54 protein-coding genes and 1 riboswitch (1 of these 55 running past the window's edge) are annotated in these 57671 nt (G+C 48.1%); of the genes, 7 read left to right on the forward strand and 47 right to left on the reverse strand.

The window, feature by feature from the left end; genetic code table 11:
- Positions 1-173: 173 nt before the first annotated feature.
- Positions 174-614: an Hsp20/alpha crystallin family protein gene (locus LIZ87_RS11630; protein ID WP_227147145.1), complete on the forward strand. Its 441-nt coding sequence runs from the start codon at positions 174-176 to the stop codon at positions 612-614.
- A gap of 233 nt (positions 615-847) precedes the next feature.
- Here LIZ87_RS11630 and LIZ87_RS11635 read toward each other — a convergent pair whose 3' ends face one another.
- Genes LIZ87_RS11635 through LIZ87_RS11650 form a run of 4 tightly spaced genes read right to left on the reverse strand, consistent with a single transcriptional unit; the run spans position 848 to position 5179 of the window.
- Positions 848-2260, reverse strand: coding sequence for an MATE family efflux transporter (locus tag LIZ87_RS11635; protein WP_178315374.1), 1413 nt, complete (start codon positions 2258-2260; stop codon positions 848-850).
- Between the two features lie 35 nt (positions 2261-2295).
- Positions 2296-4080, reverse strand: a complete 1785-nt coding sequence (gene pepF, locus LIZ87_RS11640; protein WP_227147148.1) for an oligoendopeptidase F — start codon at positions 4078-4080, stop codon at positions 2296-2298.
- 26 nt (positions 4081-4106) lie between these two features.
- Complete coding sequence (locus tag LIZ87_RS11645; RefSeq protein WP_227147151.1) at positions 4107-4811, reverse strand: LrgB family protein; 705 nt, start codon at positions 4809-4811, stop codon at positions 4107-4109.
- Positions 4808-5179 (reverse strand): CidA/LrgA family protein, encoded by a 372-nt coding sequence (locus LIZ87_RS11650; protein ID WP_227147154.1) that lies wholly within the window; start codon positions 5177-5179, stop codon positions 4808-4810. The genes LIZ87_RS11645 and LIZ87_RS11650 overlap by 4 nt, the downstream gene beginning before the upstream one ends.
- Before the next feature lie 178 nt (positions 5180-5357).
- Here LIZ87_RS11650 and LIZ87_RS11655 point away from each other — a divergent pair, with 178 nt between their 5' ends.
- Entirely contained in the window at positions 5358-6152 is a 795-nt protein-coding gene (locus LIZ87_RS11655; protein WP_227147157.1) for a GNAT family N-acetyltransferase, read from the forward strand.
- Between the two features lie 28 nt (positions 6153-6180).
- Here the strand turns inward: LIZ87_RS11655 and LIZ87_RS11660 are convergent, their stop codons facing one another.
- The 8 genes from LIZ87_RS11660 to LIZ87_RS11695 all read right to left on the reverse strand — a co-directional run bounded on the left by LIZ87_RS11660 (position 6181) and on the right by LIZ87_RS11695 (position 13928).
- Complete coding sequence (locus LIZ87_RS11660; RefSeq protein ID WP_178317329.1) at positions 6181-6894, reverse strand: GTP pyrophosphokinase; 714 nt, start codon at positions 6892-6894, stop codon at positions 6181-6183.
- A 33-nt stretch (positions 6895-6927) separates the two neighbouring features.
- Positions 6928-7758, reverse strand: coding sequence for an Mrp/NBP35 family ATP-binding protein (locus tag LIZ87_RS11665; protein ID WP_227147160.1), 831 nt, complete (start codon positions 7756-7758; stop codon positions 6928-6930).
- A 192-nt stretch (positions 7759-7950) separates the two neighbouring features.
- Positions 7951-9153 (reverse strand): flagellin lysine-N-methylase, encoded by a 1203-nt coding sequence (gene fliB / locus LIZ87_RS11670; RefSeq protein ID WP_227147163.1) that lies wholly within the window; start codon positions 9151-9153, stop codon positions 7951-7953.
- Positions 9154-9244: 91 nt separating this feature from the next.
- On the reverse strand, positions 9245-9769 hold the full coding sequence (locus tag LIZ87_RS11675; RefSeq protein WP_178314506.1) for a methylated-DNA--[protein]-cysteine S-methyltransferase: 525 nt from the start codon (positions 9767-9769) through the stop codon (positions 9245-9247).
- A gap of 428 nt (positions 9770-10197) precedes the next feature.
- Positions 10198-10953 carry an alpha/beta hydrolase family protein gene (locus LIZ87_RS11680; RefSeq protein ID WP_227147166.1) on the reverse strand — a complete coding sequence of 252 codons (756 nt, stop codon included), beginning with the start codon at positions 10951-10953 and terminating at the stop codon, positions 10198-10200.
- A gap of 16 nt (positions 10954-10969) precedes the next feature.
- Complete coding sequence (locus LIZ87_RS11685) at positions 10970-12271, reverse strand: TRAP transporter large permease (protein ID WP_227147169.1); 1302 nt, start codon at positions 12269-12271, stop codon at positions 10970-10972.
- Positions 12268-12783, reverse strand: coding sequence for a TRAP transporter small permease (locus tag LIZ87_RS11690; RefSeq protein ID WP_227147172.1), 516 nt, complete (start codon positions 12781-12783; stop codon positions 12268-12270). Before LIZ87_RS11690 ends, LIZ87_RS11685 begins: the two co-directional genes overlap by 4 nt.
- Positions 12784-12815: 32 nt before the next feature.
- Positions 12816-13928: a TRAP transporter substrate-binding protein gene (locus LIZ87_RS11695; protein WP_227147175.1), complete on the reverse strand. Its 1113-nt coding sequence runs from the start codon at positions 13926-13928 to the stop codon at positions 12816-12818.
- A 318-nt stretch (positions 13929-14246) separates the two neighbouring features.
- Here LIZ87_RS11695 and dctP point away from each other — a divergent pair, with 318 nt between their 5' ends.
- The 3 genes from dctP to larA are packed head-to-tail and all read left to right on the forward strand — an operon-like array spanning position 14247 to position 18683.
- Positions 14247-16325 (forward strand): TRAP transporter substrate-binding protein DctP, encoded by a 2079-nt coding sequence (gene dctP, locus LIZ87_RS11700; RefSeq protein WP_227147178.1) that lies wholly within the window; start codon positions 14247-14249, stop codon positions 16323-16325.
- Positions 16285-17412 carry a PucR family transcriptional regulator gene (locus LIZ87_RS11705; RefSeq protein WP_178317363.1) on the forward strand — a complete coding sequence of 376 codons (1128 nt, stop codon included), beginning with the start codon at positions 16285-16287 and terminating at the stop codon, positions 17410-17412. Before dctP ends, LIZ87_RS11705 begins: the two co-directional genes overlap by 41 nt.
- On the forward strand, positions 17409-18683 hold the full coding sequence (larA, locus tag LIZ87_RS11710; RefSeq protein ID WP_227147180.1) for a nickel-dependent lactate racemase: 1275 nt from the start codon (positions 17409-17411) through the stop codon (positions 18681-18683). The genes LIZ87_RS11705 and larA overlap by 4 nt, the downstream gene beginning before the upstream one ends.
- A 131-nt stretch (positions 18684-18814) precedes the next feature.
- Here the strand turns inward: larA and LIZ87_RS11715 are convergent, their stop codons facing one another.
- The 22 genes from LIZ87_RS11715 to LIZ87_RS11820 all read right to left on the reverse strand — a co-directional run bounded on the left by LIZ87_RS11715 (position 18815) and on the right by LIZ87_RS11820 (position 42389).
- A complete protein-coding gene (locus LIZ87_RS11715; protein ID WP_178314669.1) occupies positions 18815-19045 on the reverse strand; it encodes an HPr family phosphocarrier protein in 231 nt (76 codons plus the stop codon).
- A 126-nt stretch (positions 19046-19171) separates the two neighbouring features.
- Positions 19172-19831 carry a D-sedoheptulose-7-phosphate isomerase gene (locus tag LIZ87_RS11720; RefSeq protein ID WP_178314667.1) on the reverse strand — a complete coding sequence of 220 codons (660 nt, stop codon included), beginning with the start codon at positions 19829-19831 and terminating at the stop codon, positions 19172-19174.
- A gap of 67 nt (positions 19832-19898) precedes the next feature.
- On the reverse strand, positions 19899-21191 hold the full coding sequence (locus tag LIZ87_RS11725) for an HAD-IIIA family hydrolase (RefSeq protein WP_227147183.1): 1293 nt from the start codon (positions 21189-21191) through the stop codon (positions 19899-19901).
- Between the two features lie 4 nt (positions 21192-21195).
- Positions 21196-22227, reverse strand: a complete 1032-nt coding sequence (locus tag LIZ87_RS11730) for a GHMP family kinase ATP-binding protein (RefSeq protein WP_178315538.1) — start codon at positions 22225-22227, stop codon at positions 21196-21198.
- Positions 22224-23309 carry a glycosyltransferase family 4 protein gene (locus LIZ87_RS11735; RefSeq protein ID WP_227147186.1) on the reverse strand — a complete coding sequence of 362 codons (1086 nt, stop codon included), beginning with the start codon at positions 23307-23309 and terminating at the stop codon, positions 22224-22226. The genes LIZ87_RS11730 and LIZ87_RS11735 overlap by 4 nt, the downstream gene beginning before the upstream one ends.
- Positions 23306-24415: a glycosyl hydrolase gene (locus LIZ87_RS11740; protein ID WP_227147189.1), complete on the reverse strand. Its 1110-nt coding sequence runs from the start codon at positions 24413-24415 to the stop codon at positions 23306-23308. The genes LIZ87_RS11735 and LIZ87_RS11740 overlap by 4 nt, the downstream gene beginning before the upstream one ends.
- Before the next feature lie 32 nt (positions 24416-24447).
- Positions 24448-25212: a WecB/TagA/CpsF family glycosyltransferase gene (locus LIZ87_RS11745; protein WP_227147191.1), complete on the reverse strand. Its 765-nt coding sequence runs from the start codon at positions 25210-25212 to the stop codon at positions 24448-24450.
- Positions 25202-26398, reverse strand: a complete 1197-nt coding sequence (locus LIZ87_RS11750) for an acyltransferase family protein (protein WP_227147195.1) — start codon at positions 26396-26398, stop codon at positions 25202-25204. The genes LIZ87_RS11745 and LIZ87_RS11750 overlap by 11 nt, the downstream gene beginning before the upstream one ends.
- Positions 26337-27791 (reverse strand): AMP-binding protein, encoded by a 1455-nt coding sequence (locus LIZ87_RS11755; protein WP_227147198.1) that lies wholly within the window; start codon positions 27789-27791, stop codon positions 26337-26339. The genes LIZ87_RS11750 and LIZ87_RS11755 overlap by 62 nt, the downstream gene beginning before the upstream one ends.
- Before the next feature lie 14 nt (positions 27792-27805).
- Positions 27806-28045 carry an acyl carrier protein gene (locus tag LIZ87_RS11760; protein WP_178316722.1) on the reverse strand — a complete coding sequence of 80 codons (240 nt, stop codon included), beginning with the start codon at positions 28043-28045 and terminating at the stop codon, positions 27806-27808.
- Complete coding sequence (locus LIZ87_RS11765) at positions 28038-29105, reverse strand: acyltransferase family protein (protein WP_178316721.1); 1068 nt, start codon at positions 29103-29105, stop codon at positions 28038-28040. The genes LIZ87_RS11760 and LIZ87_RS11765 overlap by 8 nt, the downstream gene beginning before the upstream one ends.
- Complete coding sequence (locus LIZ87_RS11770) at positions 29087-30118, reverse strand: glycosyltransferase family 2 protein (protein ID WP_227147201.1); 1032 nt, start codon at positions 30116-30118, stop codon at positions 29087-29089. The genes LIZ87_RS11765 and LIZ87_RS11770 overlap by 19 nt, the downstream gene beginning before the upstream one ends.
- A complete protein-coding gene (locus LIZ87_RS11775) occupies positions 30115-31662 on the reverse strand; it encodes a lipopolysaccharide biosynthesis protein (protein WP_227147203.1) in 1548 nt (515 codons plus the stop codon). The genes LIZ87_RS11770 and LIZ87_RS11775 overlap by 4 nt, the downstream gene beginning before the upstream one ends.
- A gap of 16 nt (positions 31663-31678) precedes the next feature.
- On the reverse strand, positions 31679-32437 hold the full coding sequence (locus LIZ87_RS11780; protein ID WP_178316718.1) for an acyltransferase: 759 nt from the start codon (positions 32435-32437) through the stop codon (positions 31679-31681).
- A 1-nt stretch (position 32438) separates the two neighbouring features.
- Positions 32439-33452, reverse strand: a complete 1014-nt coding sequence (locus tag LIZ87_RS11785; protein WP_227147206.1) for a glycosyltransferase family 2 protein — start codon at positions 33450-33452, stop codon at positions 32439-32441.
- Between the two features lie 10 nt (positions 33453-33462).
- The gene (locus tag LIZ87_RS11790; protein WP_227147209.1) at positions 33463-34521 is read right to left on the reverse strand and encodes a glycosyltransferase; all 1059 of its coding nucleotides are present in this window, start codon (positions 34519-34521) and stop codon (positions 33463-33465) included.
- Positions 34518-35780, reverse strand: coding sequence for an O-antigen ligase family protein (locus tag LIZ87_RS11795; RefSeq protein ID WP_178315485.1), 1263 nt, complete (start codon positions 35778-35780; stop codon positions 34518-34520). The genes LIZ87_RS11790 and LIZ87_RS11795 overlap by 4 nt, the downstream gene beginning before the upstream one ends.
- 40 nt (positions 35781-35820) lie before the next feature.
- Positions 35821-37803, reverse strand: a complete 1983-nt coding sequence (locus LIZ87_RS11800) for a GGDEF domain-containing protein (protein WP_227147212.1) — start codon at positions 37801-37803, stop codon at positions 35821-35823.
- On the reverse strand, positions 37800-39203 hold the full coding sequence (locus LIZ87_RS11805) for a hypothetical protein (RefSeq protein ID WP_227147215.1): 1404 nt from the start codon (positions 39201-39203) through the stop codon (positions 37800-37802). Before LIZ87_RS11805 ends, LIZ87_RS11800 begins: the two co-directional genes overlap by 4 nt.
- A gap of 21 nt (positions 39204-39224) precedes the next feature.
- Entirely contained in the window at positions 39225-40520 is a 1296-nt protein-coding gene (locus LIZ87_RS11810) for a metallophosphoesterase (protein ID WP_178313167.1), read from the reverse strand.
- A 41-nt stretch (positions 40521-40561) separates the two neighbouring features.
- The gene (locus LIZ87_RS11815) at positions 40562-41509 is read right to left on the reverse strand and encodes an SGNH/GDSL hydrolase family protein (protein WP_227147218.1); all 948 of its coding nucleotides are present in this window, start codon (positions 41507-41509) and stop codon (positions 40562-40564) included.
- Positions 41510-41663: 154 nt separating this feature from the next.
- The gene (locus LIZ87_RS11820) at positions 41664-42389 is read right to left on the reverse strand and encodes a DivIVA domain-containing protein (protein ID WP_178313165.1); all 726 of its coding nucleotides are present in this window, start codon (positions 42387-42389) and stop codon (positions 41664-41666) included.
- Positions 42390-42497: 108 nt separating this feature from the next.
- A riboswitch (cyclic di-GMP riboswitch) is annotated at positions 42498-42598 on the reverse strand.
- 126 nt (positions 42599-42724) lie between these two features.
- Between LIZ87_RS11820 and LIZ87_RS11825 the strand changes: the two genes are divergently transcribed.
- On the forward strand, positions 42725-43606 hold the full coding sequence (locus LIZ87_RS11825) for a LysR family transcriptional regulator (protein WP_227147221.1): 882 nt from the start codon (positions 42725-42727) through the stop codon (positions 43604-43606).
- A gap of 10 nt (positions 43607-43616) precedes the next feature.
- Here LIZ87_RS11825 and LIZ87_RS11830 read toward each other — a convergent pair whose 3' ends face one another.
- From LIZ87_RS11830 to LIZ87_RS11850, 5 genes are all read right to left on the reverse strand, one after another.
- Positions 43617-44957: an MATE family efflux transporter gene (locus tag LIZ87_RS11830; RefSeq protein WP_227147224.1), complete on the reverse strand. Its 1341-nt coding sequence runs from the start codon at positions 44955-44957 to the stop codon at positions 43617-43619.
- Between the two features lie 115 nt (positions 44958-45072).
- Positions 45073-47820 carry a translation factor GTPase family protein gene (locus LIZ87_RS11835; RefSeq protein ID WP_178316561.1) on the reverse strand — a complete coding sequence of 916 codons (2748 nt, stop codon included), beginning with the start codon at positions 47818-47820 and terminating at the stop codon, positions 45073-45075.
- A 38-nt stretch (positions 47821-47858) separates the two neighbouring features.
- The gene (locus LIZ87_RS11840; protein WP_178316560.1) at positions 47859-48248 is read right to left on the reverse strand and encodes an HI0074 family nucleotidyltransferase substrate-binding subunit; all 390 of its coding nucleotides are present in this window, start codon (positions 48246-48248) and stop codon (positions 47859-47861) included.
- On the reverse strand, positions 48235-48528 hold the full coding sequence (locus LIZ87_RS11845; RefSeq protein ID WP_227147227.1) for a nucleotidyltransferase family protein: 294 nt from the start codon (positions 48526-48528) through the stop codon (positions 48235-48237). The genes LIZ87_RS11840 and LIZ87_RS11845 overlap by 14 nt, the downstream gene beginning before the upstream one ends.
- Positions 48529-48738: 210 nt before the next feature.
- Positions 48739-49491 (reverse strand): SseB family protein, encoded by a 753-nt coding sequence (locus LIZ87_RS11850; protein WP_227147230.1) that lies wholly within the window; start codon positions 49489-49491, stop codon positions 48739-48741.
- A gap of 448 nt (positions 49492-49939) precedes the next feature.
- Between LIZ87_RS11850 and LIZ87_RS22875 the strand changes: the two genes are divergently transcribed.
- Positions 49940-50116, forward strand: a complete 177-nt coding sequence (locus tag LIZ87_RS22875; RefSeq protein ID WP_334301005.1) for a Fic family protein — start codon at positions 49940-49942, stop codon at positions 50114-50116.
- Positions 50117-51015: 899 nt separating this feature from the next.
- Here the strand turns inward: LIZ87_RS22875 and LIZ87_RS11860 are convergent.
- The 8 genes from LIZ87_RS11860 to LIZ87_RS11895 form a co-directional block, all read right to left on the reverse strand.
- Positions 51016-51636: a CatB-related O-acetyltransferase gene (locus LIZ87_RS11860; RefSeq protein WP_227147233.1), complete on the reverse strand. Its 621-nt coding sequence runs from the start codon at positions 51634-51636 to the stop codon at positions 51016-51018.
- Between the two features lie 16 nt (positions 51637-51652).
- Positions 51653-52357 (reverse strand): conjugal transfer protein, encoded by a 705-nt coding sequence (locus LIZ87_RS11865; RefSeq protein ID WP_227147236.1) that lies wholly within the window; start codon positions 52355-52357, stop codon positions 51653-51655.
- 133 nt (positions 52358-52490) lie between these two features.
- A complete protein-coding gene (locus LIZ87_RS11870; RefSeq protein ID WP_227147238.1) occupies positions 52491-52754 on the reverse strand; it encodes a CD3324 family protein in 264 nt (87 codons plus the stop codon).
- A 388-nt stretch (positions 52755-53142) separates the two neighbouring features.
- Positions 53143-54012: a tyrosine-type recombinase/integrase gene (locus LIZ87_RS11875; RefSeq protein ID WP_227147240.1), complete on the reverse strand. Its 870-nt coding sequence runs from the start codon at positions 54010-54012 to the stop codon at positions 53143-53145.
- 174 nt (positions 54013-54186) lie between these two features.
- A complete protein-coding gene (locus LIZ87_RS11880) occupies positions 54187-54657 on the reverse strand; it encodes a YbaK/EbsC family protein (protein ID WP_178316225.1) in 471 nt (156 codons plus the stop codon).
- Between the two features lie 64 nt (positions 54658-54721).
- Entirely contained in the window at positions 54722-55534 is an 813-nt protein-coding gene (locus LIZ87_RS11885) for a tetratricopeptide repeat protein (RefSeq protein ID WP_227147242.1), read from the reverse strand.
- Positions 55531-56754, reverse strand: coding sequence for a DUF5716 family protein (locus LIZ87_RS11890; RefSeq protein ID WP_227147243.1), 1224 nt, complete (start codon positions 56752-56754; stop codon positions 55531-55533). Before LIZ87_RS11890 ends, LIZ87_RS11885 begins: the two co-directional genes overlap by 4 nt.
- A 54-nt stretch (positions 56755-56808) precedes the next feature.
- A protein-coding gene (locus LIZ87_RS11895; protein ID WP_227147245.1) for a DUF5717 family protein crosses the window boundary here: on the reverse strand, positions 56809-57671 show its end. Its footprint extends 2707 nt past the window's final position; the window shows 863 of its 3570 coding nt (coding positions 2708-3570); its start codon lies off the right edge, out of view; it ends in the stop codon at positions 56809-56811.

The raw sequence follows: 57671 nt of genomic DNA on the forward strand, positions 1-57671 counted from the left end.
CGCAATAGAAGGGGCTTATTGATGGCAAAACTTGCAATTACTTTTTCATTTAACCCAAAATATAAACTATTTATAAAATTAGCACTCACCTCTTGACAGTGCTAACAATCATGTTATAATAAAGCCAGAACAAAGAAAACAGCACAGCCAGATGGCTTAAGGAGGATATAGTTATGATGTTAATACCCAGAAGGAACTACGGACTGAACTTATTTGATGAATTTTTTAATGACCCGTTTTTTGCCGGAACAGCGGACAAGGCCGAGGAGGCGAAGAAGCTTCCGATCATGCGCACCGACATCCGGGAGAAGGACGGCAATTACCTCTTAGAGATTGAGCTCCCCGGCTTTAAGAAGGAGGATATCCGGGCAGAATTAAAAGACGGCTATCTCACTGTTACAGCTGAGTCATCCGTATCAGAGAACAAAGAGGCAGAAGGCGTCGTCATTCACAAAGAGCGCTATACAGGTGCCTGCAAGAGGTCCTTCTTTGTGGGCGACCAGCTCCGCCAGGAGGATATCCATGCTGCCTTTGGAAATGGTATTTTGAAGCTTCAGATCCCCAAGGAAGCTCCTAAGGTAGAGGAAACTCCAAAATATATCAATATCCTGTAAAAAACAGCTTCATCCCCATACCATTCTTTTTCCAACCCTTCCTTATATAGATACGACCTTATAAATGCAGGCAGCCGCCAGGGAGTCCCCACCCTGACGGCTGTCTGCTTCTGTCTATCGGTCAATTGCTGTCTTTTTAAGTCTACGGTACACGGCATTCTGTCCCTGTCTGCTGCATGCTGCTGTCCGGACAGAGCTGCCCGGACCCGGCCTGCCCGAAATGACCGCCAGCGTCAGATCACCTTTTTCTCCTTCCATTTACCAGTCAAAAACCGCAAAAAGGAGACAATATAGTTGGCGCTCCATCCCATGGGCACTGCATACCATACGGCTGCCACTCCCCAGACAGGCGCAAAGTGGAAGGCTCCAAATACACGGATCGCCAGATTCAGAAGATTGGCAGAAGTGAATACCATCACATCTCCCGCTCCTCTCAGCACTCCGTCCGTACATGCCTTTAATCCCAGCAGCGCAAAGAACCAGCAGATAAAGGACACATAGCCCGTTCCTGTATCAAATGCACCGGGCACACCGGCAGCTGTCTGGGATGCCTCTCCTCCTAAAAATGCAGCAATGATCGGATCATGGAACAAGCCGCCCACTAACGCGATCACCAGGGCAAAGCCGCCCACAATGGCATAGCTGGCCTTATAGCCCTGCTTTACCCGCTCCTTGTTCCCGGCCCCGATGTTCTGGGCCGTGAAGGTGGAAACGGCGTTGCCTGTGGCGATCATGGGCACCACGCAGATGGACTCGATCCTGCTGCCTGCGGAATAGCCGGCCAGAGCGGCAGAGCCGAAGCCGTTTACCACAGACTGCACAAGGAGCATTCCGATGGATACAATGGACTGCTGTAAAATGGAAGGGATTGCGATCTTCATGCCTCCTGCCAGCATTTCCCTGTCAAAGAAGGAAAAACCGTCTTCTGCCCCAGAGCTTTCATAGCCCTTCAGCTTCTTTATTAAAATGGTAAATGAAATAATGGCTGAAATGCCCTGGGCTGTCACTGTCGCAATGGCGACTCCGTCCACTCCCATTCCCATCCAGGTAACGGAAACAATATCCAGGATCACATTCAGGATGGAGGAAAAGATCAGCAGATACAGCGGCGTACCCGAATCACCCATGGCATTGAACACCGATGCCAGCACATTGTACATAAACAGGAAGGGAAGGCCCAGGAAATAGATTCCCAGGTACAGCCTTGCCTGATCCATAATATTGTCCGGCGTATGGAGAAGCTCTAAGATCCGCCCGTTAAAGGCAAAGCCGAACATCCCCAGCACCAGGCTTACTACCAAAAAGGTGACCAGCGCCGTGGAAATGGAGGTCTTCATACGTCCATACTGTCTGGCTCCCAGATATTGGGAGGTCAGTACGGAGGTTCCGTTTCCTCCTCCAATGGCGATCATGATGAATACGCTGGTGAGGGCATAGGAAGCTCCCACAGCCGCCAGGGCATCCTCGCCGACAAAATTTCCCACAATGATGGAGTCCGCCATATTATAAAACTGCTGGAACAAATTCCCCAGTATCATGGGAAGGGCAAAGAGGAACAGGCTCTTTGCCGGACTTCCCTCTGTCAGATCGATCTGTTTTCCGATCCAGCCTCTTTTGGCTGGCCTTTTCTCTGTATCGCTGTACATTTATCCCCGATTTTCTCCTTCTCCCAGGCCTTTATCTACATGCAGGCCTCAAACTCATCTAATAATTCCTCAAAAAATGCAAGGGCTTCATCCACCGGCCTGCTGCTTGACATATCCACGCCGCAGAGCTTTAAAAGCTCCACCGGCTTCATGGAGCAGCCGCCGCTTAAGAACTTCTTATAGCCCTCAAGCGCTCCCTCTTCCCCCCGCATGATCCTGCTGCTGATAGCGATCGCCGCAGAAAATCCGGTAGCATACTGGTACACATAAAATGGCGTGTAGAAATGAGGGATCCGCTCCCACTCATAGTCGATCTGGGGATCCACTGTCATCTCCGGTCCAAAGTAGTCTTCATTCAGCCTGTGGTATTTCCCGCACAGGCTCTGGGCTGTCAGGCTTTCCCCGGCAGCTCCTGCCAGATGGGCCTCCTGCTCAAATTCCGCAAACATGGTCTGACGGAACAGGGTGCCGCGGAAGCTTTCCAGGAAGTGGTTTAACAGATATGCCTTTTCCTTCTTATCCTTTGCCTTCTTAAGCAGGCAGCGTATCAGCAGCGCCTCGTTGCAGGTGGACGCCACCTCTGCCACGAAGATCTTGTAGCCCGCATAGGTAAAGGGCTGGTTCCTGTCCGAATACCAGGTGTGGATGGAATGGCCCATCTCATGGGCCAGGGTGAACACATCGTTTAAGGTCCCGTGGAAATTTAAGAGCACATAAGGATGACAGCCATAGGTTCCCCAGGAATAGGCGCCGCTGCGCTTTCCCTCATTTTCGTACACATCGATCCAGCGGTTTGCAAAGCCTTCCTCCAGAAGGGATGCGTATTCCTCTCCCAAGGGCGCCAGTCCCTCCTTCACAATGGCCTTTGCCTCCTCAAAGGTATAATGCCTGTCTGCCTCTCCCACCATGGGAACGTAGAGATCATACATATGCAGTTCCTCCACTCCCAGTACCTTCTTGCGCAGGGCAGTATAGCGGTGCAGCTTCGGCAGATGGCTCCTCACTGCCTTTACCAGGTTGTCATATACCTCCTCCGGCACCTCGTTCTCTGCCAGATAATACTGCCTGCTGGACGCATACTTCTTTGCCTTTGCATAGAAGACAGCCTGCTTTACATTGGCGGAAAAGGCAGCGGCCAGGGTATTGGAAAACTGGCGGTATACACTGTAGAGCCCTTCAAATGCATCCCTGCGTATGCGCCTGTCCTGGTTCTCCATCAGGGATATATAGTTGCCGTGAGTGATGGCAACCGCCTCGCCGTTTTCTCCTGTGATGGAGGGGAATTTTACATCTGCATTGTTGAACATATTGAAGATCTGACTGGCTCCCTGGGTAGCGTCATAGGACTGAGCCAGCAGCATTTCCATGTCCCCGGAAAGGGTATGCTCCTTTTTCTCCAACAGGATCTCCAGGGCGCGGTCAAAATGGCGGATGCCGTTATCCGACCTCCGATATTCTGCAAGGAGCTCATCCGGCATGGAGAGAATCTCCGGTACAATGAAGGAGGAGCGCTCCGCCGCCTGAAAGGACAGGGACTGGGCCCTGGCAAACATGTCCTGATACTTCTGCTCTGCTGTGTCCTCGTCTGAGCGCATTCTCGCATAGACGTAGAGACGCTCGATCTTTCTCTCGGAATCATCGTCAAACTTCAGGCAGCGGCAGAGCATATCCGCTGAGTCCGAGAGATGGCCCTGAAATGTCTCATACTTCCCGATCTCCCCGGAGGCTTCCTCAAACAGTGCCTCCCAGGCCTCATTGCTCTCTATCATATCCTCCAGTTTCCATGTGTCCTTTTCCTCTGCCTCAAACCGTTTCTTCATGTAATCTGCGCTCCTTTCTCTTTCCATCAAATAAATCCCGCTACAATGGGCACAACGATCACTGTCATAATGCCCGCCACTGCAATAGAAAGGCTGCTCATGGCGCCCTCGATCTCTCCCATCTCCAGAGCTTTGGCTGTTCCCACTGCATGGGAGCTGGTTCCTATGGCCAGTCCCTTTGCCACCGGATGACGGATGCCTGCCAGCTTTAAGACCACCTCTCCTGCCATATTTCCCAACAGGCCGGTCAGAACAATGCTGATAACGGTCAGGGTGACAAGGCCTCCTGCCTCCTCACTGATGCCCATGCCGATGGCAGTGGTGATGGATTTTGGCAGAAAGGTGACATAGTAGGTATGATCCATTCCCAGAAGCTTACACAGCAGGAAAATACTCATGGCGCTGGTAACAACCCCTGAGGTAATGCCTGCTGCCACGGCAGCTCCGTGCTTTTTCAGCAGATGAAGCTGCTTATAAAGCGGGATTGCCAGGCATACGGTAGCTGGTGTTAAAAGCCAGCTTAAGTAAGATGCACCTTTATTATATGTGTCATAGTCGATTCCTACTCCTGCCAGACAGCCGATGACCAGCGCGGTTGCCACTAAGAGCGGGTTTAAGATGGCAAGCTTTGTCTTATCCTTCAGCCAGCAGCCAAACAGAAAGGCTGCCAGGCTTAAAAACAGTCCAAAATACTGGGACTGCTCCAATATCTCCCTGATGCTGTCTCTCATCTCGCCATATCCTCCTTTTTCTCTGCCTTTTCCCTCATCATCCACTGGGAAACCCAGCCTGTTACGCACATAACGGCCAATGTGGAGATCACGAGTATGAGCACAAAGGGCAGAACATTTTCCAGTATCATGTCCACACATTCCATGATCCCGACCATGGCGGGCAGAAACATCATTGTCATGGTATCCAGAAGAAAGTTTCCTGCTCCCTCCACGTTCTCCAGCTTTACTGCTCCGCTTATCAGAGCTGCCAGCAGAATAAAAAGCCCATAGACGCCTGCCGGCACCGGAAGAGGAAGGGTTCGGTTCAAAATCTCTCCTGCCATGGTGATCCCCAGGATGATCCCGATCTGCTTTACGTATTTCATAATTGCATTATTCCTCCTAAGGCAGTCTTCCCGGCTGCACATGGCTCTTATTCTACCACTGCATATTTGGAGATTCAAGCCTATTCTTTTTTTGAGTTTCCGCATTTTGCATTGCAAATTCTTCCGCATTCATTTAAAATAAAAAATCAGAGTAAAAAATCAGAAAGGAACCGCTTTTATGCCCATTATCACTACCTCGCAATTATCTCGTGAACAGCAGGATGCAGTCCTTCATTTGACAGAGCTTTGCAGGCAGGCTGACGGCCTGACTCTTTCCTGCCCGGAGGATGGGGACAGCTACTGGCTTTTTATGGATAAAGACGGAGAACTTCTCTCGTTTCTTGCAGCCTATGAGATCACGCAGGATGTGTGGGAGTGCTATGGTTTTACCAGGCCGGACCTGCACGGACAGGGATATTTCTCCGCCCTTCTGTCTGAAGCCTGCGGAGACGGCGGAGCTCTGGCAGATGGGGATCTGTATTTTGTGTGTGACGGAGCATGTAAGGAGGCCCTTAAGGTGCTTGAACACATGGGCGCAGAGCTTTCCTCTGAGGAATATATGATGGAATGGGACTGGGAGAAGGAAAAAGAGCTTCCCCAGGAGGTATTAAAGCAGGCTGGCCCATGTCCTCTCTCTCTTTTGCTTCCCGACGGCAGCCTCCTCTCGGAGGGAGAACCAGATGCCGGATCTGCCGTCATGGTGCGGGCCTTTACACCTGATTCCCGGCTTGCCGCCTTCTGCCATCTCTCCTTTCAGGGAGATGACGTCTACCTCTACGGCCTGGAGGTTCTTCCTGATATGCGCAGAAAGGGCGTGGGAACAGCCTTTCTCTGCACCTTACTGTGCATCCTGAGGGACAGGGGATACGGCAGGCTGCGCCTTCAGGTGTCCCGCGGAAATGAAGGCGCCATGGCGCTCTACCAAAAAACAGGGTTCCGCATTACCGAAACCCTGTCCTACTACCTGTATTAAATTTTTTACGCTGCTGCATTTTCCTGCATCAGTCCCTCTTTACAGTGACTCCCTGTGCCTCGATCCTCTTGCGTATCTCCAGCATTTTGATATCTGTCTGTGCGATCACGTCCGCACATATCCTCAGCTCTTCGCTGATCTCCCCATTGTCGTCAATAAAGGATTTCTTGTACTTTAGCTGATGGTCCAAGCTTGCCCAGAAATCCATGGCCATGGTGCGTATCTGCACCTCCACCCGCATGGGCTTTTTGCTGTCCGAAAAAAACACAGGGATCTCAATGATCATGTGATAGCTGCGGTAGCCGTTGGGCTTTGGATTCTTAATGTAGTCCTTCACAGCAACGACCGTCACATCATCCTGGCGCACCAGCATCTCTGCCACCTTGTAGATGTCATCCACAAAGGAACAGATAATACGGATCCCTGCCACATCATCCAGGTTATTCACCATGGACTCCACGGAGATCTCCAGACCGCGGCGCTTCAGCTTTTCCATAATGCTCTTTGGCTTTTTTACCCTGGATTTGATCATCTCGATGGGATTGCGCTGGTTTTTGATAGACAGCTCATCATTTAAGACCTCAAGCTTTGTCTTTACTTCCCGGATCGCGCTGGTGTACATCATGATCGCCTGCTGAAATTCTCGTGCCTCATTGATCAGGACATCCGGGACCTTGACCTCATCCGGCACATGGACGATGGACTGATGAAGCTCACTGTTTGGATTAAGGCTTATGTTCACCGGTTCATCTCACCTCTGCTTCCTACTGTATAATTATTCGATCGCCTTTATGGCCTCCTCAAACCATGGCATATCCAGATATTCTACGCGGCCTGCGTCTACCATCTGGGCGATCTTCGGGTCGATGGGGATCTGGGCAAGGACCTTAAGTCCCTGTTCTGCCGCTGCCTCCTCAATGTGGCTCTCGCCAAATACATTGATATGCTTCTTGCAGTCAGGACATTCCAGATAACTCATATTCTCCACAATACCGATGATCGGGATATCCATCTTCTTTGCCATATTCACTGCCTTTGCCACGATCATGCTCACCAGCTCCTGCGGGGAAGTAACGATGACAATACCGTCCACCGGCAGGGACTGGAATACAGTCAAAGGCACATCTCCTGTTCCCGGAGGCATGTCCACGAACATATAGTCGATATCCTGCCACAGGGTCTCTGACCAGAACTGCTTTACGGCCCCTGCGATCACAGGGCCTCTCCAGATAACGGGATCCGTGTTGTTCTCAAGGAGCAGGTTGGCTGACATGATCTCCACTCCCTCCAGGGACTTTGCAGGGATCATCAGCTTGCCGTCAGGGGTGGTTGCCACGCCTTCGTTCTCTATTCCAAAGGCCATGGGAATGGATGGGCCTGTTACGTCTGCATCCAGGATAGCCGTCCGCTTTCCCTTTTTATTCATGCTTGCTGCCAGCATGGAGGTCACAAGGGATTTTCCCACTCCGCCCTTTCCGCTGACAACTCCGATCACCTTTTTGACGGAGCTTTCCGGAGCCAATGCCTCCAGGAAATCATTTTTATCAACTGTACGGCTGTCGCAGTTCGCACTGCAGGAGCCGCAGTCGTGGTTACATTCACTCATTACTCTATCTCCTTCCAAGTTCATTACCATAAAAACCTCGGCGGCGCCTCCGCCAGCCGGGCGCATGCAGGCTTGCATTCTAATAATTATAAATCTATTTTGCAGAAATGTCCATTGCTTTGCCTATTAAATATCTCTAAACAGCCGGGCTGAATGAGGGTACGAGGCAGCCGGCGAAGACGCGGCAGCCACTTATCCGCAAATTGCCCAGAGCAGGGGATACAGCCCAAAGTCCGGGCTCCCCAGGAGACGTTTTTCAAACAGTGCCTTGTTCTCATCCGAATGCTCCATCTCCCTGGAAAAATAATGGGCGGCCTCTGCCATTTCCGTAAGTCCCAGGCTTCCCTTCTCCTGCCACATAGCCTGGGCCATCTCCTCGATCAGGAAGGAGCCAGCCACTGCCAGCTTCATTTTCCCATAAGGGTTCCCATTGTACACAGCGCCGCAAAAGTAGGTAAATACGAAATAAACCATCAGCTGCTCCCTATAGCGGGAAAGCTCCTCCTTCTCCATGCTGGCAAGAAACCGGCTGCGGGCTGCGCCATAGGCCTCATTGCCCGCTCCATACAGGCTCTGCTCCATCCTGCGGCGCAGCTTCGGCCAATCCTTTTTCAAGGGCTCCATCTCAGCCAAAAGGGCAAAAAGGTGTTTCGCCATTTCATAGCGGCTCTGACAGGCTGACTGTGTTTCTTTGCCTGTACAGCCTTCATTTTTCCCGCCTTCTGCAGGGGAAAGCCCTTTCCTGAACAGCCGTTCCCACAGATACGCCTCCCTGTCTGCCCTCTTACAGCGCTTAAACAGGCTGTCCGCCTCATACAGCCTGTCTCTGCGGATGCATCCCTGCAGGTCATGGGCCATTGCAAGGCACAGTCCTGTGCGGGCCTGTATGTCCATGGTGCGGTCCTGAAGGATCTCCAGGGCCAGATCCCTGGCATCGGCCAGCTTTGTATAGAGGAAGAAATCAAAGTCGCCGTAGGTCTCCTCCCTGTCGTCCTCCATTGCGAAAAAGCGCACCGGCTCCTTACAGCCCAGTATGAGCTTTGCCGCCTCCACACAGGAAAGGCAGAGGGAAACTTCCCTCACACCCTCAAATTCTTCCATATGGCGGGGATACCTGCGGCAGGTCCTGCACAGGTGCTCCGGTCCCATCTCCCTGTAAATGTCACAGAGATTATCCTCGTCCAGAAAAGCGCAGCGGTGATGGTACTGCTTGAAGGAGCCCTCCTTCCAATTAATGGAATTGTGCAGCCGGTTTCCGAAGGGTCCCTTTACCTTACGGTAGCGCTCCAGGGAGCCCTCATCGATCATGATCTCCCACCCGGCGCAGCAGGTGTCCCTGCACTCTGATGCGATACACTGAAATTGTCTGTAGTAATGCGGAAATATATACAGCATATGTGGTTCTCTTTTCTCAGCAGCCTCTGTTTTTGCCGCTGGTTTCTCAATGATTAGGGCCGGAAGCCCTGTTTTCCGGCACGCAGGCCGCCTATTTTAAAACCCTCTCCAGCCTGAGCAGTCTCTCCTTCACCTCCACCCCCGCAGCGTATCCCGTCATGGAGCCTCTGGCTCCCAGCACCCGGTGGCAGGGGATCATGATAGAGATGGGATTATGGCCCACTGCACCGCCCACAGCCTGAGCGGACATGGAGGCACGTCCCAGCTTCTCTGCGCATTTCTCTGCGATCTGTCCATAGGTAATCGTCTGACCATAGGGAACCGCCTGAAGGATCTCCCAGACCATCTGGCGGAAGCCGCTGCCTGCCGGAGCTAAGGGCGGCATAAAATCCGGCTCTTTTCCGGAAAAATAAATATCCAGCCATCTCTTTGCCTCCTCAAATACCGGAAGGCTGACGCTGGTGTCATTTTCCTTCTGTGCCTTCTGCTTCCCGGCCTCCCCTAAGGTGCTCCCAAAATACTTCTGCCCCTTGATCCACAGCCCTGTAATATGGGTGCCGTTGCTTGACAGGGTGAGAAGGCCTACGGGGGACGGGATGGAAGTGATATATGTCATATGTATTTCTCCTGTATCATAAAAAGATAGATAGCCGAACGGTTGCTACATCATTTATAGCATACTTTACATGCCTTGACAAGCGGGATAGGCTTGAGCTTCCCCATGCTGCACCGCGGCTGCCGGGAGGGCGGCTGAAGCGACTTTGCAGGACATTAGAAGCACTTAGGCAGCTGGTTTTTCCGTTCAGAGCAGCATCAATGATTGTTTGAGCGCAGCGAGTTGCTTTGATGCTGCTCTGGTTCTTAGGAAAAATCAGCTGTCTTAGTGCTTCTTATGTCCGAAACCGGAGCGCCAGACGCCCTCCCGGCAGCCGCGGTGCAGCATGGGGAAGCTCAAGGAATGGATGGTATATGATACAAAAAAGGACCGCCACATCACAGATCTCTCATCTGAAATGTAGCGGCCCTGTCTCTGTCATCCCATATTTAATTGGAAATTTTTTCCTTTATGTAGGCAATACTCAGATCATAAACCTTGTTTTTCCACTCCACTGAACTAAACTGATGATTGGCGCCCTTAATAACCTCAAAGCGTCCCTTCTCTCCGTACAGATCCAGATAAGGCCCTTCTGCATAGACCGGCACCTTTTCATCCATCTCACCGTGGATCAGCAGCACTTCCCTCTCATATCCCTTTGCCTGCTTTACAATGTCGATCCTTCTGACCTGGCTTAAAAACTCGCTGGACATCATCAGGCCGCCGATGTCATAGCTGGACTCATACTGTCCCGGAACCGCGTGAACACGGCTGCTGATATCATAATAGACCACATTCCCCGGCGCCCACATGACTGCGCCCTTCGGCTGCAGCTCCGGTATGATATTGGAAACGATCGCACCTCCCATACTGTGTCCTACTGGGAACAGATTCTTGCTGTCGCACCAGGGCTGCTCTGCCGCCCACCTGTATATGGCCTTCGCCTGCTCCACCTCGTCCAAATAGCGCATTTCGGAAAAATCGCCGTCGCTCTCACCACAGCCATAGAAATCAAATTTAACACAGGCGATCCCATGCTCCGCACATTTTCTTGCAAAAAGCTCATGAAGCCTCATCAGTCCGATACGGTCCACGCAAAAGCCGTGATAAAAGCATACTGTTGGAAAAGGGCCGCTTCCCTCAGGTGTCCTGACATCGCCGCGCAGCAGCCTGCCATCCACTGACAATTCTACATATTGGAACATTCCTCTTCACCTCCTGTTAGCCGTTATATACATATCCCAATAGTCTGGGAAGGAACATCGTGATCTCCGGGAATACCACCAGCACAACCAGCAGCACATACAAAACAATGATCATCGGAAGAGTATCCTTAAATATCTCTTCGAACGTGGTCTTTGATACACGCTGGGCTACGAACAGGTTTCCTCCCATAGGCGGAGTTATCATACCGATACAGAGGTTGATCACCATGATGATCCCAAAATGAAGGGGATCATATCCGATTGCGATTGCGATCGGCGCAAAGATCGGTCCGAACAGTACAATAGAAGAAATCGTATCCAGGAACATACCGATGATCAGCAGCGCTATGTTTATCATAAGCATGATCAGTGCCTTTGAGGAGGTCAGTGAAAGCATCCACTGTGTGATCATGGTAGGTACATTATTCATGGTAAGGATACGTCCAAAGGTATTGGCTGCGCCGAACAATACCATAATGGTGGCTGAGGTGATGGTTGCATCAAACATAGCCTGGCAGAAGGTCTTCCATGTGAGCTGGTGGTATACGAACACTGCCACAAGGATCGCATACACAACACCGATAACCGCAGACTCTGTTGGTGTAAATATGCCGGAGTAAATACCTCCCAGGATGATTACAGGCATCAGGATAGCAGGTATGGCTTCCTTAAATACCGTTGCCCTTTCTCCCATTGTCCTTGCCTTTGATTCTGTTCCCTTGTATCCCCGTTTTCTGCTCTCAAAATAATTATAGATCATGAGGGCAACTCCCATAAGAAGGCCGGGTATGATACCTGCAATAAACATGTAGGACACGGATACGCCAATGGTAACTCCATACATGATCATAGGGATGGAAGGCGGGATCACCGGGCCAATGGTGCTTCCTGCGGCGATCAGCGCTCCGCTGTAGCCTTTTGAATATCCCTGGGCCGTCATGGCTCCGATCATGATCCCTCCGATGGCTGCCGCCGTAGCGGGACCTGAGCCTGAGATGGCTGCAAAGAACATGGAGGCCACGATGGCTGCCATTCCCAAGCCGCCCGGCATGGCTCCTGTCAGCATCTCCGCCACATTCACCAGCTTTTTGGCGATCCCTCCGTGTTCCATGAGGCTGCCCACCAGCATGAAGAAGGGAATTGCCATCAGGGAAAAGGAATCCATACTGGTGACCGTGGACTGGGCAAGCATCTGGATCATGTTTCCTCCCCCGTTTACCAGGGAAAAGGTTGCGATACAGCTGAGTCCCAGGCTTACTGCAATGGGAACCGTGCAGATCAGGCACAAAAACAGGACTCCCAACATTGTTCCTATCATGACTGCTCCTCCTTCCTGTTACTTGCTTTTCCGATCAGCTCCCTGCTCCGCCTCTGGATGATCCGGATGCTCATACCGGCCATTCCCAGGACTCCTGCCAGGTACATGATCCACTTTGGCACAAACGGAAGAGCGGAAAGGACCTGCCCCTGGGCCTTGACCATGGACATAAGCTGGAAAATCTCGTAAGAGAGGTAAAATCCATAGCATGCCGCCACAATGTCTCCCAGAAAATAGATGGCCTCAAAGATCCTGGGATCCTTTTTGAGGGCAAGGGAGATGGCTGTCACTCTCATATGGGCATTGATCATACCGGCCCAGCTTATCCCCGCAAAGGAAGTCCACACCAGCAAAAGCCTGGCAAGCTGCTCACCCCAGGAAAGGGTGAAGTTAAATACAAATCTCGTCACAACATTCAGAGCGATGATCACTGTCATTACAAGAAACATGCTCACAATGATGTATTTTTCTATCTGGTTGTAAAAAGGCTCTTTTCTTTCCTTCTCTTCCATGTGCTCCTCCTTACAATAGGATGTTTCTCTGTCTATTTCACATATTTGGCGTTGATCTCGTCGATCTGCTTCACCAGATCCTCTCCGATCTCAGGAACGTACTTGTCGTAAACCGGCTGTGCCGCATCCCTGAAGGCCTGTCTCTCCTCGTCTGTAAGGATGATAACGGTATTTGTTCCATTGCTTCCGATCTTTTCCTCCAGCTCCGCCTCATTGGATGCAGAAAGCTCACGCTCATATGCAAGCATCTCGTTTACACAAGACTGGATCAGCTCCTGGTCAGAGGCAGAAAGGCTGTCCCACCAGGTCTTTGATGCCAGAAGGGGGCTTGTATCGTAAATGTGGCCTGTTTTTATGATATACTTCTGAACCTCATACAGACGGTTTCCATCAATATTGGCAAAGGGGTTCTCCTGGGCGTCCATGGTTCCATTCTGGAGAGCGGTGTAGAGCTCTGAAAATGCCATCGGCACTGCAGATGCTCCCAATGTATTGAAGTGGTCTATATGCATCTGGTTCTCCATAACCCTGATCTTAAGTCCCTTCATATCCTCCGGCTTATGGATCTCCTTGTTGGCAGTCACATGTCTCCAGCCTGTCGCAAGCCATGCCATTCCCTTAAAGCCTGCCGGCTCTAGGTTGCTGAACACGGTCTGTCCCACTTCTCCGTCCAGGACCTCCTCTGCTGCCTCATTTGACTGGAACAAATAGGGAAGATCCAAAAGCTTTGTGGTATCTGTAAACGCTCCCAGGAATGCCACAGAGGAGATGGCCATTTCCAATGTCCCCATCTGAAGCTGCTCTAACAGCTCTGTGTTGTTGCCCAGGGCAGATGCAGGGAACACATTGACTGTGATCCTTCCGCCTGTCTTCTCACTGAGCATCTCTCCCAGCTTTCTGGAAGCCACATCGATGGGTACGCCCTCCTGGCTTACATGGGCGATCTTGATCACGATCTTGTCGCCGGATGCTGCATCCTCTGCCGCATTTTCCGCCTTTGCCTCTTCCTCCTTTGCCGCTGTCTGTGCTGCTGTTGTCTGAGCCACTGTCTCCGTTTTTCCGGAGCCGCCGCAGCCGCTCACGGATGCAGCTGCCAGTGCAGCTGCAGACACACATGCCATAATCTGTTTCCATGTCTTCTTCATGATAATACCTCCCACACATTTTATCTTTCCGGTTTCTTGTGTTTTTGTGCCTTAAGTATAACAACCGGCATTTCCCGAAACAATATTTGGGCAATATAATAATCTCTGCCTTCTTTTGTATCCTCTGCACATCATTTATGAATGTGCTCATGATTATGCTGGTTTTTCCATCTATTTTCCCCCTCCTTTTGGGCTAATCCTCCTTCTTTTTGTACCATATTCCCAATTTTTCTTTTTTATTGTTGTATTTACTGCACATTTTTTGATCCTCTGATTTCTGGTATACTATAAGCATATTACAGATGTGGGAGGGCTTTTATGTATCTCAGCGAGTTGGATCTCCAGTACCTCATCAACTCCATACGGACGGTCTGTGGCAAACCTGTATTCATCATCAGCCTCAATTGGCAGGTTCTGGCCTCTACCCATCCTGATCTGATCTCCTATGCCAATGAGATCCTGAAGGACTGCATTGACACAAATGACTGCAAAAAGGCTGCGGAACGCTTCGGCGTCCTCATAGAGCCCTGCCTGATCGATCAGGCCCTTGTATGTTACTTTTTCATATCAGATAAAAAGGCTGCCTCTCTTCTTCCTTATTTTAAAACCATTGTGCAGATACTGGTCTATCCCCAGATATCGGACCTGCACAGCCAGATATCAAATTCCAGAAGTATGCTGGTAAACCAGCTGTCCAATACCAGCCAGAAAAGCCTGGAGATTGACAGCTTTATGAAGGAGTTTGATTACTCTTATACCTGTCCCCGCTGCGCTGTCCTGTTTGAGATCAGCAGCGATGGCAGCCGGGCCGGCAATTTCAAATTTGATTCTTCCGGCTCCTATCTGGATGGCAGCCTTTTGCATCACCCCTTTTATTCCAAAGAGGATATCTATGGCTTTGTCAGCTCGGAGCGTTACCTGCTCTTTAAGGACTGCAGCTCCTTCCCTGAGGCTGAGAGGGCGGACGGCCTGCGAAGTTATGCCCTTTCCCTGTCAAAGGAAGCCTTTGACAGCCAGGGACTGACTCTGCATATCGGGATCGGAAGCATCTATACGGATCTGTATGATCTGCGAAAAAGCTACCTGGAGGCTCTGTTCCTTATCACGAACTACGATTATCTCAACACGGACAAAGCGCCTTCCCTTGCGATCAATGATTTTGTATTTGAATATCTGGCAGGCCTGATCCCCCGGCGTTACTGGGACAGCCGTTTTGCCGGGCTCTCCCGTTCCCTGGAGGACTCTCCCGCCCTCTTGGAAACCGCCATCCAGCTCTCCAGGCACAATCAAAACCTGACAAAGGCCGCAGAAAGCCTGGGGCTCCACCGCAATACCATGCTCCAGCGTTTTTCCAAAATAAAGGCCATTACCGGTCTGAATCCCCTCCAGAATGACTACGACCGCATGGTCCTGCGCACCTTTGCCCTTCATGTAAACCAGAGGATCACCCTCCAGGCAGGCATTGTGATCCAGCCAAATTCCGTCCTTCACCAGGGCATGAAAAAAATGGCGGAACTTGTGAACAAAAATTCCAATGGAGCCATCAATATCAACATCCACACCCTGTCCACCTCAGGCAACAACCATCATTTGTTTGAGATCCTGCGGTCGGGCTCCATCGATATGATCACAGCCGCCACAGGGCTTATGAACAAATTTACCAATAACCGGACAAGGGTACTTGAATTTCCATTTCTCTTTTCCTCTACCTCCGAGGCAAAGTATATTCTCAATACCCTGATACGTAAGGATGTGGAGGCGCCCTTGGAAGCCATCGGCGTCAAATGCTTAAGCATCTGGAGCATGGGCTGGCGGTATCTGACCTCAAAGGAGCCTGTACGCGTCCCCCAGGATATGGCAGGCAAAAAGGTGCGCGTCATGTTCACGGAATCCCTGGATGAATATTACCGCAGCATGGGTGCCATCCCGGTTAAGATGAATTATGGCGATGTGGGCGATGCCCTGCGTTCCGGGATCATTGACTGCCAGGAAAATCCTTACAGCAATATCCTGGGCATGAAATTCTATGAGGAGCAGGCCTATATTACAAGGCTTAAATACTATCTGAGCACAGAAGCCCTCTATATCTCAAGATCTGCCTGGGAAAAATTATCGCCTGCCCACCAGGAAATAATCAGAGAGGCTGCCGGGGAAACAACGGACTGGATCTTCACGGAACAGCAGACAGTGATCAACCAACAGTGCAAGCACATCCTGGTACACGAAAAGGGCATGAAGCTGCTGGAGATCACGCCGGAGGAGGCCAACGAATGGCGCGGCTTTTCCCAAAGCCTCTATGACGCATTTCCACACCAGGATCTGTTACATGATATCGAAAAAGCCAGAAAGGATTACCATGCAAAGTTTAGAAATGACCCGCCTGCTGCAGGCATTTGAAACTATGTTCCCCCATGGTTTCATCCGCATCATCAACCAGAACAATAAGATCGTCCAGAAGACCACACTGCCTCCGGGATTTCCGGATGAACCGGTTTCCTACAGCGGCTTTCAGGAGATCCTCACGGTATACGGAAAGGAAGGACAGACCTTTTATCAGCTCTCCTTTCCCATTCCTCCCATCAACCAGCTCTTTGTCTGCCTTCCCACTGCCCAGGTAGAGGATGTGCTGACTGCTGCGAAGATGGCTGACAGTACCATTCAGCTGTTCCTCTCCCACCAGGGGCAGTCCTCCCCCTTTCCCAGACAGAGCGACATGACTCTTCTGCTGGATCACCTGCTGCACCCTGCCTCCACAGAAGATCACACCTATACTGTACTGCTGGCGGCAGAGCTGGGGATCGATCTGTCTCTTCCGCGGGCAGTCTGCATTTTCCATGTGGAGCATTCTGCCAAAGCCCATGCCGCAAAGGCCCAGACTGCCTACTCCATCCTCCAGACCATGCGCAGCTTTATATCTTCCGGCAGCCAGGATATGCTGGGGGCATTTGGAAGCTGTGAGATCATACTCTGCCATGTCATGGAGGAAAATGGAAAAGATTCTGCACAGCTTTTGGAAAGCCTGTATATGTATATCAACAAGAATTATCCCGTGACCTGTTCTGTGGGGATAGGGCTGACGGTAAACAGCATTGACCGCTATGCTGACAGTCTTTCCTCTGCCCGCGCTGCCTTCCTCTATGCCCACAACCGTGCCAATGTGCCAAAACGGATCTTCTATATTACGGATTTTCTGGTAGAACACCTGGTCTATGAGATACCGGAAGCGGTGTTTGAACATTTTTTTGAGAAGGAGCTCTCCTATCTCAAAACCAGTGAGACAGCCCTGGAGACCATAGAGGCACTGATCACCCACAATATGGACATCCATTTGGCCGCAGAAGCTTTATTTATCCACAGAAATACGATGGTTTTCCGGCTGAACCAGCTGAAAAAGCAGCTGGGCATGAATCCTCTTCACAAGGACAATGACCGGTTCCGTCTTATTCTGCTTTACCATTATTACATTAAAAAGGAGACATTATGAACACACATTTATCCCTCCCATATGGGAAACAGCATCTTTCCCTGGAGCTGCCAAAGGAATGCCTGCATGCTGTCATTGAATCACAGCTGGCCTCCTATTCTCCAGGAAAGAGCCAGGAACAGATCGTAGAGGAGGCTCTGGCACAGCCTCATGGCACAGCCTCCCTAAAGGAGCTGGCCTTTGGCTGCAAAAAGGTTGTGATCATTACCTCAGACCACACCCGTCCTATGCCCAGCCGCATCACCATGCCCTTTCTTCTGGAGCAGATACGGCTTGGGAATCCTCAAGCGGACATCACCATCCTGGTAGCAACAGGCTGCCATCGCGCTACCACCAAGGAAGAGCTTCTGGAACGCTTTGGGCAGGAAATCGTCTGCAGGGAGCACATTGTTGTACATGACTGCGATCAGGGCCCCTTTGCCTTTGTCGGCACCAGCCCCAGCGGAAACAGAATCGAGCTGAATCAGCTGGCTCTTGACGCGGATCTTCTGCTGGCAGAGGGTTTTATTGAGCCCCACTTTTTTGCAGGCTTTTCCGGCGGAAGAAAAAGCATACTGCCCGGCATCGCATCCAGGGCCACTGTAATGTTTAACCACTCTGCCCGCAATATACAGCACCCCAGCTCTACGGCAGGCATTCTCTCCTCCAACCCCATCCATCAGGATATGGTATTTGCCGCAAGAGCATCCGGCATCCGCTTTATCCTGAATGTGATATTAAATGAGAAAAAGGAGATCATCGGGGCTGTTGCCGGTGATGTGGAAATGGCCCATGAGGCAGGCGTTTCCTTTCTCTCCTCCCTCTGCAGGCGTTCACCAAAGCCTTCTGATATTGTTATAACAACAAATGGGGGCTATCCCTTGGACCAGAACATTTACCAGAGTGTAAAAGGCATGACGACCGCTGCAGCCACCTGCCGTCCCGGAGGAGTCATCATTATGGCCGCCCGCTGCAATGACGGACATGGAGGAGAGGAATTTTACAGGACCTTTGCCAGTGAACCGGACACGGAAAAGATATTGAAGGATATTCTCTCCCGGAAGGAGGAGGAGACGATCCCCGACCAATGGCAGTCCCAGATTTTCTGTGATATCCTGTTATCCCACACAGTCATACTGGTAAGTGAGGCTCCAAGAGAAATGGTAGAAACGCTCCATATGTTCTACAGCTCATCACTGAAGGATGCACTCTGCCAGGCAAAGCGTATTTTGGGACAGGAAAGTCCCTCTGTGACCGTCCTTCCTGACGGGGTATCTGTTATTATCGCATAAGCTGTAATTTTTTGTTACATAGGAGGCTCCGGAGGAGCTTCCTATGTAAGTAAAAAACGCCGCGGCCTCCCTTCCGCAAAAAGGGCTGCCCCGGCGCGTCTTCGCTGCTGCCTGTATTCTGTTATTCTCACTTATGCCGCAAAAGGTGCAATTTCCTCCATAAGCTCCTCACAATTGTCTGTGGTGTGAAGGATCAGCTCTACTGTCTTTGCCTTCGCAAGAGCTAAGACACCTACGATGGATCTGGCATCTACCTGGCGGGTACCGCTTTTTACATAGGCTTCAAAGTCATAATGGTTCATGATCCGGACAAATTTTGCAACCTGTTCTGTTTTGTCAAACTTAATAAAAACACGTTTCATTTTGCATTCCTCCTTTTCGGATATCAGGACATTTCCTTTGCAATCCTCTTTGGCATATCCAGAATAGCACACCATATGTGACTTTTCTATGTGATTTTATTCAAAAATATGTAAAATTTTTTCGTTTTACTCTCCTCCAAAGAACCGCTCTTCCAGCATGAGACACCAGCAATGATAGATTGGCAGATGAAGCTCCTGTATCATATAGGTCTCTGTTTCCGGTGCCTTTACCACAACATCTGCAGACAACGCCAGCTCTCCACCCGATGCACCAGTAAGACCGATAACCTTTATCCCCAGCGCTTTGGCTACTATAGCGGCATTTATTATGTTAGCGCTGTTTCCTGAGGTGGAAATGCCTAAAAATACATCTCCTGACCGGCCAAATCCAAAAAGCTGTTGTGCAAACACTCCCAGACCATCCACATCATTAATATATGCAGTTGTCAACGCCTCATGGCTCACCAGGGGAATGGCCGTCAAAGAGCATTCCAGATTCTTTGCAAGGGTGGCGCCCCGTTCGGGATCGATCGCCTTCAGCCTCTCTGCAAACTCATGCTTGACTGGCCGGGGAGTCTTAAAACGCTTCATCAGCTCCCCTGCAATATGCTCAGAATCTGCTGCTGAACCGCCATTCCCTGCAACAAGGAGCTTTCCTCCCTGTTCATAGCATTCCTCCATCACAAGATATCCTGCAATAATGTCAGCCTTTATTCCTTTAAGAGAAGGATAACGTTTTAAAAGCAGATCAACGTGCTTTTCCAGTTTTTTATCCAAGGTTCTCATATCATGCCTCCAACCTCTCTAAATACAGCCGTTCTTTCCGTTACCGCCATCTTTGCCAAAAAGCATCTCACAAATAATCATCCACAAACTGCAGCAGTGAATCTGCAGTAACTGTCTGGCCCCACGCTTCCTCCCTTTGCTTCACCAGCACAGTCCGGCATCCTGCTGCCTGGCCGGCTCTCACATCATTTTCACTGTCCCCTGCCATCCAGGACTGGGACAGATCAATGTTAAAATCCTCTGCTGCCTTAAGGAGCATTCCCGGCTCCGGCTTCCTGCAGCTACAGTCAACCTTAAGCTCTGCCACTTCCCCCTCATATCCCTTATGCGGATGATGAGGACAAAAATAGATTCCATCAAGAAAGGCCCCTTCTCTTCCCAGCAGGGTCTCCATTTTATTATGTATCTCCTGTAGCTGCCCTAAAGTGAGTTCGCCTCTCGCAATGACCGGCTGGTTTGTAACCACAATGGCCAGGTAACCGGCAGAATTGATCCTTTTCACTGCCTCTGCCGCTCCCGGCAGAAGCTCAAAATCATCAATCGATCGGAGAAAACCCACATATTTATTCAATGTACCATCCCTGTCCAAAAATACTGCCCTCTGAGCATTTCTCAAATTCTTTTTCCGAATAAGGCCCGTTCTGTAATCAGCACACACAGCCTCATAGCGCTCTGGTGTCCCCATATCCTTTACATATTCCGGACTGTCATAGCAAAACAGCCTCCCACTGCCGGCCAGGGGCTTAAGCAGCTGCCTATCCAAATCTATTTTTTCTTCCGCATGCCTTGTTTCAAGAAGCTCCGGCGAAATCATATGAATCCCTGCATTCACTCTGTTGCGATAATATACCGGGCGTTCATCCTCCTTTGTCATCCATTTACAAACTGCCCCATTATTATCCGACACAATGAGCCCACTGTCATAGGGATGGCTGTTTGAATGGGTAAACAAGGTAGCCAGACCTCCATGGGCCCTGTGAAAGGCCAGGAAACGATGAAAGTCCACATCAAACATCACATCTGCATTTAAAAGCAGGAAATCCTCCGTCAGCTTTTCTTTGATCCGAAACAGCGCTCCTGCATTGCCCAGCGGCTTTTCTTCAAAGAAATATTCTATATGAAGACCAAAGGGCTTTCCTGTTACAGGCGAAGTTCCTCCACCATCACCGAAATAATCCTTTATGCAATTTCCAAGATGGCCCACTGTTAAAAGAATATCTGTAAACCCCTGGTCCCTTAAACATTCCAGCCCATGCTCCAAAACAGGCTTTCCTTCTACTCTTATCATTGGTTTTGGTATATCGCTCGCTATGGAGGAAATCCTGGTTCCCCGTCCTCCTGCCATGATCACTGCCTTCATCTGATCATCCTCCGTTCTTTTCTTTGGCTACAGGCTCCTCCTTCTGCACATAGAGTTCAGGTGTATAATGAATAACCCTGGTACCTCCATCCTCAAACTTGAAGGGCACATACATCAGATCCCCCAGCGCCCTGCGTACGGACTCCTGCTCCTCCGGCCGCACATAGAATATCAGGAAACCTCCTCCCCCTGCTCCGAGGAGCTTGCCTCCCAGAGCTCCTCCCTTCATACCCTTTTCATACAACTCATCAATGCTGTCTGTGGATACAGCCGCTCCCGTCTGCCGTTTTAATTTCCATGTCACATCTAAAAGCCTGCCAAACTCATCCAGATCAGCCATCTTATCTATCAAAACCTTTTCAGCCTCACCCACCAGCTCATGCATCTGCTTCAGTTGAGCCCTTTTATCTCCCCTGCCAGAAAGATTTATCTTCTGCAGCTCTGCGGAATATCGTGTAAAGCCTGTAAAAAACATCATCAGGTTATTATTCAGCTGCTGCTTCCTTTCCGGTGCAATGACTACAGGATGGACTTCATAGCCCTCTGAATGGAAATCGATCCTGTTTAGGCCGCCAAAGGCCGCTGCAATCTGATCCTGCCATCCTCCCGCCTCATTGCAAAGCACTCGCTCAAGATAGATGGCCTCATCAGCCAGCTGCCTTTTGTTTGCGTATTTTCCTTTCAGGGCATAGAATGCATTCAGCATGCCCACCACAAAGGAACTGCTTGTGCCAAGACCAGAGCGTGCGGGCAGATCTGCCTCGTAGGTAAGGCGCAGCTCATGCATATCCAGCATTTTCATTGCATTGCGTATAGCCGGATGTTCGATCTCCTCAACGTCCGTCACCCTCTCGATCTTTGAGTAGGAAAGCTCCGTGGTATAATCAAAAAATCTCGGAAGATGACGGACATTCACATAGCAGTATTTATCAAATGTAGTGGACAGTACTGCTCCTCCATTCTCCCTGAAATAATCTTCAATATCCGTGCCTCCTCCAAAGAAGGACATACGGAATGGCGTCTTCGTTATTATCATCTCTGGTCTCCTGAATATTTTCCTGTAAGCCCCATAAAAATTTTCTCCAGAGCGGCAATGTTACTGCTCAAAGAAAATTTTGCTGCCGTCTTTTCATAGGCCGCCTGGCTGAACTTAAGCCTCAGCAGTGTATCTGTTGAAAGGGTAAGTATCTTCTCCTTCAACGCCTCCAAATCTCCGGGCTCGATCAAAAATCCGTTCACCCCATCCTCGATCACCTCCGGAATAGAAGCGATCCTGGTGCTGATATTCGGGATTCCATATGCCATGGTCTCCAGAATGCTCATTGGCAGCACCTCTCTGTATGAGGGCAGGATATGCAGCATTGCATGCTCTATGTATTCCTCTTTCTTTTTTCCCTCAGTCCACCCCACATGTACGATACGCTCTTCCAAATGGTATTCCTTGATCAACGCTCTCACCTCGTCCACCTCTCCATCCCCGCACAGCGCTGCCTTGATGCAGGGGGGCAGAACCGGATCCAGCTCATGGAGTACCTTTAAAAGGTCATATGTCCCCTTCCGCTTTCCCAAACGGCCGAAGGTCACAAGAAGGACGGCTTCTTTACAGTACCTGTTTGTGCTGGCGATCTTGATGGAATTATACAGATAACCTACCCTGGCTTTTGGAGCCTTCTCCAAAATATCCTTTTCCTGAAGCTTTGACAGTACAATATTTAGATCTGCCTCTGACAATACCCTTGATACAAAGGCTTTCTTCCTATCCGGCAGGAGCCTGTAAAAGTCATTAAATTCCGCCCCATGATGGTGGAAGATCACTGGTACAGAAAATCTGTGGCATAGCCTCATGAGAAGTGCCTTTCTGAAAAAGCTTCCCCTCTCCGATACATTTAACAGAGCCACATCGATCCTGCCCTGCAAAAGTCTCCGAAGGATGCGCAGATACGCTCCCAGGAACACCAGAATCTTTATAAAGCTTGCTCCCTCACGGTGGGTTGCAATATAAGAGACCTCCGTATTCTTCCATTCCTCTGACTCCAGATAATTCCGTGAAACAGAAACCATTCCACCCTTTACATGCGTAAGATCAGAACCGCACATTAAAACCCTTATTTTTTTCATCTGTTCATACTCTCCGTATCTACAGATTTCTTCTGTCCTGAATAAATTGGTGGCAGCTCCCTCCGGGTTACCACATACTTTGAGGCATAGACCTGCCGGAGCATTTTCCTGCTTGTATATTCCTCTGACATTTCTAAACAGCTATCCTCTCTGCACAAATGCGGTCCGCTCCAAAGGCAAAAAAAGCCCCACAATGCCCCCTCTGACAAGGCCCTCCTGGGATCCGGTACCACCCCTGTTTCTGAAAGGACTACCATTTTAAAGGTATCCGTATATTGTTCCTGGGCCTGTTTAAACTGCTCTGCATGAGGCGAATAATTATGACACTGTGTATAGATATCCTCTCCTATCAAATCCACCACATCATCTCCCGGATACCACTCACGGTCCATCCCATTCCACAGCCATATAAGATTGTTCAGCTCCCACTTCTCCGTAAAACGTTCATACATCAGCCGGTACAATTTTTTATAGGACTCCGGCCTGCAGTTCCCCCACCAGAACCATCCTCCGCTTGCCTCGTGAAGTGGCCGCCATATAACGGGAATCCCCTCTTTCTGAAGAATGCAAAGCTGCCCGGCAATCACATCCATATCTCTCAAAAGCAGCTCATATCCCGCCTTATCTTCCCCACTCATGACTGCATCCAGATCAATGTTTGTATTCTCTGTCCGAAATCCCTGCCAGTATTCCCCTGTCACATACTGCTCAGGAGGATTCCAATGCCAGCAGAAGGTGATAATAGCACCATCTCCAGCCTCCTCAACAGCCCAATCCACAACACGGCTAATCCCTCCTGCCTTTATGAGAGAGGGAGAAGAAAGAATAAAATCAAATCCAACAACAGCAGGCAGCTCCCCTGTTTCATTCCGGAGGATCATAAGTTCCTTCTTTCCATATGTATCCACGCAGTATTGGCCGGAAAGCATCTGCTTTCCATATATATCAAAAAGATATTCCATAAGGAGCCTGGTATTTTCATCTGCATTGGGATTTGACAAGTCATACCTCATTTTCTCTTCTGGTTTCGAACTACTTGGCCTCCCCGGCCAAATCCCCAAAAGCTTTCCTCCTACGATCAAAGCCAGAATCACTATAACGCACATGCCCAGCATAGCAGCCGCCTTCTTCACCCTACTTAAGACCCCTTCCGCCCCGGCCTGTATTTATAAGCCATCAGAAATATTTTCATATCATCGATAAAATACCGTTTGAACAGCCTTCTGGGCTCCTTCATAAAGCGGTAGAACCACTCCAGCCCTACATCGCTCATCCACCTTGGACAGCGTTTCACCCTTCCTGCCAGAAAATCCACAGTGGCTCCGGCACAGATAGAAATGTAGGCACCATATTCCCTGTAATGTTCGTAAATGAATTTTTCCTGCTTCGGGCATCCAAAGCAGACCACAAGAATATCAGGAGCCGCCTTCAACACCATCTCCTTTATCCGCCTCACCTCTTCTTTATCTCTTTCAAACCCCCTTGGCGGCGAATACATTCCCACAATGTGCAATGGCGGGAAGCAGCTCTTCAAGCGCCCGGCAGCTTCCTCAGGAACCCCTCTCTCCCCGCCCAAGAGAAATACACTCCAGCCGCGCTCAGCCGCCTCTCTGCACAGTGCCGGAACAAAGTCGGAACCGGAAACCTTTTCTTTTAACGGTTTTCCATGAGCTTTGGCGATCCACACCAGAGGTTTTCCATCTACCATGGCAAAATCTGCCTCATGGATGATCCGATGCAGCTCCTTGTCTTTTTCTGCCTTCACTGCCACATCTGAATTCACAAACACAATATAGGATGCCGACCTCTTCCCAATCCTTTCTTCTACCTGGTTTAGCAGTTCCCTGCAGGTCATATTGTCCACCCTCAGTCCAAGCAGCTCCATTTTGTTATCATTTTCCACTTTTTATCCTCATCTCCCCTCCTAAGATGTTACATGTCAGGTCTTCTATTTGAAAAAGATTCTTTAACACCTTACCCAATCCCAGATAATATCCTATATCGGATACTATCACTGGAAATATGATGCTGGCTAAAAAGCAGCCTGCCATGGTAAAAAGTACCCATCCATATGTGTGAGGCAGAAGAGATGACAGTACTATCCCCAAGAGCCCGCATGCAAAGGGTTGATGCAGCAGGTATACCGAATAAGAATGAAGGCCTAGCCATCGGAGCAAGGGATGCTGTCCTCTCTTTCCAAGAATTTGTGAAACAGCAATCAAAAAAAGGATCATAAGAGGAATGCCAAGAAATACTTCCACATTAAACAGCAGGTGCCTGATCCAGGCTGCCTCTACCATCTCAAGGGCAAGCCCTGCCGTATACATACAGGTGAGGCCTAGCCCTGCCGCTGCCGACGGGAATACCCATTTTTCTGTCCTATCTCCTGCATACCGCGCCAGCAGGACCCCATACAAATAATACATGGCGTATGTCTTCACACAGTCTGGAATGTGATGGACCGGCCAGAAGGCCCAATAGGCTATGATGGAGAGAATAACTGCCAGTGCGGTTCCAAAAGCCTCTCCACACCACCTCCCAAGAGTCTTTTCATAAGCCAGCTCATAAACACGGTATATGGACTGTATAATGAACAGCACATAAATATACCAAATATGTTCCCCATAAGGATTTCTCTCCAATATTGTCAATCGCACATAATCCTTTACCGGTATGAGGGCAAAGGAGGAGCCTGACAGTATCCGGCCTGCAAAAGGGAGAAGACTGGCCAGAAAGAAAAAGAGATATAATATTGCAGCAAAGCAAAACCAGGGAATCAAGAGCTTATGAACCTTATCCTTGATATAGGAAATGCAGGATTTTTTCCGTCCCCTCTGCGCCGCATATTCATATGCCATTCCGGACAATGCAAAAAAGAACGGCATATGAAACGCATAAATAAAGCAAAAGAGGAACTTGATAGAGGGATAGCTCTCCTGCATCCATTCTCTTGGAGCATGCCCAGTCAATACAAGTGCCATCCCAATTCCCTTTGCAAGGTCAAGCCAGACAAGACGGCATCCGCTGCTATCCCCAGGCAGAAGCCCGTTTGATTTTTCCTGATCCTGTTTTTTCAAATGGCTTATCACGGAATACCACCTTCCTAATGTTATGAAATCTGGGCATAGTCTGATTAAACCGGAAAATATATTCCCTTACCTCCTCCTGTTCTCTCTCTCCTGTACCTTCCCCACACCATACAGAGGCGGCAAGCTTGTCATCTTCCCCATACACCACTACTTCCTCGATCAATGCACACCGGTACAGCCGTTCCTCCAGCGCCTCCGGGCTCACATTTTCTCCGTTGGACAAGATAATGATATTTTTCATCCTGCCTGTGAGAAACAAGTAGCCGTCCTCATCCAAATATCCTATGTCTCCCGTATGATACCATCCCTCCTCCAGCGCCTCTCCAGAAGCCTGCTCATCCCCCAGATATCCCAGCATCACGGTCTTTCCTCGGATCAGTATCTCCCCGCTTTTCGAAATCCGTATCTGATTCCACGGCCCCGGCCTTCCCACAGAGCCAAAACGGTATTCCCTGGGTGTGGAATACGCAACTGTCCCTGATACCTCTGTAGTCCCATAGAACGATGCTGAAAATATACCAAGGGACAACAGATATTCTGCCGCCTCCAGATTCTGTGGTGCTCCGCAGCTGCTGATATTCTTCACACTGCTAAGATCCAGCCGGTTCTTCTTGTGCTGCTTTATTATCATGGTCACAAACATAGGAACTGTAAATATATCCTTCGGGCGAAACCAGCGGATATCTGCCATGCCGTTTTTCATATTTGACAGACAGATATGGGTTCCTCTTACCATATCATTCATCAATATGATCAGCCCGGCAATATGGGACATAGGAAGCAGAAAAATGCTTTTCTCCGTCTCCATGCCTACATGGGGAAAAAACGCATAGTGGTTCAAAACCACCAGCTTGCTCCTGCTGGTGCTGCCAGAGGTAAGCAGTATGAGCGCCGGGGAGTCAGGGCTTCCTCCATATCCGCTCCAGCCGGGTTCCCCATCCCTATCCAGCCATTTCCTTACACTCTCTGAAGCCCCGTTTCCGTGGCTTGCCAGCAGGCAGCTCTCTTCAAGGCCCATTCTCCCCGCCAATGCCTCGTCCTCAGGATCATAAACGACCATGGCAGGCTCCACTCGTTTGGCTGCATCTAAAAGGTCCTCCTCTGACAGGTCAAAATTCAAGGGAACGGCCACTGCTCCCATGGAAACGGCTGCAAAAAGAGAAACCACCTGTTCATATGTATTGCGGGAATCGATCACAACACGTTTCCCCTTCAGTCCCAATGCTGCGAAATGCTCTGCTGTCACGCATATGTCTCGGAAAAACTGCTGGTGGGAGACCTCTTTTACGTTTCCCTCCTCCAAATAGGAAAAAAGCATTCTAGAGCCATATGCCTTTGCCATCTTGTGCAGCATCTCATATACGGTCAGCCCCCAAAACTCACTGTCTGTCATAATCCTCTGCTCCTCTATACCTGCTTTTTCTCTTCGATCAATCGCGTCAGATCTGCCGGTGTCGCTACTAGGCGGAGTTCTCTGGACGCGATTTTTACATCAAACTCCTTTTCTGCATAGCTGATCAGCTCCATCATCTCAATAGAGGAAAAGCCGATCTCATCCATCAGATCCATATCCAGGCTATATTCCTCGCCCTCTGAAATTCCTTTGATCTCTTCCATAATTTTTTCTTCTATCTGTCTTCTATCCATTTTTATTTTTCTCCCTTCTATTCTTTAACAAGATACAGCCCAGACATGCATATCCCACACGCAGACAGTACACACATACCGCCACTGCAAAAACAGGCCAGCTTCCCTGTGACAGCACAGTGCCAAGCTGTTGATCCCACGGTAAAATCAATAATTCTGCTCCATGGAAGCATAAAAACCAAAGGGAATATCTCCCGATAAATTCAAAAGGCGCTGCAATGACTGTCAAACCAATACCTGATCGGATATATAGCCACAGTATCACAACTGCTGCCCCTATCCCTACAATGTAATCTGCCAGCCAAAAGCGCCAGCTGTTGGAGGCTACATTGGCTGCTGAATATAAATGGCACCATATGTATGCCGCGGCCACCAAAACCATAAAGAGGACAGGAAGCTTTTTGTACAGGAGCTTATATTTCTTCAGCATTCTCCCTGCTTCCATAAATCCCATTGCCGTAAGAGCCTGGATCAAAAACCACGGAAGCTGTACTCTGGATGCATTAGGAAAGGACACAGCCAAGGCTACAAGTCCCCATAAGAGAAGCTTCTCCGTCTTTTTTGAGGGAATTTTATCCAAAAGGCACAAAAAGAACTTTCCAAAAAATAGTGCCGGCAGAAACCAGAGGGCGATCACGCTGGTGACCCATACCATCCCAAAAAGCTCAAATGGGGCAATGCTTCCATAGGCTCCTGCCAGGACTAATGTGCTGATCTCCTGGATTCGGAATTTTCCTAACAGCACAAAGAGGATCCCCCGCAGCACTGCTGCTGCAGCCATTGTCACAAAATACGGGACCATCAAGTCCTTCCACTGCCGTTTTATGTAGCTCTTCCAATGTTTCCCCGGATGGAAGGAGTAGCCGGATATGAGAAAGAAAAGGGCAATGGGGACTGCTCCATACCGGAAAAAGCATTTCTGCGCCTCTATCGTCCTGCTAAAGGGCATTGTGTCATACACAAAGTCAACTGTATGAACTGCCACGATCACAAGCATCATCACCCCCTTCAGGGCATCGAACATTCCTAAAAAATCCTTTTTTATCTCCACTGCAGCCATCTTTCTGCTCCTTGGTATACTTTTCTATTTTGATATCTACACCATTTACGGCGCAGGATCTCCCCGGCTGCAAAAAATGGCCCCAGCGACAATATCCCGGCTATCCATTCCCCAAAGCGCGACTGACTTCTGCACGCCATCATGAGTTCAAAAGATGCATACCGGATCCCTTCATCGGTAAAGACCTTCTTGGCCTGGTTAGCCCTTCTTATCCTTTTTATCATATTTGCCAAACGGCGGATATCGGGCTGCTCCCTGTAATAAATCCCTGTTGTCATAAAATCTAAATCTGCTTTTCCCAGCGCAAAGATGTTTTTCGCGTAAAAGTCTGAGATGATCCTCCGGTACTGCTTTTTCTGTTCCTCTGAATGCACAACAGAGGTCTGTCCGTCATGGATCCGGTAAAGAACCATGTATTCATTCTGCACAGCAATTTTAAGCCCCTGACTTAACATGCGTGTCCACAGCTCCAGGTCTTCTGTACAGGAAAAGGACGGATCATAGCCAAGCCTCTTCATATCCTCTGCCCTGGCGATCACTGCGTTATGATAAATTGGGTTAAAGAACAGAAACAGTGCTTTAACCGCATCTGCATCATCCCTCCTTGTCTCCGCCTCCAGCCCCCATGCCTTTCCTCTCAGCACTGCGATCTTACAGCAGGACATGGAGAGTTCCGGATGCTTTTCCATAAATCCTATCTGCTTTTCAAATCGGTCCCTGCGGCAGACATCATCTGCATCCATTCGGATCACATAGTATCCTCTGGCCAGTTCGAGGGCCCTGTTAAGCGAGCCAGGCAGCCTTTTATTCACTTCATTCCGATAAAAACGGATCCGTTTATCCCTTTTTGCATATTCCTTCAGTATCCCCGCTGTCCTGTCATTGGAACAGTCGTCAATGACAATACATTCCCAGTCAGAAAAGGTCTGTGAGATAACGCTGTCCATTGCCTCCTGCAGAAACTCTTCCCCGTTGTATACGCTGATCAGAACTGAGACAAGCGGCTTATTCATCCTTTTCTTTTCCCTCCAATCCTATTAAGTGCTTTCCCCAACAGCCTGATGGCAGCATCCTTCAAATATTGGTATTCTTCCGTATGGCGGTATACCAACAGATATATGATGTTGGGAACGAATGCACAGAGCACCATTTTCCACAAAAAGCCAAGAAATCCAGGAGAGGAAAACCTGCACAGCAGCCCTGTGACAATCGAGGCAGACAATGTCACTGCCAGATACCAGGCATATCTTTTAAAATACTGCCTCAGATCCTCCTTAAGCCCTGAACGAAACAATACAAACGGTTCCACCCAGAAGGGAACGGCAATGGTGCTGGCCAAGGTTCCAAGGAGCACTCCTCCCATTCCCATCCGTTTTGCCAGTATCACTGACACGGCCAAATTGACCCCTGCTTCCAAAAGGGGCTTATAGCGGTCATTCCAAAATAGCCCCATAACCTCCTTCATACTGTTCACCGGCATCCGCATGCAATACACATAAAAATTAAGAACAATCAAAAGGACAATAGGAAAGGGAAATAGATACTCTTCTCCCAGCCACAGTGCAATAAAAGGATTGTACAGATGGAGCAGACAAATGCTTATACATCCAAAAAGCCAGGCTGAAAAAAAATGTATTTGATAGAAAGCCCTTATTTTCCTCTCCCCTGACTCACATGCATTCAGATTTCCCAAGCTGGAGGTAATCCCATTAAAAGCGAGAAAGATCATATTCAGCAGCGCCTTTCGGATCAGCATATAATTAGAATACAGCCCCACCGCGGATAAACTTATAAATTTTGCTGTAATAACACTGTCTGTACCGAATACCGCCACATCTCCCAGCTTATGGAAGACCATTGCCCCCACATTGCGCCGGATAACTGCCTTATCCTCTTCTTCCAGGGGCTTGATATTTTTCTCCTTCAGATAAGGATATCTCTTATCTACCTGCGCTGAAATCATGAGATTTTGGGCAAAGGTTGCTCCAACCATGATTCCGAGATACACAAAATAATTCTTTGTGGCAAAAAGGGCTGCTACCTGGAGCACAGAGGCCGAAAGCTTCACTGCTGCGTTAATGATCATCTCCACATACTTTTTTTGATCTGCAAAGAGAAGGGAGGCCTTATAGATAAAAAAGTAAGATGCCCCGGAATTAACCACATTCATCACATAGATCCATTCAATATGCCGGATACTCGCTGGCATTTCCTTGATAAAAAAATCAAGATAAGGGGTCAGCGCCAATCCTCCACAGATAACAGCCGTACCCACCAGCATGTATGCACGCCGGTAAAGCTCCATTAATGATTTGACCTTCTCCACATTCCCCTGGGCCACTGGCTTATACAGACTGAAGATAATGGATGCCCCAAAGCCCAACTCCGCCAGGGACAGCATAGAAAGGATATCGGCAAACAGACCGCTTAACCCCAGGTACTCCTCTCCCAGAGCGGCCACAAAGGCCTTTCTCACAATAAAATTGGCCGCCATCAGGGATATCTGGCAACAAGCGGCAAATTTCACATTTTTTGCAACAGCATCAATCCTTGACATTCCTTCCCCTTATCCGTCACTGCCTTTTCTTTTTGATCCGTGTAAGGCACCAGTCCCAAAAGGCATCATAGCCGTCAAAATCCGGCTCCGAGTTCAAAAATTCTTCCACTGACCTCTCATAATTTCCACATAGTTTCATCTGTTTCATAAAGGCCGGAGGCAGCTTTTCTGTTTCACGCGGTACAAAAATCCAAAAATACGCATCAAAAATTTCCTGGGGAGGTTTTTCTTTAAATCGCATGTAATATTTTTCTGCTATGGTACAGGCTTCCTTCACCTGCCTGCTTTCCCGTATAGCCTGATACTGTTCATAGGGTATCACCAGCTTTGCCGGATTTCCCGCATAAACGCCGGGAGTCCTGATATGAGAAGTAACCACACTTCCTGCGCTTATGATTACGTTATCACAAATACTCACATTACACAAAATCGTACTGTTCATACCGATAAACACGTTGTTTCCTATGGTGACAGGTGCTACATGGCCACGGATGATCCCATCGTTTCCCTTCATCACATGCCAGCATGCATCATGGGTCAGGATAGAGACTCCTGCTGCAATGGCTACATTTTTGCCAATTTCCAGGAGATAGGGAGCATTGTCATCCAGAAACACTGTCTCCGGCATGACGATCAGCGTATGCTCATCAATATTGGCTCCCATTTTATTCAGGTATGCGATATATGATCTGGAGCTGTAGCGCGGGCCATACAGGAACATTTTCCGAAGTTCATTTAGTTTACTTGCGGTTTTCCCAAGCTTCAAAAGTGACATTTCAGAGTTTTATCCTTTCTTTCATTTGTTTACAAAGGTACAGAAAAACATATGCCGTTTTGACGGCATTTCTTTTTAGCAAAAAATATGCAATTCTTGTCTTGGGCGTAATATTTGAAAATCCCGCTCTCTTTATATGTCCCCGTAATGCCGGATTCTTCATATGTCTTTTAATCTGATCCACCATGTGGTATCCATGAACATCAATTGCACTGAGAAGCAGCCCAAAACACACAAATATCACATACCGATCTGTTTGTGAGTCAAAATCCTCTACTGCCTCAGGCTGAAGAGCATCCAAGGCTCTCACTCCCCGGATCAGATGCTCATACTGTTCCAATCGAAAATTGCGGCTATCCGACAGGGGACGGAAACGGTAAAGGCACATAACTTGTCCGCTGATATAGATACTCTTTATCTCCAGATATACCGGCATAATACAGGCCACATCCTCTCCAAGGGAGATACTGACATCCACCGCCATCTGGTGGGGCAGCAAAATGGAACGCCGGATGACTTTCCCCCACAGGAAATAGGAAAGATGACCCATATCTGCATCCATCAGAAGCTTCGGGTAAATATCCTTTCGCAGCTCCAGTCCCTGGTATAAGCCTTCCTTCACCGGCTCCAGAACAGGCTGAAGCACCTTTCCCCTCTTCACATAATGCGAAAAAATAATCATATCGGGCCGATGCTCCGCTATGATTTCTCTTGCCCGCATAAACATGTCAGAAAAAATCTGGTCGTCACCATCCACATAAACCACATATTCTCCCTGTGCAGCCAAAATTCCGGCCTGCCTTGCACTCACCAGTCCTCCATTTTTTTTATGTATGACCCTAACCCTGCAATCCCTCACTGCATATTCATCACATATGGACGGACATCTGTCAGGAGAACCATCATCCACAAGTATCAATTCAAAATCAGAATAGCTTTGGCCCAAAATGCTGTTCACACATTCCCTTAGATATGGTTCTACCTTGTAGACTGCAACGATCACAGAGATAAACATAGGTTCCTCCTTACACATTCTTTCTAATATGCACCAGCAGCCGCTGGAGGCCTGTGAGCCTAAAGCGCACAGAAAACGCAAATATTGCCTGTTTAAGCGGAAGCCTCCAGTAGGGATAGCGTTTTAAAACCTTCACTACCTCCTCATCATGACAGATCTGGCAAAGCCTCTCTTTTAGCTTTCCAGCAGTCATCCCACCCGCAAAAGCATATTGTATTTCCTGAGTCACGGCTATCCTCACACTGGACTGGAAATATCTGTCCACATACAGCAAAAAATCTTCCCTTGCCATGGTCAGAGAAAGCTTGCGGCATATCTCCCCCAGCATCTTTTTCGATTGTTCAAACCGTTCTTCCCGATAGCTTTTGGAAAAGGAGGAGCTGTTGCGCAAATAATAGTAATGTGCTCCCGGCACTCCCACGGCCCGGCCTGCATAGCGGAAAAAATCGATCAGAAACAGCATATCCTCTGAAATAAATTCCCGCTCTGACTCAAATGCAAGCCCGTTTTCAAAAATCAGATCCCGGCGGTAAATATTTTTCCAAACACAAAAACCATATTTTGTATCTTCCGGCTCCTGGGGCAGGGCGCCTACGGTTCCCAACAACAGCTCCTTTCTCTCTGCCCCCGTTTCAAACAAATGATACTTATCAAAGCAATATCTCTTTTCTTCTTTTCCTCCAGCTTCAAAGAGACTACCTCCTATGAACCTTGCCCCGGTCATGGCAATATCGGCGTCATAAGCTATGACTCCCTGATAAAGCGCTTCATACATAGTCTCATCCACATAATCATCTGCATCCACAAAGCCAATATACTCTCCCTCTGCCGCCTCCATACCGGAATTTCTTGCAAGGCCTGCTCCCTGGTTCTCTTTATGGATCACCAGAACGCGGCTGTCCATTTTTTTGTACTCATCGCACAGCCGTCCGCTCCCATCCGTTGATCCGTCATCCACCAGAATGATCTGGATATTATAAAGAGTCTGTTGAAGGAGGGACTCCACACATCTCTTCAAATACATCTCCACATTATATACAGGTACAATCACACTGATCTTAGGCCTCATACAATACCTCTCTGCCTTTCCTCCTGTACTCTCTCATGAAATCCATACCCCATAATTACCATATCCGTTGCAATGTAGAACATCTGATGGTTCAAGGTGTTATCCGTAGAGGAAATTACAAGCATGAACAGGATAACAGCAAAGGTAATGATCTCATTAGTGATCTTTCCCCCGCGTCCGAAATATTTTGTCCGCAGGACTGTAAGCGTCAGGATCCAGAAAATATAGCCAAAAAAACCAAGGTCAATATAAAATTGGAGAAAATCATTATGGACAGAGCCGGAATATACGTTCAGGTTCACTGTCAGCTGGTAGGCAAGAAACCCCATTCCCTGTCCAATATAGTTTGGAAGGAATTCATAGAACTGCGACACCTTTTTATAGGTCAGTGCACGCCCCATTGTGTCGATTCCGTAATCCTCCAGAAGATCAAAAAACCCCATTTTTACTGCGAAAATATAGAAAAGCAGCACCACCGCCACCATGAGGAGCACCGATGTGATCACTTTCGATACCGTCTTTGGACTTATATGCCTTGAAGCCAGCTGCAGCATCCATCCAGCCAGCAGTCCCACCACCATAGCCAGTACGCCAATCCTCTTAAGCGCGGACAGGAAACAGAACATTGACAAAACAAGACCTGCCAGGAACCACACATTTTTTCGAAAAGTGAGCAGCATAAAAAACGCATAGGTACCAACGCAGTATACCAACTCATGGATCTCGGCCTCAGCCATCACATCCCCGGTCTCCCCTGCAAAGGAAGTAAGCAGTGTTGCAAATTCTGAAAAATAGGTCTGCGGGCCATATTCGAAAATGACTTTTCCGATCAGGAAGAGATTCACAAGCAGCAGGCCTGCCAAATGATACCAGATCCCCTTCTCTCCAAACATATAGAGAAAAGCAGCAGCATAGAGGGCTGCCAAAAGCTGATTCACATAAATTCCATAATGCCACAGGCCTTGAATGATATATTCAATCCCGGTCATCTCCACGCTCCACAAAAGCAGGGATGCCATGATCATGACAAACATAGGAGCACTGAGAATCAGCGCCGCCTTTACAGCCACAGCAGCCCTGGCCATATCGGGTTCTATTAAAAAGCTGACAAAGGCTGTGGCTATGGCCAGGACCACGAACACCTGCTGAACAGGGGTCGTAAAAAGGGGAATAACCTGGGAATAAAAATAGTGCATCAGCGCAGAGAGAGAGATAAAATATATGGCTGCGATCTTGCTGCCAAGCTTTTCTTCAAACATATTTCTCTCTCCCTCCTCACGGAATTTCTCTACCTTTTCCTTAAACAGACTCCCCTTCTTTAAGAGCAGGGGATACATATTTCACTTGGGAACCCACTGCCTTGGAAAGCAATGTACGGATCCGGTGTACCTGATCACGGTGCGTGCCAGAAATTCCGATATCATATTTAATCTCCACTGCTTGGAGGATTTCCCTCTTATCCAGTACAAGCTGGAAATGCTTCAGTATCTGCTCTACAATGCCAATATCTGTTTGGCCTGCAACCACCACAAATTGGGCATTTCCATTATAGACAAGATATGCACCCGTCTTATTAAACAACTCCTTAAGGTTATCTGCAAAGAACCGGATCAAGCTGTCCCCGGCTTCCCGCCCAAAGCCCCTGTTGATCTCCGGTTGATTGGTGATCACAATAGCTGCGCACACGACTCCCTCATCCAAAAGCTTTTTGTCATGGTTCTTCAAGTAATTATCAAATGCAACCCTGTTGTTCAATCCTGTCATATGGTCTGTATAGAACACATATTGTACAATATCATTCATACGTCCTATAAGAATCGCGCTGCAGCAGCAGACAACCATCAGGAAAAGAGCTGCAATACTGGTATAGAGCTTTACATTGATCTTTTCTTTTACAGCCACTGTTGACAATGTGGAAATATTATACGCTCCAAGATATTCGTTGTACTCCTCATTGGTCGCATCAACAATTTCAAAGACCTGCTCCAATTCACTGATCAAACTCCGTATGCTGTCCTCTGTCTCCGTCACAATGGTGCCGTACTCCGGCATATTAAGCTCTGTACAGGTCAGGTCTGAGCGCATGCAGGCTGTCTCCACTGCCTCGCTGTTTTCCTCTCCAGCATTTTCCTCGTCAGCCTGCCCTTCCTTCTCATGTGCATTCACGGATATTCCCTTTGCCTCCGGACAAGCCCCCGTACAGCTGCTGAACACATCAATAATATAGTTGCAGTAAGCGGAGTCAATGATCGCATATTCCTTTTTTTCGTTGTGATCCCGCCAGCTGAAGATCAACTTATCGTAGGTCACAGTCTGGTCTCCCTGACCGATCACATCTCCGTAGCTGTCAATCAGATCCTTTTGATATACTTCATCGAGAATATACTCATATGTAATGTTGGTATTATCGGATTCCCGCATTTTCTGTACATATGCCTCGATAAGCTCCAGAACATCTGCAATTTTTTCTTCTTCTGCCTGGTTGGAAATTCCATACTGCTTGATCCGTTCCGTATATTTGGAAATCAAAAGGTTTTTGTCCTTTGTGATTTGATATTTAAAGATCTCGGAGAAAATTCCGGAAACCTTGACCGAGCGGATATAATTTAATTCATTTACCAGATCGGCGAAGGACATTCCCGTAGCCGAAGAGCGGAAGCCTGTTTCACCATTTGCCTGGGAGGTCAATGTTTTCAGATTTTCCGTAATATTTCCATCAATGATCTCCATCATCTCAATATAATCATAATTTCCTTCATAAAGAGAGCTGAGAGAGTTTGTGGTAGAGCCGATGTTGACATACTTTTCACTGAAATCTGAAAAATACAGATCCAAGATCTCATCAAGCACTCTTCTAGCAAAATCCTCATTTTCATTATGATCAGCCTCAAAGGATACAATATACTTTGTCGGCTTATAGACATATTCCTCTCCGTCCTCCAGAACTGCTTCCTTTCTGGCCTCCTCATCTTCATCAATCACTTCTGTAATCTTAATACTGGAAATCAGCTTATCCACGGAGTAAGACCGCGAATCCAGCTTCAGATTTCCAATTGCCTTTGACACGATCGCAGAGGATTTTATGGCGTTGACATCAAGCTCCGTACCCAAAGGTGTTTTCCCTTCATCTGCCCCAACACTTTTATACTCTATAACAGCAGAGGCAATATATGCCTGGGACTTTGAGAGAAAGAGGTAGATCGCAGCCGTCAGGCCAGCACACACAAGGATAATGAGAGGAAGCCATTTTTTTATGTACCGTGACAACTCAAATCTTTTCATGATAAAGAGGCTTCCTTTCTATTTGTTTCTGTTTTATGCTTTGTATTTTTTGATACACTGCTGGATATGGCAGATAAATTCAATGACAGGAAGAACAATACACCGAAAATAATACAAGTGCCTACTGTTCTGAAAAAGGAGTGTTCCACCAGGCTTTCCGACATACATTTATTCATCTGCGTCTCGGAATACTCCTGTCCAACGGACTTTGCATTCTTTGCCAGCTCCGTGATCGTTATGCTGATCTCTTCGACCAGACGGTCCGCTGTGGCATCCTGCCTGTTTGACTTTGTTCCTTCTAAAGCATTAATCACTGCCTTGTTTGTCTCTATTTCCTTCAGATAATCTGCTGACTTTTTGCTGTAATCCTCTGCCTCCACGGACAGTGTATCAATTCCGACTTTTGTACGCCCCATATAGTACTCGCCATCGGTATCCCAGGTCGGAACAAGCACAACTCTTGTCATCTCCTCCGCGTACATGGATACTGCCTCATTTCTGATCTGGAAAGAGGCTTTGGCCTTTCTCGTTTCATAATCAGTCAGTGTATTATCGTATTCCAGGCGGCCAATATATTTATCCGCATTTTTGGATACTCCGTTGGTCAAAAGGTAGGATTTTAGATTTTCATCGATCTGAATATCCTTTAGCTGCGTACACTTCTGTGCAAGAGAATAAAAGGTGCTCCCATCAGCTGAGATAAAGCTCGGAGACTCATTTGCCAGGACAAACATATAATTTTCAATTTTCTGGACCTGCATATCCAGATACTGGACAATGTCCAGATAATCCATCTCCTGAAAACCATTCTGATAGTCGATCTGAATATCAAGCACACCGAAATTGTATGCATACTTTTCGATGTAAAACTTTTTATATGCGTTGGCGATCAGGACTACCACATTCTCCGCATTCAGATGCCTTGTTTTCTTATCTGCCTCAAATGTAACCAAAAACTCTGTGGAAATGTGGTATTCATCTTTATCGTATGGATTTCCCTCCTGCACCGGGGTCACGGACAGACATTTTCTTAAATCCCTTGCCTCCACCTTCTCCAGGGCTCCCTCTTTGATTGCACGCTCCACAACCTCATCACAGATGATTTCTGACATATTATATCTGGTAGCATTTGTATTTTGTCCCTTATAAGCCTCTGAATAATTCAGTGTAATCATTACAGTGGCCGTGGAATTGAACGCTATCTGATAAAAAAAGAGAAAAATCCCAAGAAAGACAAGGGTAACAGGGAAAGTCCACCATCTGACTGCTGATTTTGCAAAAATCTCTCTTTTAATCGCATTCCAGGAAATATATTTTGACTGTATACAGAGCCTGACAATGGCGCTGAGAGCAATCACACCTATGAATGCCATGAAGACTGTCAATACTATAAAAGCCATGCGCTCACCTCCTCCTTACGGTCAATAGCGGTTCATGTCAATGATAACCAGCTCCGGTTGATTGTTGATTCTGACTGCTCCCCTGTTTGACAGACCATTGTTTACAATCAGGGGATACCCTCCTACGTCGTATTTCCCGGAAACATAATATTCGCCTCTTTTGCGTTCTGGAAACCAGCCATTTTTACGTTCGTACACAGCACCTAGATAGGGAAGCCGCACAAGCCCTCCATGAGTATGCCCGCATAAGACCAAATCCCCCCAATGACCTTCTCCGTATGTTTCATAGATATATGGCTCATGGCTCACCATTAACTTTAGATGATCGGTATTTTCATCAATAAATTCCCGGTAGGAATCGCCTGCATAGGGCCAAAATGCATATGGATTTGATGTCAAAACACCATAGACATCTACTGGCAGTCCGTTCACCTCCAGCGTATCATAGCTGTTAAGAAGAACATGGACCCCCATTGCCTCCAGCATGGTCTTCAGCTCATCCTCCTTTTCGAGAAATCCAGAAAAATCCCTGTTCTCTTCCGTGCAGCCCAGATACTCATCGATCAGATCCAGCCTCAGCTCTATCCCATAAATTTTTGTTGCTTCGTTATTCCCATATATGTAATAAACGGGCGCAATATCGACCAGCTGCCTGCATAGATCAAGAGTCACGCTCATAGACGCATCGTTCTCATCGATAATGTCCCCGGACAGTATCAGTATATCCGGAGACAAGCGTCCAATCCGCCTGATCAGCTCCTGATTATCTTTGCCAAACACCGTATTGTGGAGATCAGAAATATGGATCACCCTCAAATTTCCGTCTACCTTCCCGTTTCCTACCTGATAGAAGGTTTCCTTAAAGGAGCGGTTCTTCAGCACATTTATCCCTATAAAGACCACTACTGCCACAAAGCATGGCAGGAGGACAAAAAGGAGTTGGCGCAGCCACCGCTGTCCTCTACCGGATGAGCCCTTCCTTTTCTCCTTCCTTATCTCCTTCTTTTTTTTCCTCACTCTTATTTCTGGAGTTTTTCTCTCTGGCGTTCTTTCGACCTGCAACTCCAGCTTTCGCCCTGCTGCCCATGACAGACATTCTCTCAGGCCATCTGAATATTTACTGAGAAATTCTTCCGGATCCTTGCTGCCCCGGTACACAACAACTGCCTTTTCTTCTGTCATCCCAGTCAATTCAAATTGTTCCAGCCATTCTTCTGCAGCATTGTCCGGCAAAGTCTTTGACCATCTCCTCCTGGCGACTTCCCAGACCAGATGCGTGGACGATCCACTCACTTTTTTATTTTTTTCTGTTCCCATCCTGAAGCCCTCCGGCCTCTTAAGCCGCTTTCCTTTCACATTTATTTTTTTAACAACTCCTCCACTGCCCAGGCAGACAGCAGATCAAATCCTTTCTTGTTTGGATGTGTGCCATCCGTCAGGTATTGGAACTGGTTCTCTAAAGTAATACCACAGAGCTCCAAATCAATTAGATTGGTATGATATTCTTCTGCAATCCTTCTGATCTCCAGATTCAGCCAGCCCTCCGGATCCGCCAAATTGATATTGCAGATAAAATATGTGCAAAGGTATATCTCCGCTTTTGTATAAGTTTCTGTTATGTCATCCAGCATCTTTCTGTAACTCTCACCTATTTTATCCTTTGGCACATTTGAAAAAATATCGTTCCCGCCTATCAGCACCAGAATGATGTCCGGGTCCTCTCCTGCCATGTGCAGTTCCTTTCCCCTACCCATACTGGCAGCCATATTACTGGCCGTCACCGTCAGGTCCGTAACTCCGGAACCCCCATAAGCATTCACCTTGCAGACACTCATCCCCAATCTCTTTGCCAGCTGATACCACCACAGATCCGTACTTTTTACTTCCGGATCCGGGTACATCTCATATCCCGTAGGCTGGTATACTGGAATTGCACTGATGCTGTCTCCAAGAACCGACAATTTCTTTCCGTAAAACGGCGTTTTAAGTATCTTCTTTTCCACACGTCCGGCCATTCCCTGAGGTGATAAAATTCCCCACAGCGTTACGCTCTTTTCTTCCTCCACTCTTATGGGTAAAAATACCAGGGTTGCTTCTTTGGGTATTTCCAAGGTATATGCTCCCTTTTCAATCTCCTCTGACTTTATGATATTTCGCTCTGCATCCAAAAACAGAACAGAATGAATACAGGAATAACCATATTCTATGAAAATACTTTCGATTTCATAGAACTGGCTGTTCAGATCAACTATATACTGCTTCCACTCTCCACTCCGGTACTCAGTAAGATGATCATTATCATCCAAATAACAGACATCATCCTCATATTCAATAAAAAGAGAGATTCTCCGATCTTCTTCACCCCATAGTCTGACGCGGCACAAAGAAAGCCAAGCCATTATTCCTGCAATGCTGCACAAAGCTGCCACCAAGAAGACCGTCTTCTTTTTTCTTCCCATCTTATTTCTTTTCTATATCATCGGACAAAAGATCTAGGGGCTCATCAGAAAAAACATCATCAATGCGAAGAGGCATTTTCTTTATCAGTTCCCCTAATTCATTGTATGTCTCGATCAGCTTTCCCTGAGAACGGTTGATCGAATTCAGATATTCCACCAGCTTATATTTGGCCGCCATATATAGCCTTTCATTTTCTGTCCGTTTTTCCTTTATTTCTCTGTCCGCTTCGGAAAGAAGAAGGTCTGCCTCCTTTTGGGCATCAAACTTCATCTGTTGTGCCTCCGTCTTGGCAATTTCCGCGATCTTTTCCGCCTCGCTTTTAGCATCTGAAAGTACCTTTTCAGCTCCCGCCCTGGCATCAAGTGATACCTTCTTTGCCTCCTGCTCTGCAATGGATATCACACGCATTGCAGCATCATAATCAATTCCCTGTTTTTCAATCTGCTGCTCCATTCGCTGTTCCAGTTCTGTCAGCTGCTTACTGTGCTCTTTCCGAAGCTTTTCCTCCTCTAACAGTAAGGCATTTACCTGCTGTTCCAAAGCCTCTTTTTCGCTCTGCGCCTCCTCCATTTTGAGCTTTAACTCTTTTACAGCCTGACGTTCCTTCTCAAGAACACCATCTTCTTTCTCTCTCAGGCTCTCCAATTCGCTTACCAGAAGCTCAATATATTCGTCAACCTCTTCCTTCTGATATCCCTTAAAAAACACAGTGCGGAACTTTTTCATATCACAATATCCTTTCTTTTGATTTTCTGAAAATCTCCCGGCTTTTGCTTCAGAGAAGACTGGACACCCTCTCCAAAACAAAAAAAGACTGCAATCAAGAATAACTCTGATTGCAGTCGAACGACCTTGCGGAACATTACAAACTCATGTCACACTTAAGGCTCCTAACTTTGCGTCCCCGCATTTCTACGGGTTTGCTAACTATCCAATTTTATGGATTTTATTATAACCTGCAATGCTTATTTTTGTCAAGAAATCTTTTCTTCCTTGTTGAACTCCAGCCCGGTACGCTGTACAATACGTTTAACGATCATTTTTGTATAAATGGAGGCATTATGACACTTTCAGAAATCGAGGCATTTTTAGCTGTCATAAAATACGGAACCATATCTGCTGCCTCGGAAAAGCTCTTCATCTCCCAGCCGGCTCTAAGCCGCAGGATCCATGCCATTGAGGAAGAGCTGGGCTATGGACTTTTTGTGAGGGGGAAGGGCGTGCGGGGCGTTGAGCTGACAAAGGAGGGACAGGCCTTTATCTCTGTGGCAGAAAAGATGAGCGGACTCTACCGGGAGGCTGCCGCCATTTCCAGGCTCTCTGACAGGCCCTTATTCCGCATCTCCTCCATCGGGAGCGTCAGCACCTACCTTCTTCCCAATGTGCTGAGAACCCTGAAGGAGGTCACCGGATGCAGCCTTGTGTTCCACAATTACCACTCCCTGGAAGCCTATGAATATGTGGAAAAAGGGCTGGTGGACCTGGCGCTGATCTCTGATGATATATATTCACGGAATGTTGCCACGATCCCTGCTTTTAAGGAGCCCTTTGTGATCATCGGCGGGGCCGGGCTTCCTCTGGACGGACCGGTCCATCCATCACAGCTACAGGCCGAGGATGAGATCCGCCTTCCCTGGAACCCGGAATACGATGCCTGGCATGACAAATGGTTCCATCCCACCGTCTTCCCCAGCGTTACCCTGGATCAGATGTCTCTTCTGGAATATTTCCTCACAGGAGAAAGGTGGGCGGCAGCCCCTTTGACCGTAGCCCAGCGCATCCAAGGCTGCTCCCTGAAAATACTCCCGCTTTCCGATGGTCCTCAGGACCATATCGTCTATTATCTTGTCCCACATAGCGCCAAGACTCCTGTGGCGGAGGCATTTCTCCGTCTGCTGGACCAGGAGGTGACAAGGATCAGCGGAGTGGTATCCTTTCTGTGATCCCCTGCCCTTATGAGGCTGTTCTCCCTTTGCCTCTGACCACTGTCACATACATGGTTGTGAGGAAGCCCACCACGGCAAACCATCCCAGCGCCGTAGCCCAGGCCACTCCTGCCACTCCCCACCGTGGCACCAGGCTGTGGGATGCGATCACCCGCACAGTAATGTTGCAGGTCGTTCCTATGAATGGGATCACCACCCTTCCCACTCCTTTAAAATATCCCACAAAATTGCTCCCTATAAAGCATAAAAGATAAAACAGAGAGATCACCCTGATGTAATCCCGCCCATATTCCAGCGCCGGAGAACTCCCATTTCCTAAAAATAACCGGATGCCCGGCTCTGCAGCCAGGTACATCAGACAGGATATCACAAATCCTAATGCCACGTGGAGGAAAAGCCCCTGTCGGACGCCCTGCCTCACCCGCCTTTCATTTCCATTGCCGTAGTTCTGTGATACAAAGATAGAGACTCCCTGGCAGCCGCTGTCTCCAAAGGAATTGGCCAGGCCTTCCAGCCTCATTGTCGCCGTGTAGGCGGCAATTCCCGGTGTTCCCAGTGTATTTACTGTGCTCTGGACCAGGATCTTGCCGATGTAGAGGCTGGAGGCCTGGAGTGCTGACACCAACCCCAGCCCAAAGGTACGTTTTAGAAGCCCTCTATGGATCCCCACATCTGCCCGTCTCCATAACAGTTCCCCATGCTGCATTTTTATGTAAAGCCCGCAGCCCGCCATGGATATGGCCTGAGCAATGACGGTGGCCCCGGCAGCGCCCCGTATTCCTAAGGAAAACACGGCGATGAACATGTAATCAAGGATCAGATTGATACAGGTAGACAGAAACAGGAAGCACAGAGGTGTTTTAGTATCTCCTGTAGCCTGGAGCAGATTGGAAAACAGATTGTTATAATAGGTAATAAGTAAACCTGAAAGGATGATATGCAGATAATCTCTCACATAATTTTCCAGCTCCTCCGGCGTGTGGATCCCTCGAAGAACAGACGGCAGGAAAAAGAGGGATGAAAGCGTCAAAAGCAGCGTCAAAAGTCCTCCTGCTGTGACTGCCGTAAATACCTCTCTCCGAAAGCCCTCCCTGTTCCCTCCTCCATACATCTGGGCAAAGATCACAGATACTCCGATGGAAAAGCCTCCCAGTACAAATACAAACAGATTCATAATGCTTCCTGCAATCCCCACCGCCCCAAAGGCCTCTGTTCCCAGGAAACGGCCTACGATCAGGGAATCAGCGGCATTGTAGCACTGCTGCAGGATATTGCCTGCAAGCATAGGGGCAGACAAGGCCATCCGCTGCTTTTTGATATTTCCTTGTAATAGTTCATTGGTCTGCATGTTTCTTTCTCCTGATATGAAAATGTGCCTGGAACGGCTTGATCCCAGACACATTTAGTATACACAGAAGAATAATATATGAAAAATGCTTATTTTTTATGAAATATATGCGCTATTATTTATATTTTCCTAATCTCACATCATCCAGATAGCCTGCCAGCTCCTCATCTGCGTGTTGAAGAAGGTAATTTTTTCCAGGCTTCCCCAGTTTCTGGCGTTCCTCCCGGATCTGGCTGTTAATGCGTTCAATATCCTCCTTGAGATCCCTGGCAGACATGAGCAGACAGCCCTGTCCGTAGATGATCAGCTGCTCCAGGCCGTCAGAGGTGGCAACTGTCACATGGTATTTCCGGCCGATCTTATGGGCCAGCTTTTCGATGTACTGGTCTGCTGTTTCTGCCTCCTTTGTGTAGACCACATGGATGTTGTGATAATCCAGGGCCTGGCCGGTGCTGCCTGTGACCTTGTAGGCATCAAATACTACGATCAGGGTGCATTTCTTATAGCCCTGATAGTTGCAGAGGATGTCCATTAATTTCTGGCGTGCTCCGTCAATAGTAATCTTTGACAGCTCCCGAAGCTCCTCCCAGGCAAAAATGATATTGTAGCCGTCCACCAGAAGGTACTCTTCGCCGTCATCATTCTGGCTGGGGGACTTATCCTTCTTTATATCCCTCCGGTCTTTTGAAGGCTGAGGCTGGCAGGACACCTGGCGCGGGCCATCCTGGTTTGGATTACGGCGTTTCTGCTCTCCGAAAGTGCGGATAAAAATGGCCTCCAGCTCCTTATCATCGGTCCAGGAGCTGCCGGAAGCTGCTCCCGACATCCCGCGGGACCGGTTTTTCTGGTCCGGGCCCTGATGCTCTCCTTCCGGAAGGGTGCCTGCCTCCTCCAGCTCCTCATTCGCTCCGCACTCCCCGGTCTTTGCCCGCACAGCCGCCGGTGTCTCCACATGCATGTACTCCTTCACCCGATCCCAGGGCACCAGATAACCTGCGCCATGGGAGCAGAACACAGAACCTGTGGGATTGGCGGTGTCTGCCTCCGGGTCATAGCCCATGGCCTCCACCATTTCCTCCTCATTGTGACATGGCTCATAGCCTTTTAAGGTCACAGCCAGGCGGCCCCGGCCCCTGGTGTAGGCAGCTACCTCCATCTGATAATCCCGCATATTCACCACAGGTGCCTTTCCTGTGAGGATACTCATCTCTCCGGACACTTCCGGCGCATCAAAGGTTCCCTGCATTCTCTCAATATCCGCCATAGCCCTTCCCACAGCCTCTGACGGAATCTCAAGACGGAAATCATAGTAAGGCTCCAGCAGGCGGCATTCTGCCTCCATAAGCCCCTGGCGCAGTGCCCTGTAAGTGGCCTGCCGGAAATCTCCGCCCTCGGTGTGTTTCATATGTGCCCGCCCTGCCACCAGGGTGATCCTCATATCTGTGATTTCTGAACCTGTGAGCACACCTCTGTGGCGCTTTTCCTCCAAATGGGTCAGGACCAGGCGCTGCCAGTTTCTGTCAAGGGCATCCTCACTGCAGCTGGTTTCAAACTGCAGACCGCTCCCCGGCTCTCCCGGTTCCATCAAAAGATGCACCTCCGCATAGTGGCGCAAGGGCTCAAAATGCCCTACTCCCTCCACTGCGTTCAGTATCGTTTCCTTATACACAATATTTCCTGTGCCAAACTCTACCTCCAGGCCAAAGCGTTCCTTTATCAGGCTCTTTAAAATCTCAATCTGGACCGCTCCCATGACCTGGGCCTGTATCTCTCCCAGCTCTTCCTTCCATTCAATGTGAAGCTGGGGCTCTTCCTCCTCCAGCTGCCTCAGATCTTTCAGCACCTTCTGCAGATCGCAGCCCTCAGGCAGCATGACCTGATAGGTCAGCACCGGCTCCAGCACGGGCCGCTCAGACTCCTTCTCTGTCCCCAGTCCCTGTCCCGGATAAGTGGACACCGGCCCCGTCACCGCACACACCGTACCGCAGTCCGCCTCCCCCACTGTCTCATACTTTGCCCCGGAGTAGATCCGTATCTGGTTGACCTTCTCCCCCTGGTCTCCCGGCAACGTATCCTTTACCCTGAGAAGCCCGCTTGTGATCTTCATGTGGGTCAGACGGTTCCCCTGGTCATCGCGGGAGATCTTGTAGACCTTTGCACCAAAGGGGGCTGTGATGCTTTCCTTTCCGGGCGCCTCCATATACATCCGAAGCCCCTCCAAAAACTCCTCCACGCCCTCCAGCTTAAGAGCCGATCCAAAGTAACAGGGGAATACCTTCCGCTCTGCCGTCAGCCGCCTTATTTCCTGCGTCTCCACTCTTCCTGTCTCCAGATAGTGTTCCATCACCTGCTCATCGCACATAGCAAGGTTTTCCCACAGTTCATCCTCACTTGTCCCAAAATCAATGCAGCTCTCATCCAGACGCTTCTTCAGATCCTCCAACAGCACCCGGCGGTCTGTCCCCAACTGGTCCATTTTGTTGATAAAAATAAAGGCAGGTATATGGCAGCGCTTTAACAGCCTCCACAGGGTCTCCGTATGTCCCTGCACGCCGTCCGCCCCATTGATCACCAGGATCCCGTAATCCAGCACCTGCAGGGTACGCTCCATCTCCGCCGAAAAATCCACATGTCCCGGCGTATCCAACAGGGTCACCGAATACTCCCCCAGCTCAAACACCGCCTGCTTTGAAAATATGGTAATCCCCCTGGCCCGCTCCAGCTCGTAAGTATCTAAAAATGCATCCCGGTTATCCACCCGCCCCAGCTTCCGGATGCTTCCGGTGAGGTACAGGATGCCCTCCGACAAGGTGGTCTTCCCGGCGTCTACATGGGCCAGGATGCCGATTACTATTTTTTTCATAATATCACAAACTCTCTATTTTTATTATCCACCGGCCTTTATAGCCAGTGATCTTCCGCTTCTTTTTTTAGTTCGCAGAACATATCGTAAAAATGTTCCTTTGCCTGCGCTACAATACCAAGGGCAATATTTTCATTGTAGGAATACGCCACATTATTTCTCTCCTGCAGTGCCCGAAGCCACAGGTCTTCATCTTTTATCATTCCTGCCTTATATGCCGTCTTTAAAATGATCTTCGGCGAGCCTGTTGCTCCTTCCTCATATCCATGATTTTCCAACATATTCTTCATCATTTTCCACGCTTGTTCAAAGCATAATTCATATAAGCCTACCAAGCCTGTCAGTATAACCGTATCATACGGTTCTTTGTAATTGTAGATTTCCTTCATATTTGACAGAGCAGCACAAAAATTCTCATACTTTCTCATAGATCACAATCCCCTCCTTTCTGATCGAATCTGCCAGCTCCTGCTGCACATCTCTTGCCAAATCAACAATATCATACTCCAGTAATGTTGATGTTTCCTCGTCTATATCCAGCGCAAACCGCGCAAAATCTCCGCCCTCCACCGCCAGATCAATATCACTCTTTTTACGAAAATCCCCCCGTGCCCTGGAACCAAAAAGGATAACCTTTTTTACGTTGTAGTTCTCTGCCAGCGCGCAGATCTCTTCGATCACAATGGGCCTGATTCCTGTTTCTGTCATCCTTTTCCTCCCTCACTGAATAGCTGTCAGCAAATATATGATAACATGACCTCTCCCTATTATCAATTTTAATCTTTAATTTCCTACTACTGTTGTTTGAACTGGCGATTGGAAAAGATACCTTTCATTATCTGAAAAGGAATGATCACTCCTGGAAAGCCTCTCACTAAAAACGGGAGCCTGTGCAGACTCCCGTTCTCTTTTCTACACCTATTTAGTTCTTGTTATTGTCAAAGGCATATTCACACCCATAGGATTTAACACGATCCCCTTTGCCTCCTTCGGAAGAGCCTGGGGGATCTTGTCCGCCTTAATCACCAGGGGGCGAAGATTATTTTCCCGGTTGAATTTCTGAAATTCCAAAATGTCAGTGAAGATCGGCTGGAACAGCTCTTCCTTGTTCAGCTTTACCAGAGGAATGCCGTTGCCCTCCTTCTGCACTGCCACCACATAGCTGCCCTTTGTAAAGTTGCTTGCGATCTCCTCCTGAAGCTCCTTCAGCTTCGGATCTGCCTCCTGTCCCGGCTTTTTCCGAAACTCCTGCATATAGTACAGAGCAGTCAGATGAAGAGCGGGATTCTCTACCCATACCTTTCCGTCCGGCTGTTCATCCGTGCCTGCCCGTTTCACAAAATCGGACAGCTGCACCAGGCATGTTCCTCCCTCTGTATCCACGGACATGGCGTTAACGCCCATCGTGTAGAGGCTGGTGTAGAACAGCAGCAGCTGGCGGTTCTCCAGCTTTGCCACTGTAACTGGCGTCTTCTCTGCCAAAAGGCGGGCAGCCTCCTTCTTTGCCTTTTCCAGATCAAAAAATACAAATACCTCGTCATCAAAGGTCTCCGGATCGCAGAGCACATAAGGTGCTCTGGTGCAGGCTGAAAATATGACATAAAGCTCCTGTGTCTGGCGAAGCTTAAGGGTGATTGGGTTTGCAGATGTCTTGTTTGTATCCTTATCCATGTGTTTCTTCTCCTGTCCTGCCTGCTTTTTCTTTTATAAGTCATCCATTGTGTATACAGGCAGCCGTGTAGTATTCTTTCCGAATAGTTACCCGAATTGTATCATATTGGGGCAGGATGTGCAATGATTTGTAACAAAAGAAAATCTGTTTAACACAAATAAGGTAACAGTTCAGCTCTCCTTGGTGGACACTGCTCTTTCCATGCTGTAGAATAAAGAAAAAACCAAAGGAGAAATCCCTCATGCCAAAGAAGCCTACAAAGCTCGAAATTCAGCTGTGGATTCCTGCCGCTTGTAAGCGATCTTGCCTGCAAAGATTTTCAATGAGCAGCCTGCCGTCAGAGCTGCTACCGCAAAGGAAGTAGCTGAGTATATAAAGATAAGAAAATAAAATGTATCCGCCACTCTATCTCACACCAATTGAATACGAGTATGACGGAAAGCTCATATTCTTAACTATTGCAAGGTAGCTCGCAGTAAAAAAGAAATTTGTTCCTATTTGGGATATAGGAATCTCACATTTTTTACAAAAAAACATCTCATGCCGCTGATCCTGTCCGGCAAACTAAAAATGACTATCCCCGACAAACCAAACAGCCGACTCCAAAAATATATAAAAGCCTAAAAATCCCCTCTGCAGGAGAAACCGTTGAAATATCCTGGTAAAGAGAAGAATCTTCTCCTACCTGCTGGCTCAGGGCATTCAGCTGGAGCATAGACATCAACGCCGCATTCTTCTTCGCCTGCAGACACGGAGACAAAGACCATGCCAGGAGTATCCAGGCAAAAGTCCGGAAGAAAGATATCATGGCGGCCAATCTGGACATCAATGAAAAAGAGGTCATTGTCCTTTGATGAACGCTGATAAGGAAGTTTTAAAAACAAACCATCTTAACGTCTGACAAATAGGTAAAGCAAAAAGAAGTGTATTGCCATCACAAGTAATGCACTTCTTTTTTGCTTATTTCTTTACGCTATCATATTAGACGCACTAATCAATATTCGGACAAATTCTGTCCATCTCTATAAAGTCTAAAAAAAGCATAGTCAAGTGATATTTCATGCTTCTGTTTTCTCCTCAAATCGCGATATGCGTTGCGTGCTGCATTGCGGAGAACGACTTTGCAATAGGTGTTGAAAGCATACTCGATATGCTCCATAAATTGTTCAGAATACCTCATTTTCTCATCACCCCCTTTCTTTCCAGTAGGAAGCTATTACAACAAACGCCCATGCAGAATAAGACCGCATGAGCGTTTAAGTAATATGAGCTATTATGGCATACTAAAGGTGTAGACAGCTCATACTCATGGGCGGAATACTCCGCTGTATGAAATAGGATTTTTTTAATAACTGTCTGTTAGCTAATAAAAACATGGCGATACCTCCTTGATACCGCCATAGACATTTTTGTCAACATAATAAAATAGGCGGCTCTGAATTTCAAAGCCGTCCATAAAATACTTTCGCGCATGAGTAATGATACTGTACGACGGCTTTTTTCTTTTGCCGTCGTGCGGCAATTTAACGCAAGTATTCGATATTTCCTGACTGTATCTCGGTTATATGTTGTCGAATACGTTCTTCAGACCAATTCCACCATTTTATTTTAAGCAGAAAATCAATCGTTTCTTGGGTAAAACGCTTTCTTATAAGCTTTGCCGGAACACCGCCGACGATTGTATATGGGGGAACATCTTTTGTAACAACGGCGCGGGTTCCGATAACAGCGCCGTCCCCAATCGTAACACCTGCTAACACAACTGCTTCATAACCAATCCAAACATCATTCCCGATCACAATATCGCCTTTGTTATCCCAGGCTTTTGTAATATCCTTCATATCTAAATTCCATTCTTCAGAAAATATGGGGAATGGATAGGTAGAAAGCGAAGATAAACTGTGATTTGCACTATTGAATATAAATTTTGCTCCGCAGGCAATCGAACAAAACTTACCGATTATCAGCTTATCCTGGTTGATTGGGTACTGATATAAAACATTATTTTTCTCAAAATCCTTTGGTTCTCTGACAAAATCGTTATACATTGTATAATCGCCGATTATGATATTGGGATTGCTGATGACACTTTTTAAATAGACTGTTTCTTTGTCCTTTGAACGGGGATAAATTTTCTGTGGCATGACTGCTCCTTTCATGTTATGCAAATGGAAAAGTAAATTTTTTGATATGCTCAAAGTGATTATTCTCTGCATAATACACTGTTCGTTCATTTACAGAATAAACAAATGAAACTCTGGTCGCCCACGCGCCCTCTTGCCGGACAGCGTGAAGTAATGTAAATGCGCCGGAAACTGAAAACTCGTTTTTACAGCTATCTAATAACTGCAAAGCCCGTTCATACCTATCATCACCCGGCACAATAAAATCTCTCGTACTTTCCGGCCTCATCAAAGAATAATTCGTTATCAAGGAATACTTACTCTGTTCTTCCCTGTAACCAATTCCCGGTTCAATTACCAATGTGCGTCCATGAACATCAGACAGCATTGCCTGCATGGTAGCGTCCGACGCATAAACGATTTTCTTAGACCTAACAATTTGAAGAACCTCATCAAAGGAAATCTGCGCCTTGATAAACTGCTCTGTTAAATCGGCAATCGTCATACAGTTACCACTGTCTTGATACGCTCCGGCAGAATTGCCATGCACATATAGCAGCGTTCCTGCATTTCCGTTTTGATTCACTCCATGATAAGAATGATAGACTCCGTCTGGCCGCAAAATTCCGATATAGAAACGCTCTTTTTGTTTCATTACTTTATGCGTCCATACAGAAAGGTCAATGTCAAAATTAAAGCCTGTTATTATGTCGCTTCCACGATAAACAAATCTGGTACACATAGCAGCCGCCTTTCATAAAATCTTTGTATGCTTCACTTTTAGTTTACAGACATTCAGATAGACATTCTATACACTGTACGATACCGAAATGATTGGTATAAAATAAGAGGCTGCTCTTGGCAGCCCCTTACGGTTACTTTTGATATATGATTTTCCGAACAGCATATAAAGATAAGCAATATTTTTCAGACAGACACTCCATAGAAATACCACTTTGATATTCCTCTTTTATCTGTTGATTGCGCTGCGCTAATTCCTGCCGGTAGCCGGAAACTTCTCCCCAACGTTTTTGCTGTTCCTGCTCGACAGGGACGTAGATATATCCGCCTTGAACATAAGTTTGCAACTCTTTTACCAATGCGTCCGGAAGAATCACTTGTGCATTCAGATATTTCATGCGGGCTTCCTCCTTGATGTGATAGTCAAGTTGCAAAGCCAGCATTTTTATTTTGCGACTATTTTTACTCCATGCAACCGTCGCAATCTACTGGCTTTGCATGGAGAAAAGCTTTGTTTCTCTTTTGAGTGTTGATACACATACAAATCACTTCTATCTGTCTGATACGATAATCTGATACGAATACAGTTTAGCACATCCTTAATTCTATATCAATCTTGATTGTTGTTGCGCTGTTTGGCATTTCCAACTTGTCCTCCGTAATAGAAAGTGAGAAATGATTTTTTTAATTTATTCCAAAAAACTTTGGCAAAACTGCCATGTGCGGTGTAGTAGGGAGGTATTAAATCATAGAAGGGCGATTGGATATTACATAATCCATATTATGTCACATTCCCGCTTTCCGGCTCTCTGACCTCCAGCTTTCATTCAGCAGCAATCCCAGCTCCAACTGTTTTAAACATGCCTCCATACTGCTTATCATGGTGTATCTTCTTGTTGTTTCCACACTGCTATGCCCCAGAAAATCCGCCAGACGCACCAGATCTTTTTCTTTTTCATAGTAGCATCTTGCAAACAAATGCCTTAAATTGTGCGGAAATACCTTGCTCTCCTTTACTCCTGAAAATATACAAAGCTTTTTCATCTCTGCCCATACATTTCTCCTGTCAACAGGCTGCCCGCTCCGGGTGACGAAGATGCTGCCCCTTTTTATATGCATTCTCTGGCAATACGCCTTCAGCAGCTTCACCAGCTCCCGCGGCAGCAGGATCACTCTCTCCTTCCCCTTAAAATGGATATGGACCAAATGATCCCTCAAAGCCTCAACTGTGATATACGCAAGCTCCCCGATCCGTATCCCTGTACTCCCTATGGTCTGTAAAATGCAGCTCAGCCTGTGGTTTCCCCTCCGCTCTGCTTCCATGACCAGCCTTTTGTATTCACTCCGGCTCAGTTCCTTCTTTTCATCACGGAAGATCTGCCGCTGCTGGCGGAAGGTCTGGACACAGCAGTCCATACGCCCTTCGTATTTCAGGAAGCAGTTTAAAGAAGCCAGCATGGAATTGGCACTGCTTACCTTATAATGCTCCCGAAGATATTCCTTAAACCGGAGTACTTCCTCCCTGCCCCATTCATCTAATTCCACGTAACTTAAAAACAGCCGGATATCACGGACATATTTTTCAATCGTGTTGCTGCTTTTTTCCTGGCTCCTCAGATATGCTTCAAATGATACGATCGTATTTTCCCTTGGCATATTGTACTTTCCTTTCTCTACTGATTTTACTTCCTCATGCAATCAATATCAGAGTTTCTCTCATAATAAAGAGCGCAGATTTTATCGTGCTGGTACGTAGTTTTTCGTTCTCCTCTTAAAAAAGAAGAAAGGCCCCTTCTAAAAAGCCTTTCCCAGGTTGTTCCTGTCCCTTTCCTACTCCCACCCTTTACAGACATCGATCCACGCCTCATACCCGGAGCATTTCTCCAGATCTGGGATGGACAGCTTCACTGCGCTATTGCTGCTCCCGCAGGCCGGATAGACGATGTCAAAACGCTTCAGGGATTCATCCAAATATACTTTGGCGCCTTCCTTGACGCCGAAGGGGCACACACCTCCCACTGCATGTCCCACCAGTTCTGCTACCTCCTCCGGTGACAGCATTTTTGCTTTTGTGTGAAAATATTCCTTGTATTTGTGGTTGTCCACCTTTGCATCTCCGGCTGCCACAATAAGTACCGGGCCGCCCTCTACCATAAAGGACAAGGTCTTTGCAATATGGGCAGGCTCACAGCCCACTGCCTGGGCAGCCAGCTCCACGGTGGCGCTGGATACTTCAAACTCCTGTACCCTGTCTCCGAATCCATATCTTTCCAAATGTTCCTTTGCAATGTCAAATGCCATGATGTATCATTCCCTCTGTAAATCTGCTTTTTATCCTATTTTGTAACTGTCCAGGACGCAGTCTTCATACCATTTTCCTGTATTCCTGCTTCCATTTGCCCACCATCACGGCAGCGCCGTTCATCCGCTTGATGGGATCCTTCTTAAACAGTGCCCGCAGGGCCCGGACCTCCTCGGCCTGCTCTGCGTCAAGGGCAGCCTGGGCAGCTTCCTGCTCCCATTTTTTCCGCTTTTCCTCACTGAAACGGCTTCTCAGGGACTTTTTTATCTCCAGCTCAGGGGCGAACCGATTCAGGAAGAAGATGCGCTTTAATACCTCCTCACGTTCTCCCAGCTCATAGGCCTTTTCATAGGCAGTGAGGGCCTTGCGGAACTGGAACATCTGGGCGTAGGCAGACCCCAGATTGTTGTATACCTTTTCACGGAAGGCTTCATCCATCTTTTTGTCCGCAGGCAGCTCCAGCACCCGCTCATACCGGGCAGCCGCTCTTCCGTACTGCTGTTTGCGAAAGAGATAATCTGCCCTGGCCTTGCCATACTCTGCCGGGTGAAGGCTCCGATAGGAGGAAACCTCTGTCTTATATTTCTGTATTTCCTTTTCTGTGTAATAATCACATTCTGAGAGGAACAAAAGCAGGATCTCCTCCGGCCTGGTCCCTGTCTCCAGGAGGCGCTCCATCCGGCCCGCTACAAAGTCCATATCCAGCTCGCTTCGTATAAAGCCAGTCAGAGTCTCGTCCACAAAATCCTCCATCACCAGCAGCGGATTGTTGTAGATCACATAGCACAGCTCCTGGGAGGAAAAAATGTGGATGCCCAGCACCTCAATATAAAAAGGATGACTCACCGGCTCCTGCCTGCACAACAATAAACTCATAGTTTAACCTCTTGCCTTACCACTGCACCGGACGCAGGAAAAAGCTCTCCAAAGCCCTTGTCCCTTATCACGGTCATCATCGTGGTTTCATCTGTAAAGCCCACATTCATTTCCACCCTGGTGGTCCTGGGCGGGCGCTCCGGAAAGCCTGTAAGGGGCACACGCACCAGCTTCTTTTTCCTGGAATCTAAGGGGCTTATGATAAATTCGATCTCACTCTGCCCATCTACGATCAGCTCTAAGGAGCTTCTGGACTCATACCAGTTATCCCCGTAGGAGGCGATCACCAGCTGCTGCTCCTTCCCCTTCCGCAGGATCTTTAGGGAGACCTCTGCCTTCAGCCTTCCCTCGCAGATAAATATGTAGGGGTAGGAGGTGCCCTCCTGCAGGTAATCCTGGCCCTTAAAGGCAGCTCCCTTTGAGAAGAGATAGGTCTCCACAAAAACCTTTCTGCGGCTGCAGGCAAGCTTCATAAAGCCTCCTGCCCAGTCCTGGCGCTCAAAGCCCTTTCCCGTGAGAAATACCGTGGAAAACAGCTTGCGGCTCAGCAGCTTTTCCCCGCAGGAGCAAAGGATCTTGTCCGCCAGCCGGCTTCCCGACGGGGAATCCAGGATGTCCAGATTAAAGGCCTCCTCCTGGTTCTGGGCCTCTGCCTGGACCATGTTGCGGCGCATGCCCCGCTGCACCTTCATCTCGTAGTAGCAGAGCCTGTCCGAGGCCAGTTCAAAGAGTCCCACCTGGTTCGTCCAAAGCTCCTTTTTCTGGCTCAGCACATAGTAAATAAAGCTCTCCGTGTGGCTGATCACATGAACGCGCTCCCTGGGTATCTCCAGATAATCTGCGCAGTACATCAGGCAGTCCATGAGCTTGGCATCAATGCTCTGAAGAGTGACGACCAGCTGCTCAATCTCACTGGTGCCAAATTCTTTTTTTGGATAATCCAGCACCTTTTTGATAAACAGCTTTAAGAGGGTACTTCCGCTGTAACAGATACCGCCAATGGTGGAGGTTCCATCCTTCATTACCATCTTAAGGAGCTTATCCGTGATAACCCCCTCTCCCAAAAGGGTGGCAGCATATGCTTCTTCCCCTGTCAGCCAGATTTCCTCCTCCTTCCTGCGGCAGATCACCGCAGGGATCGTCCAGGACTTCTCTTTATCATAACAGCTGATCTGGACATAATCATCATTGAGATCCAGACCAATTATAAGACCGCCCATTGACAGCTCCTCCGTTTTTTCATCCTGAGCCCTCCCTTCAGGAAGCGCTCCCTATCATTCAATGGGAAACAGCTGTCCCAGTGCTGCTGATTTCTTCAGATAATCCTCCATTGCCTGAGACAGCTTTTTATCATCCTTTTCCTTTAAGGCAGCGCCCATACGGTTTAAGCAGGCAAAACGGCTGTTTTCCCGGCCCTCCAGCTTGTGGTCGCACTGGACGCTTCCCTGGGCGGCAAGCTCTCTTACCCCCTGGACAGAATCATATATGCGGTACTCCATGGTTTCCCCTTCAAAGAGCACCTTTTCCTTTACAAATATCCCCTGGTATACCCTGCGCATATCCTCCGTGTGGAACTCCTGCTCCTCAGGAAGAATGCGCAGCACAAGCTCCGGATATCCGTCCCGTTTTCCCCGGTATTCGATCATGGCCTTATCCAGGATATCCTCCGGCACCGGTATGTGGCGGGATAGATCCCTTGTGTAAGGGAATACAAGGCCTTCCTCCAAAAGGATCCCTGCCATCTCCCGGCAGAGATGCTCATCCTCCCCGTCAAGCTTCTCCAGAGTGGAAAAATACCGTGTCAGCGCAAGCAGGTAAATGGTCGGCACACGCTCCATATCCCCGGCAGTGCTCACTGCCTTCTTTAAATAGGAAAAGACGCGTCCGTCCACCTGCGCATCCTCCAGAAAATACTGGATGCTCTTCTGGGTAAAATAGGCCTTTACCACGCTCTCCCTCGTCTGCTTGCGGTTCATATATAAATCAAACACAGAGTCCATCTGCTCGCAGCAGCCCGTAAACAGCATCTGGCAGAGCAGCCGTTCCTCTAAGTCATATGTCTCCACATGCTCCCTTACCCCCTGGGTCAGCACCTCATACATCTGGGACACTGTGCCGTTAAAATGCTCACAGAGGT

The sequence above is a fragment of the Lacrimispora sp. 210928-DFI.3.58 genome (genome assembly GCF_020554865.1).
Taxonomy (GTDB): Bacteria; Bacillota; Clostridia; order Lachnospirales; family Lachnospiraceae; genus Enterocloster.

What these genes read in the sequence shown, in the direction of transcription:
- LIZ87_RS11630 (WP_227147145.1), top strand. Translation starts at nt 174, where the DNA reads ATGATGTTAATACCCAGAAGGAACTACGGACTGAACTTATTTGATGAA.
- LIZ87_RS11635 (WP_178315374.1), bottom strand. Translation starts at nt 2,260, where the DNA reads ATGTACAGCGATACAGAGAAAAGGCCAGCCAAAAGAGGCTGGATCGGA.
- pepF (WP_227147148.1), bottom strand. Translation starts at nt 4,080, where the DNA reads ATGAAGAAACGGTTTGAGGCAGAGGAAAAGGACACATGGAAACTGGAG.
- LIZ87_RS11645 (WP_227147151.1), bottom strand. Translation starts at nt 4,811, where the DNA reads ATGAGAGACAGCATCAGGGAGATATTGGAGCAGTCCCAGTATTTTGGA.
- LIZ87_RS11650 (WP_227147154.1), bottom strand. Translation starts at nt 5,179, where the DNA reads ATGAAATACGTAAAGCAGATCGGGATCATCCTGGGGATCACCATGGCA.
- LIZ87_RS11655 (WP_227147157.1), top strand. Translation starts at nt 5,358, where the DNA reads ATGCCCATTATCACTACCTCGCAATTATCTCGTGAACAGCAGGATGCA.
- LIZ87_RS11665 (WP_227147160.1), bottom strand. Translation starts at nt 7,758, where the DNA reads ATGAGTGAATGTAACCACGACTGCGGCTCCTGCAGTGCGAACTGCGAC.
- fliB (WP_227147163.1), bottom strand. Translation starts at nt 9,153, where the DNA reads ATGCTGTATATATTTCCGCATTACTACAGACAATTTCAGTGTATCGCA.
- LIZ87_RS11675 (WP_178314506.1), bottom strand. Translation starts at nt 9,769, where the DNA reads ATGACATATATCACTTCCATCCCGTCCCCCGTAGGCCTTCTCACCCTG.
- LIZ87_RS11680 (WP_227147166.1), bottom strand. Translation starts at nt 10,953, where the DNA reads ATGTTCCAATATGTAGAATTGTCAGTGGATGGCAGGCTGCTGCGCGGC.
- LIZ87_RS11685 (WP_227147169.1), bottom strand. Translation starts at nt 12,271, where the DNA reads ATGATAGGAACAATGTTGGGAGTCCTGTTTTTGTGCCTGATCTGCACG.
- LIZ87_RS11690 (WP_227147172.1), bottom strand. Translation starts at nt 12,783, where the DNA reads ATGGAAGAGAAGGAAAGAAAAGAGCCTTTTTACAACCAGATAGAAAAA.
- LIZ87_RS11695 (WP_227147175.1), bottom strand. Translation starts at nt 13,928, where the DNA reads ATGAAGAAGACATGGAAACAGATTATGGCATGTGTGTCTGCAGCTGCA.
- dctP (WP_227147178.1), top strand. Translation starts at nt 14,247, where the DNA reads ATGTATCTCAGCGAGTTGGATCTCCAGTACCTCATCAACTCCATACGG.
- LIZ87_RS11705 (WP_178317363.1), top strand. Translation starts at nt 16,285, where the DNA reads ATGCAAAGTTTAGAAATGACCCGCCTGCTGCAGGCATTTGAAACTATG.
- larA (WP_227147180.1), top strand. Translation starts at nt 17,409, where the DNA reads ATGAACACACATTTATCCCTCCCATATGGGAAACAGCATCTTTCCCTG.
- LIZ87_RS11715 (WP_178314669.1), bottom strand. Translation starts at nt 19,045, where the DNA reads ATGAAACGTGTTTTTATTAAGTTTGACAAAACAGAACAGGTTGCAAAA.
- LIZ87_RS11720 (WP_178314667.1), bottom strand. Translation starts at nt 19,831, where the DNA reads ATGAGAACCTTGGATAAAAAACTGGAAAAGCACGTTGATCTGCTTTTA.
- LIZ87_RS11725 (WP_227147183.1), bottom strand. Translation starts at nt 21,191, where the DNA reads ATGAAGGCAGTGATCATGGCAGGAGGACGGGGAACCAGGATTTCCTCC.
- LIZ87_RS11730 (WP_178315538.1), bottom strand. Translation starts at nt 22,227, where the DNA reads ATGATAATAACGAAGACGCCATTCCGTATGTCCTTCTTTGGAGGAGGC.
- LIZ87_RS11735 (WP_227147186.1), bottom strand. Translation starts at nt 23,309, where the DNA reads ATGAAAAAAATAAGGGTTTTAATGTGCGGTTCTGATCTTACGCATGTA.
- LIZ87_RS11740 (WP_227147189.1), bottom strand. Translation starts at nt 24,415, where the DNA reads ATGTGCGTTATAGTGATTCTGGCTTTGATCGTAGGAGGAAAGCTTTTG.
- LIZ87_RS11755 (WP_227147198.1), bottom strand. Translation starts at nt 27,791, where the DNA reads ATGACAGACAGTGAGTTTTGGGGGCTGACCGTATATGAGATGCTGCAC.
- LIZ87_RS11760 (WP_178316722.1), bottom strand. Translation starts at nt 28,045, where the DNA reads ATGGATAGAAGACAGATAGAAGAAAAAATTATGGAAGAGATCAAAGGA.
- LIZ87_RS11765 (WP_178316721.1), bottom strand. Translation starts at nt 29,105, where the DNA reads ATGGCTGCAGTGGAGATAAAAAAGGATTTTTTAGGAATGTTCGATGCC.
- LIZ87_RS11770 (WP_227147201.1), bottom strand. Translation starts at nt 30,118, where the DNA reads ATGAATAAGCCGCTTGTCTCAGTTCTGATCAGCGTATACAACGGGGAA.
- LIZ87_RS11775 (WP_227147203.1), bottom strand. Translation starts at nt 31,662, where the DNA reads ATGTCAAGGATTGATGCTGTTGCAAAAAATGTGAAATTTGCCGCTTGT.
- LIZ87_RS11780 (WP_178316718.1), bottom strand. Translation starts at nt 32,437, where the DNA reads ATGTCACTTTTGAAGCTTGGGAAAACCGCAAGTAAACTAAATGAACTT.
- LIZ87_RS11785 (WP_227147206.1), bottom strand. Translation starts at nt 33,452, where the DNA reads ATGTTTATCTCTGTGATCGTTGCAGTCTACAAGGTAGAACCATATCTA.
- LIZ87_RS11790 (WP_227147209.1), bottom strand. Translation starts at nt 34,521, where the DNA reads ATGAGGCCTAAGATCAGTGTGATTGTACCTGTATATAATGTGGAGATG.
- LIZ87_RS11795 (WP_178315485.1), bottom strand. Translation starts at nt 35,780, where the DNA reads ATGTTTGAAGAAAAGCTTGGCAGCAAGATCGCAGCCATATATTTTATC.
- LIZ87_RS11800 (WP_227147212.1), bottom strand. Translation starts at nt 37,803, where the DNA reads ATGAAAAGATTTGAGTTGTCACGGTACATAAAAAAATGGCTTCCTCTC.
- LIZ87_RS11805 (WP_227147215.1), bottom strand. Translation starts at nt 39,203, where the DNA reads ATGGCTTTTATAGTATTGACAGTCTTCATGGCATTCATAGGTGTGATT.
- LIZ87_RS11810 (WP_178313167.1), bottom strand. Translation starts at nt 40,520, where the DNA reads ATGGGAACAGAAAAAAATAAAAAAGTGAGTGGATCGTCCACGCATCTG.
- LIZ87_RS11820 (WP_178313165.1), bottom strand. Translation starts at nt 42,389, where the DNA reads ATGAAAAAGTTCCGCACTGTGTTTTTTAAGGGATATCAGAAGGAAGAG.
- LIZ87_RS11825 (WP_227147221.1), top strand. Translation starts at nt 42,725, where the DNA reads ATGACACTTTCAGAAATCGAGGCATTTTTAGCTGTCATAAAATACGGA.
- LIZ87_RS11830 (WP_227147224.1), bottom strand. Translation starts at nt 44,957, where the DNA reads ATGCAGACCAATGAACTATTACAAGGAAATATCAAAAAGCAGCGGATG.
- LIZ87_RS11835 (WP_178316561.1), bottom strand. Translation starts at nt 47,820, where the DNA reads ATGAAAAAAATAGTAATCGGCATCCTGGCCCATGTAGACGCCGGGAAG.
- LIZ87_RS11840 (WP_178316560.1), bottom strand. Translation starts at nt 48,248, where the DNA reads ATGAGAAAGTATGAGAATTTTTGTGCTGCTCTGTCAAATATGAAGGAA.
- LIZ87_RS11845 (WP_227147227.1), bottom strand. Translation starts at nt 48,528, where the DNA reads ATGACAGAAACAGGAATCAGGCCCATTGTGATCGAAGAGATCTGCGCG.
- LIZ87_RS11850 (WP_227147230.1), bottom strand. Translation starts at nt 49,491, where the DNA reads ATGGATAAGGATACAAACAAGACATCTGCAAACCCAATCACCCTTAAG.
- LIZ87_RS11860 (WP_227147233.1), bottom strand. Translation starts at nt 51,636, where the DNA reads ATGCCACAGAAAATTTATCCCCGTTCAAAGGACAAAGAAACAGTCTAT.
- LIZ87_RS11865 (WP_227147236.1), bottom strand. Translation starts at nt 52,357, where the DNA reads ATGTGTACCAGATTTGTTTATCGTGGAAGCGACATAATAACAGGCTTT.
- LIZ87_RS11870 (WP_227147238.1), bottom strand. Translation starts at nt 52,754, where the DNA reads ATGAAATATCTGAATGCACAAGTGATTCTTCCGGACGCATTGGTAAAA.
- LIZ87_RS11875 (WP_227147240.1), bottom strand. Translation starts at nt 54,012, where the DNA reads ATGCCAAGGGAAAATACGATCGTATCATTTGAAGCATATCTGAGGAGC.
- LIZ87_RS11880 (WP_178316225.1), bottom strand. Translation starts at nt 54,657, where the DNA reads ATGGCATTTGACATTGCAAAGGAACATTTGGAAAGATATGGATTCGGA.
- LIZ87_RS11885 (WP_227147242.1), bottom strand. Translation starts at nt 55,534, where the DNA reads ATGAGTTTATTGTTGTGCAGGCAGGAGCCGGTGAGTCATCCTTTTTAT.
- LIZ87_RS11890 (WP_227147243.1), bottom strand. Translation starts at nt 56,754, where the DNA reads ATGGGCGGTCTTATAATTGGTCTGGATCTCAATGATGATTATGTCCAG.